Origin of the sequence: Bradyrhizobium sp. 132, from assembly GCF_023074185.1 — a bacterium.
In the GTDB taxonomy this organism is placed as follows: Bacteria; Pseudomonadota; Alphaproteobacteria; order Rhizobiales; family Xanthobacteraceae; genus Bradyrhizobium.
On the sequence record NZ_JADPKY010000077.1, the window covers coordinates 1 to 54,487 of the forward strand.

Genomic DNA, 54,487 nt, shown 5'->3' on the forward strand with positions numbered 1-54,487 from the left:
AAGGATGATCGAGCAACATCGTCGTCTCCAGGTTGGGTGGTATTGCAACCTCAGTCTGGCCTCAGACTTGGTCGCTATCCACTCCCCATGGAATCTTCGTCGCAAGGGCTCCTCGCAATGACGGCGGAGGGATCTTATAGTCGCTATTCGGCTGCATCGAGGATGGGCGTCACCGTGGCCTTGAATTCCTGCACCGACGCTATGCTTCGGGAGCGATAGATCAGGCAGGAGCAGCGCAGCAACGAGGCGAAATTATTGACCTCGCCGTGGTGGTCGAGCACCTCGGTGTAGAGCGTCGTCAGAAACTTGCCGACGCTCATGTTCTCCTTGGCCGCGATCTCGTCCAGCGTGTCCCAGAATGCCATTTCCAGACGGATCGAGGTGCAATGCCCACCGATCCGTAACGAACGGGTCTGGGATTCGTAGTCGCGTTGGGGCTGGTGCGCGAAGAGATGGCACATGGCGTCCTCCCGTCCTGTTGCCGTTTTTTCACGATGCTACACCGCAGCCCGGTACCCCACAATCGGGACCAGCACCCGGAGATCAATCCATCCGGGGTGCGCGATTTTCTCGAACGTCCAATCTCTTCAATGCGATAGACGGCCCTTTTCCCCAGCCCGCCACGTTCCTGTTGCCCAACACATGCTTTTGACGCAACACGGCCTATAGCGCTGTCAGCGAATCCAGATCGCAAGCCCAAGATCGAGTTCATGCCCGTCCGCCAATTGCCAGAACAGGTCGTCAACCGCATCGCCGCCGGCGAGGTGGTCGAACGTCCCGCGAGCGTGGTCAAGGAACTGGTCGAAAACGCCATCGATGCCGGCGCGAGCCGGATCGACGTCTTCACCGATGGCGGCGGGCGCCGGCGGATCGGCATCACCGACGACGGCGGCGGCATGACCGCCAAGGACCTGTCGCTGGCGGTCGAGCGTCACGCCACCTCCAAGCTCGACGACGAGGACCTGCTGCAGATCCGCACGCTTGGATTCCGCGGCGAGGCGCTGCCCTCGATCGGCTCGGTCGCGCGGCTCTCCATCACCACGCGGCATGCCGGCGAGCCGCACGCCTGGGCGCTCAATGTCGAGGGCGGCGAGAAATCCGGGATCATGCCGGCGGCGTTGGCGCATGGCACGCGGGTCGAGGTCAACGACCTCTTCTACGCGACGCCGGCGCGGCTGAAGTTTTTGAAGACCGACCGCACCGAGGCGGAAGCGATCCGCGAGGTGGTGCGGCGGTTGGCGATGGCGCGGCCCGAAATCGCCTTCACGCTGGCGGGCGAAGAGCGCGCGCCGGTGACCTGGGCTGCGGCGCTACCCGGCGTCGCCGGTCGCCTGACCCGTCTCGGCGACATCTTGGGGGCGGAGTTCCGCAGCCATGCCATCGAGGTCCATGCCGAGCGCGAGGGCGTCGTGGTCGCCGGCTATGCCGCGGCGCCCGCGCTAACCAAAGCCAACGCGCTCGGGCAATATCTCTTCGTCAACGGCCGCCCGGTGCGCGACAAGCTGATCCTCGGCGCGGTGCGGGGGGCCTATGCCGATTATCTGCCGCGCGACCGCCATCCGGTGCTGGCACTGTTCGTCACGCTCGATCCGCGCGAGGTCGACGCCAACGTCCATCCGGCCAAGACCGAGGTGCGGTTTCGCAACGCAGGCCTCGTGCGCGCGCTGATCGTGCACGGATTGAAGGAAGGGCTCGCGCGGGAGGGCCGGCGTACGGCCGCAAACGGCGGCGAGAGCGCACTATCTTCGTTCCGCCCCGCATTCACGCCGCGCCCGGCAAGCTGGGACTGGCGCCAGTCGCCATCCGCCCCGATGCCGTCTTTCGACGGTGCCGCCGCGCCCGCCTTCGCCGAGCGTGCGCAGGCCGCATTCGACGTCGGCGCGCCGAGCGCCGACGTGCGGATCGAGAGCCAGCCTGTCGGCGACTTTGTCGACCGTCCGCTCGGCGCGGCACGCACCCAGATCCACGAGACCTATATCGTCTCGCAGACCCGCGACGGGTTGATCATCGTCGACCAGCACGCCGCGCATGAACGCATCGTCTACGAGCGGCTGAAGGCTTCGCTCGCCGCCAATGGCGTGCAGCGGCAGATCCTGCTGATCCCCGAGATCGTCGAGATGGACGAGGCCACGGTAGAGCGCCTGCTCGAGCGCAGCGAAGAGCTGACGTCGTTTGGCCTTGCGATCGAATCCTTCGGCCCCGGCGCGGTCGCGGTGCGCGAGACGCCGTCACTGCTCGGCAAGACCAACGCGGGCGGGCTGTTGCGCGATCTTTCCGAGCACATGGCCGAGTGGGACGAGGCGCTGCCGCTCGAGCGCCGCCTGATGCACGTCGCCGCAACCATGGCCTGCCACGGCTCGGTGCGCGCCGGCCGCAGGCTGCGGCCGGAGGAGATGAACGCCCTGCTCCGCGAGATGGAGGACACCCCGAACTCCGGCCAGTGCAACCACGGCCGCCCGACCTATGTCGAGCTGAAGCTGTCGGATGTGGAGAAGCTGTTCGGGCGGCGGTGACTTCGTAGGCTACGGCGCCTTCAGAAACACGAACTCCGTGTCGTCATACGCCCGCCGCTCCAATTCCTCGTAACCCTCAGGCGTCGCGAACTGCGCAGCCTTCGCCTCTTCCACCACGAGCAGCGCGCCTGGCGTGAGCCAGCCGCCATCACGCAGGCTCTCGAGCGCCTTCTCCGCAAGACCGTTGCCGTAGGGCGGATCGAGGAACACCAGCGAGAACGGCTCGACCGGATGTGCAGGCCCGAGATCGGTCGCATCGCGGCGATAGACCTTGGTGACGCCGCCGAGGCCCAGCGACTCGACATTGTTGCGGAGCAGGGCGCGCGCTTCCGCGCCGTTGTCGACGAACAGCGTGAACTTCGCGCCGCGTGACGTCGCTTCGATGCCGAGCGCGCCGGTGCCGGCGAAGAGATCGAGCACGCGCGCGTCCGAGATCGGATCGCCATAGGCGTGCACGAGGATGTTGAACACGGACTCGCGCAAGCGGTCCGCCGTGGGGCGGATGTCGCGCGAGGACGGTGAGGCCAAATTGCGCCCCTTCAATCGACCGCCGACGACGCGCAACGCTAGTCCTCCTTCGGCGCCAGATCGCGCTTGCCGTGATAGCCGCGCTTGGGACGGCGCGGCGGGCCGTAGCCACTGACCTCGGACTCATTGCGCTCGCGCGCCTCCTCGCTGCCGGTGCGTTGCACCAGCACGCGGCGGCCCTTGCGGTCGTTGATCACGCCGCGCTTGGCGGCAGGCTTCTTCTCGCGCGGCGCGTCGTCTCCCTCAGGCGCGGCAGATTTCTGCGGCACGTCGAACTGGGCACCCGACTTGTCGATGATCTTGTCGCCGAGCTGGTCGCGCAGCACGCGCGACTTGATCTCCTCGACCTGGCCTTCGGGGACCTCGCCGAGCTGGAACGGTCCGTAGGACACCCGGATCAGCCGGTTCACCTCGAGCCCGAGATGGGCGCAGACATTGCGCACTTCGCGGTTCTTGCCCTCGCGGATCGCGAAAACCAGCCAGACATTGGCGCCCTGGTCACGCTCCAGCGTGGCGTCGATCGGACCGTATTTGACGCCCTCAACCTCAATGCCGTTCTTCAGCTCATCGAGCTGCGCCTGCGTGACGTCGCCATGGGCGCGGACGCGATAGCGGCGCAGCCAGCCGGTGTCCGGCAGCTCGAGCGTGCGCGCGAGCCCACCATCATTGGTGAGCAGCAGCAGGCCCTCGGTGTTGAAGTCGAGCCGGCCGATCGAAATCAGCCGCGGCAGGCCTTCGGGCAAATTGTCGAACACGGTCGGACGCCCCTCGGGGTCGTCATGCGTCGTCATCAGCCCGCGCGGCTTGTGATAGAGGAACAGCCGCGTGCGCTCGCGCTCCGGCATCGGCTTGCCGTCGATGGTGACGACATCGTTCGAGGTGATGTCGAGCGCCGGCGAATTGATGACACGGCCGTTGACGGCGACGCGGCCCTGCGTGACCATCTCCTCGGCATCGCGGCGCGAGGCGAGGCCCGCACGCGACAGCACCTTGGCGATACGCTCGCCGGCCTTCTTGGGCTTCGGTGCTTCGTCCCGGCGCGGGCGGCCTTCGAAGTCCCGATCACGGCCGCGATAGGCGCCGCGACCGCCGAAGGCCGGACGTTTCTCGAAGATCCTGCTGTCGTCCTCGTTTTCGCGGCGCGGACGATCACTGTCGCTGCGCGGATGCTCGTGCCAGTCGGAGCGCTCGCGCGGACGATCGAATTTCGGGCGATCGCCGCCGCGCCCCCCACGCTCGCCGTCGCTGTCACGGCGGGGCCGGTCGAATTTTGGACGGTCATCGCGCGGGCGATCGAATTTGGGCCGCTCACGGAACGGACGATCACCCGATGGACGATCGTCGCGCGAACGCGAGAAGCGCGGACGGTCGTCGCCGCCGCCTTGCCGATCGTCGCGCTTCTGCCAGGGCTTGTCCTGACCACGGTCGCTGCCGCCAAAATCCTTGCGCGGGCCCTTGCTAAAGTCCTTGCGCGGCGGCCGGTCCCCGCGGGGAGCCGCATCGCGCTTCTGCCAAGGCTTTGAATCGCTGCGCTCGCCACGGTCCGGTGCGCCGCGCGAAAACTTCCGCTCGCCGTCGAACTTGCGCTCCGGACGATCGCCGCGCGGCGCGTAAGGTCGCTTGTCGCCAAATTTCGTGTCACCGGTCCGGCCGGCCGGACGGGAATCGTCGCGATCCCTGCGCGGCGGACGGTCATCACGCCCATAGGACGGGCGATCACCGCGCGGCTTGAACGGCCGCTTCTCGCCATCGCGCGAGGGGCGATCAGAAAATGGGCGGTCGCCACGGGGCTTGAACGAGCGCTTCTCGCCGTCGCGCGACGGACGATCGGAAAACGGACGGTCTTCACGCGGCTTGAAGGGACGGTCGCCACGCGGCTTGAAGCTGCGCTCGCCCCGATCCTCGCCGCGCGGCCAGTCTTCGCGCTTGAACCTCGGGCGGTCGCTGAAATCGCGGCGCGGCGCGTCACCGTCTTCGCGGCGGCGGACCGGTCGGCTGTCACTGTCGCCGCGGGGCGGGCGGCTGTCGCCCTTGCCCTCAAATCCCCGCTTGGCGAACTTCTTCTCGGGGCCCCGAGCCTTGCCGGAACGGCCGCCCTTGGCCGGGCCACGGTCGCGCCGGCCGCGGGAATCATTGTCTTTGTCGCTGTCGCGAGGCATGAATAATCTCACTCAGGGGGTGGCCAGAAAGCATTGTGCGCGCTCGTTTCGAGCCGCATGCTCAGGCAAATTCGGTAAGCACTTCTGCTGAAGGCGCAGCTACTAGCAGGTTTCTCGGGATGATACGAGGCTTGAAAGCCCCCTCTTTCATGGATTTGGCGCTCAGAACGGCCGAAAACGCCGGAAAGTCGGGCGAAGTTCCGATCGGATGCGTCGTGGTCCGCAACTTCGAGGTCATCGCCACCGCGGCGAACCGGACCCTGACCGACTACGACCCTACGGCTCATGCCGAGATCATTGCGCTCCGCGAAGCCGCCAAAAAGATCGGCAGCGAGCGCCTGGTCGACTGCGACCTCTACGTGACGCTGGAGCCCTGCACCATGTGTGCGGGCGCGATCTCCTTTGCAAGGGTGAGGCGGCTCTATTACGGCGCCGCCGATCCCAAGGGCGGCGCGGTCGAGTCCGGCGTGAGGTTCTTCACCTCGCCGACCTGCCATCACGTCCCGGATGTCTATTCCGGGGTCGGCGAAAGCGAGTCGGCGCGGCTGCTCAAGGACTTCTTCCGGGAACGGCGCTAAGGCGCCGCAAAGAACTCGCGCAGCGCCTTGGCGGTGACGTCGGGGTTCTCCTCGGTGAGAAAGTGTCCCGAATCCACCGGCATGCCCACGACGTTCGTCGCCCATTGCTTCCAGATGTCGAGCGGGGTGGCCGCGGCCTGGGCGATGCCGGCGTTGCCCCACAGCGCCAGCATCGGAATGGTGATCTTGTTGCCGGCGTCGAAATCCGCCTTGTCGGGATCGTAATCGAAATAGGCGCCGGCGCGATAATCCTCGCACATCGCATGCACGCGGGCGGGATCGCGGAACGGGGCGATGTAGTGTTCGAGCGCGCGCTCGTCGATGGCGTCGAGCGTCTTCGACCTGGTCTGGCTCGCCATCTTGAAGCGCAGAAAGAACTCGCCATTGCTCGAAATCAGCGTTTCCGGCAACGGTGCGGGCTGCGCCAGAAAAGTCCAGTGGTAGATCTTCAGCGCATAGGCGCGGTTCATCCGCTCCCAGTAATTATAGGTCGGCAGGATATCGAGCACGGCGAGGCGCGACAGCCGGCCGGGATGATCGAGCGCAAGGCGATAGGAGACGCGGCCGCCGCGATCATGGCCGGCGAGCGCGAAGTGCACGTGGCCAAGGCTCTCCATCGCCTCGACCATGGCCTTGGCCATCGCGCGCTTGCTGTAGGGCATGTGCAGCGCATCGCTCTCGGGCATGTCGGACCAGCCATAGCCGGGCAGATCGGCGATGATCAGCGTGAACTGGTCGCTAAGCTGCGGCGCGACGCGGTGCCACATCACGTTGGTCTCGGAGAAGCCGTGCAGCAGCAACAGCGGCGGTCCCTTGCCGCCGATGCGGGCGAAGATGCGGCCGAAGGAGGTGTTGATCCATTCGGAGGCAAAGCCGGGGTAGAGGTCGGCGAGATCGGACATCTTGTGCATCCTTATCTGGTCAGCGCTGGATCTGCTCGGTCTTGAAGTGCCCAAGACTTGGGGGCCCCAAAACAAAAATCTCGAAAACAACCCCATGCACAGTAGCTAAGTTCAACACCTGCCTGCACAATTTTGGAGTGCCGACGGGCGCGGCCGGAAATTGCGCGCGCGTGCGAAAAACCGCTGTCAGCCCTTGGCCTTCTCTGCTTCCACCGCCTGCCAGCCGATGTCACGGCGGCAGAAGCCTTCCGGCCAGTTGATGCGGTCGACCGCCTGATAGGCGCGGGCTTGCGCTTCCGTCACGGTCTTGCCGCGCGCGCAGACATTGAGCACGCGGCCGCCATTGGCGAGGATGGCGCCGTCCTTCTCGACCGTCCCGGCGTGGAAGATCTCGGCGGTCTCGACCTTCGCGGCATCATCGAGCCCCTCGATGCGCGTGCCTTTCTGATAGTCGCCGGGATATCCCTTCGCCGCCATCACCACCGTGAGCGCGGAATCCGGATGCCAGCGCAGATCGAAATGCTTCAGCTGCCCGTCGCATGACGCCAGGAACGCCGGCACGATGTCCGACATCATCCGCAGCATCAGCACCTGGCACTCGGGATCGCCGAAGCGGACGTTGAACTCGAACAGCTTTGGGCCCTGCGTCGTCAGCATGATCCCGGCGTAGAGGATGCCGCGGAACGGCGTGCCGCGCTGCTTCATGCCGGCGACCGTCGGCAGGATGATCTTGGCCATGATCGCGTCATGGATCGCCGGCGTCACCAGCGGCGTCGGCGAATAGGCGCCCATGCCGCCGGTGTTCGGGCCGAGATCATGGTCGAACACGCGCTTGTGGTCCTGCGCGGACGCCAGCGGAATGGCGGTCTCGCCGTCGCACAGCGCGAAGAAGCTGATCTCGCGGCCCGGCAGAAATTCCTCGATCACGACCTCAGCGCCGGCATCGCCAAACGCGCCCTCGAACATCATGGCGATGGCGTCCTCGGCCTCGCGCACGGTCTTGGCGACGACGACGCCCTTGCCGGCGGCAAGGCCGTCGGCCTTGACCACGATCGGCGCGCCCTGGCTCTGGACGTAAGCACGCGCATCGGCCGCGTTGGTGAAGCGCTGGTAGGCGCCGGTCGGAATGCCGAATTCGGTACAGAGCGCCTTGGTAAAGCCCTTCGAGCTTTCGAGCTGGGCGGGGATCTTGCTCGGGCCGAATGCCTTGATGCCAGCGGCGGTGAGGTCATCGACGATCCCGGCCGCCAGCGGCGTCTCCGGGCCGACCACCACGAGCTCGACCGCATTCTTTTTGCAGAAGTCGATCACGGCGGCATGGTCGGCGACGTCGAGCGCCACGCATTCCGCCTCGCGCGCAATCCCGGCATTGCCCGGCGCGCACCAGAATTTGGTCACCAGGGGAGAGGCTGCGATCTTCCACGCCAGGGCATGTTCGCGGCCGCCGGAACCGAGCAAGAGAATGTGCATCGAGGGCTCGAAAAGGAGAGGTCTGCTGGACGCGAGGTCGCACGAATCACGGCGGGTCTCAAGGGGTGTTGCCCCGAACTCCCCGTCATTCCGGGGCGCGCGTGCTCCTGCTGTCCATCTCCCCTTGTGGGATAAGGCTGCTCATATACTTTCTGATACTTCAATGACTTACATCGTTGGGCGTCCCTATGGTGTCCCTAAGGGCTTTCCACGGCTCACCTATTTATAACAGCGCTCCACCGGGTCCACACGGATTGATCTAGCATTTCCGAGCACGCCATAGTTGCGCGCTATGGCGACTCAAATCCCAGAGCCTTACTACGTCGCTTACATTGACGAGGCGGGCGACGCCGGACTGAAGAAAGTACGCCCGATTGACGATGTGGGCGCGACGGAATGGCTTTGCCTTGGCGCGGTGCTAATCAAAGTTAAGTACGAGCCCGAAGTGAACAACTGGGTTCGAGCGATCTTGTCAAAGGCTGGGAGCAACCGCGCCGACCTTCACTACAGGCACTTGTCCGCCTCTCAGAAACGGATTGCTTTGGGCGAGATCGCTCAGCTCCCTTTGCGTGGCTTTGTTCTTGCGTCGAACAAGAAGAACATGCGGGGTCACCGAAATGAGCGAGCCGAGCGCGCTGGAGCCCAGCAATGGTTCTACAACTATTGTCTGCGCCTACTTTTGGAACGGGTAACTGACTTCTGCTACCACCATGCAGCCAAAGAGCAGGCAAAGGATCGTTTCGTGAAGATCCTGTACAGCGAACGCAGTATTCATTCTTATGCTCAAACAGCAGCCTATCATGAGCTTCTGAAGATGCAGGCAAGAGCCGGGGCTCTCGTCCTTACGAAGCGACGAATTATGTGGGAAGTTTTGGATTGGCGGCTTGCCCAACCAGTATCGCACTCAGCAAGTCCGGGCGCGCAGCTTGCGGATGTTGTAACGAGCGCTTTCTATCAAGCTGTGGATACGCTTCCGCCAACGAAGTGGAATAACGAATTTGCAAGACTGCTGGAGCCGATCATGGCAATGGAGAGCGGGTCATCCATGGGCTATGGCGTGGCTCTTCAGCCAACGCCCACGTGGAAAGCGAAGCTGGACACCAAGCAAAGGCAGATCTTCGAATTCTACGGCTATAGGTTCTGGCCATGACGCGTGAAGCACTTCCGTGAGCAGCGCGCCAGCCACGGCTTAGACCGATGCCGAAGCCGGTTGGCGGTGTTCTTTGCGCATCAGGCACGCCCCTAGTCATTTGAGGAGCAAGGACACACGCCCTCGAAGCTACCCTTCTAGCGACGGCCCCTTCTCAAACTTTGACCAATGCGCGCAAGCGTAATCCGCTGCGACACTGGAGCCTGATCCGGTCCGCCCACTATTGTCCCCGTTGGAACGCTGTCCCTGTTCTTTACCACATCAGGTACCCCGGCTTGCTTAGCCACCAATCTCCACTTTCTGCGGAATTCGGTCGTGGACCAAGGTAAGCCGGTAACATCGTTTATGATGATTGGGCCGGATGATGGAAGGGCCAAAATGTCCAGGCCAATTGCCTTGACCTCCGCTAGCACCATCGGGGCCTTCTTCAGATCGACTTGGATCGGGCGGCCGCTTGACCCTGTCGTGTGTCGCAAGATCAAATTTTTATCGATGTCGGACCAACGTAGGCCACGAAGCCACTTCCGACCATGGATTTCGAAATCGGAGCTTCCCGGCTCGTCAATAGGAACCCACTCACCGATTACATCCTTTTGGCCAAGCCTCAATTCGAATTGAAACGCTTGGACGAGAGCTATCGAATACCAACCAAAGTGTTCGCGAGCAGTGCGACGGATTGCTTGGACGTGCTCGGCAGTTAGTTGCACGAGACGTGGTCCCTGAGTGCCAAACCGGCTCTCGCGAAGGAGTTCCGCAAGACGCTTGCACTCTGGATCTTCGAGCAGCGTAAAGCCAAATTTAAATAGAGCCCGAAGCCGCGCGATCATTTCATTCGCAGCGGCAGTTCTACCGCCAGAACCCGAAACTTTGTACCAGTAAAGCAGCGTTGGCGCCTTGATGCCTCGGACCTGATGGTGGCCGTATTTTTCACTTATCCGATCGAACGTGCGGCCCTGCTTGATGCGCACCTGATAGCGAAGTTTTTGGAAAGGCGAGTCCAAATCACTTCGATAGGAATCTATTAGTTGCTTGAGCGTTAGCGCCATTGTCCGTCACAGCCCCTCGGCGTGCAAGTACATCAACAGAATGATGGTGATAATCACAACCGCCGCAGCTATGCCGACCACTCCGTCGGCACGGATAACTGCTCCGAAGAAGTGTATTTCGAGTCGTTGAAATTGGTCCACCACATTAGCTCCGTGCTACTTGGCTCAGACGATCCGAACCGATGTCGCCATTGGGTCAGCGTCGGCACGTTGTGCCAAGATTATTCGGCGCTCAAGAAAGATCCCGAGCGATTGTAAGACCTTAAGCAGGAGGCAATGTCATCAGCGCTCTTGCAAAAAAACCGCTGATGTAGGCGACCGAAAACTACTATGCCGATAAGTATCTGAGTGCGCTGTCAAAACCCCGCGCGATAGCGCGACAACATGACGGGAAGAGACTTTGGTAGACCATCGCTGCGGAAAGTGGATGATCGTTCAAGTGGTTGGTCTGATCAGCGGTTTTTTCTCTTCCGTCCGCGGCCGTCCAGACTAGTAGCGGGCTTGCGGCTTGCGCATTGGGAATGCGCTGGTCCGCAACCTAGACCCAATGCTTGGCGACTTCCCCCACTGGAGTAAAACGGCGTCATGGTGAGCGCTGGTATCGAGAGGGTTTTTCTCGCGCGAAGCGCCGGATGAGGGGTTTCCATCCCCACGCACAAATATTTGCGGAGACAGACCCCTCACCCGAGTGTGCCCGTGTCTACCAGCGGAGATGCCCTCTCCCACAAGGGGCGAGGGCACAGCAATCTGCACCGCGATCTGCAGCAAACGTCGCTCCACGCCGGAATGACGGGGCCTAAACCTGCTTCCCCGCAATGATCTCCTGCAGAGTCGCCACATGCCGCGCAAACGCGCCGCGTCCGGCCGCGGTCGCGGTCACCGTCGTCTGCGGCTTCTTGCCGACGAACGCCTTGTCCACCGAAACGTAGCCCGCCTTGGCCAGCGTCTCGATATGGGCACCGAGATTGCCGTCGGTCGCGCCGGTGAGCTTCTTCAGCCGGGAAAACTCCAATCCTGCGGCGGCTGGCAGCGCGTTCAGGGCCGCCATGATCTTCAGCCGCAGCGGCTGGTGAATGATTTCGTCGAGCTCGGCCATCAGATCCGCCGCATCCAGAGCCCGCCGAGGATCAGGCCACCGCCGTTGACGAACGCCATCCAGAGCGGGAACGCCTCGCCGATCCAGAAGAATCCGATCAGCGTCAGCGCGGCAATTCCAAGACCGATCGCAATGAAGGCATAGCCGAACCAGAGTCCCGCCATCATGTAGAACAGCATGAAGTAAAGCGGCCAGAACGTACCCAGCTGGCGCGGACCGAAATGACCGATCACGCTGGTGCAGAGATAACCGAAGGCAAAGAACAGCACGAACAGCAGAAGCAGTCTGATCTCGAAGCCGCGACCATGGGAGTGCCGCGGCGGATTGACTAGGCGGAGTGCAACCAGACCGACGACGCCGACAACATCCACGGCAACCCAGGCGTAGATCGCATAGATCGGCCAAAGCCAGGTCACGAGATTGCCCGCGAACACCAATATGCCCCACCAGACGACTGCGAGGCCCGCCAGCTCGTAGAGCTGCGATTGCTTCACGCGCTGGACGATGTCGTCGATATCGGCCAGCGCTGCGGACGCCTCCTTGCTGTCGATCATGTCGTCCCTTTCTGTCCCTGGGCTATCTCGTATGACGCTCGGTGACACCTGAGCGCGCGCCTCGTCCTTCGAGACGACCGCTACGCGGTCTCCTCAGGATGAGGCTTCGAGACGACCGCTTCCAGCGGTCTCCTCAGGATGAGGCTCAGCTGCACCAGGACCCGTTAAAGCGGCTGCCGCAAACTCCGCCCTCATCCTGAGGGCCCGACGCAGGCGGGCGTCTCGATGGATGGCCACGGGGAAACCGCTCCCATCTACGATTGCCTTGCCGTCAACGGGGCGCATCACGACTGCCCCGCCCCGCGCGTTGCCAAATCCTCGGCGATGACCGAAATCGCCTTCGGGTTGGTGACGATTCCCATGTGGTTGATGCCGTCGATGATCTTGACGTCGACCGACGGTTTGATGGCCTGCACGGTCTCCGCGTATTTGTCCGAGATCATCATCTCGTCCTCGGCGCCGCCAAAGACCGTGATCGGATGGGTCGTCGCCGGGAGATCGATGCGATAGCCGCGCGTCGCGAAATTGCGCGTCAGGCGGTCGGAATAGGTGAAGACGAGATACCTTGCCGAACTCGCCGGCACGGCGAGAGCGAGCACCGGAAGCTGCGAACAGCAGTCGATGCCGAGCTTGCGGAGCGCGGCGAGCCCCAAGAAACGCGGCAGGTCGAAATTGGCCCAGCCGCCGGAATGCGGCTTGTTGGTCGGTGCGTCGTAGCCGAGATAGGGTGCGAGCAGCACCGTGCGCACGAACATGTCCTGCATGATCGGCGTCGCGGCGACGCGCAGCGAGAAGCCGGCACCGGCGGAATGGCCGATCAGGGTGAGCGGGAGATCCGGCGCGGTCTTGCGGATTTGAGCGACGAAGTCGACGAGGTCGTCTTCGAGCTGGCCGACATAGCCGATGTCGCCGCGCGAGCCGGAGCCGCCATGGCCGCGAATGTCGAGCGCCCAGGTCTCCACCCCGCGCGAGGCGATCGCATGGGTCAGGGCATGATTGATGGTGCCGCTGGAGCCGGAGGAGCCGTGGATGAAGATCGCGCCACGGCCCGTCGCGGCGCCGCTGGCAACGTAGTGGCGGAAACCGATCCAGGTGCCGTCGCGGGCCTGAAAACGCTCCAGGGCCGGCAGCGTGGACCAATCGATGCCCTTGGCGGAGTCCGAGACCGATCGCATCTCCGGCGGCCGCTCCAGCGGCGTTGCGATCATCGCGGTCAGGATCAGCGCGACACCGCCGACCGCACAGACGGCCCATTTCAGTCCGTTCAAAACGCCGCGTAGCAGTCGGATTGCCATGATCTACTCCCTCAAACTGATTAAATATAGAGAACTCTATAATACAGAGTACTCTCTCAATCAATCCCCAGATTGGCGCGACGCGGCGAAAATCCTTAACGTCGGGTCCGATCCCAAAACGCCGAATCGTTTGCCGATGCCGCCTGCAGAGCCTCTGCTCAACACCCCCGAATTCACCGTTTCCGAGCTCTCGCAGTCCCTGAAACGGACGGTCGAGGACACCTATGGCCATGTCCGGGTCCGCGGCGAGATCTCCGGCTTCCGCGGAGCTCATTCCTCCGGCCATTGCTATTTCGCGCTCAAGGACGAGAGCGCCAAGATCGAGGCGGTGATCTGGAAGGGCGTGCACGGGCGGATGCGCTTCAAGCCCCAGGAGGGGCTCGAGGTCATCGCCACCGGCAAGCTGACCACCTATCCGGGCTCTTCGAAATACCAGATCGTGATCGAGGCGCTGGAGCCGGCCGGCATCGGCGCCCTGATGGCGCTGATGGAGGAGCGCAAGAGGAAGCTCGCCGCCGAAGGCCTGTTCGACGAAGCGCGAAAACAGCTGCTGCCCTGGCTGCCGGAGGTGATCGGAGTCGTGACCTCGCCGACCGGCGCCGTCATCCGCGACATCCTGCACCGGCTGGAGGACCGCTTTCCCCGCCACGTGCTGGTGTGGCCGGTCAAGGTGCAGGGCGAAGGCTCGGCCGAGCAGGTCGCGGCCGCGATCCGCGGCTTCAACGCGATTGCCCCGGGCGGCAAGATTCCGCGGCCCGACGTGCTGATCGTCGCGCGCGGCGGCGGCTCGCTGGAGGATTTGTGGTCGTTCAACGAGGAGATCGTGGTCCGCGCCGCGGCCGAGAGCATGATCCCGCTGATCTCGGCGGTGGGGCATGAGACCGACATCACGCTGATCGATTTCGTCGCCGACAAGCGCGCGCCGACGCCGACGGCGGCGGCCGAGATGGCCGTGCCGGTGCGCAGCGATCTCTTTGTCGAGGTCGCCGATCTCGGGCGACGCACCCGCGCCTATTGGCAGCGCGCCCATGAGAGCCGCCGCAGCGAACTGCGTGCCGCCGCGCGCGCCCTGCCGGCGGCCGGCGACCTGTTGGCGATCCCGCGGCAGCGGCTGGATTCGGCAGGTGCGTCCCTGCCCCGCTGCCTCAAGGCCAACACGCACGCGCATTTCCGCAGGTTCACCGCGGCCGGCGCCAAGCTGACATTGCGGGTGCTGCACGGCCAGATCGCGCAGGCCGATCATCGCCTCACGGTGTGCGGCGAGCGGCTTGGTCTCTCCACCCGCTCGCTGCTGCGGCGGCGGCGCGACCGCTTTGCCGGGCTGGAGGTGCGCTTGCGCGCCTCAAAGATCTCCAACGCGCAGGCGCAACGCAACGCGATTGCGCGTCAGCGCGAGCGCACGCATCGACTTGCCGAGCGCGCGGGCCGCGCGCTGGTCACGTTGTTGCAGCGGCTGGATGCCCGCGTCGAGAACAGCGGCAAGCTGCTCTCCGCTTTGTCCTATCGCGGCGTGCTCGCGCGCGGCTTTGCGCTGGTGCGCGATGAAGCCGGCCATCCCCTGCACTCGGCCGACAGCGTCGGGCCGAATGCGCGGATGGAGATCGAGTTTGCGGATGGCCGTGTGGCAGCGACGGCGGATGCGGATCGGCCTGCTCCCGCAGCGAAGCGTGCGCCAACGCAGTCGAAGCCCGCCGCGCAGGACACCAAACCCGCACCGAAGCGCATGGGCAAGCCGGTGGATCAGGGTAATTTGTTCTAGCAGCGCGGCGCTGCTCCGCCCTCAGTGTCATTCCCCGCGCAGGCGGGGAATCCAGTACGCCGCAGCCTCTCGATGAGCCACTGACGTCTCGGAGTACTGGATCGCCCGGTCAAGCCGGGCGATGACAGCGAGTGTGCGTGCAAATGCAGCCCCATCCCCGTCATTGCGAGCGGAGCGAAGCAATCCAGAATCCCTCACCGGAAAGACTCTGGATTGCTTCGCTCCGCTCGCAATGACGGAGTGCCTACCTACCGGCAGGACAATCCCGCGTCGATCGTGGTCCAGAAGCCGCAATGTTCCGGCGCGAGTTGCGGCGCGCCGGCATGGGCTTCGAACAGGAAGACCGCGACGGTGAAGACAATCAGTGCGGAGGAGAACAGGACGAAGTGGTTGCGCATGGAAGATGCGTTTAATCGACATCGTGGTCGAATGATGGCGTCGTCAAATGTTGAAACCGCATCCGTGCGCGATCCGTAGAGTTACAGTCGGCCATCAATTGCCGTGCAGGGCGGTGGTCGATGCGGGGCTGTCCGCTGTTGTTCCTTCGGGCGGCCCCGCTTCGCACTACCGCGCCAGCCACTCCGCGACCTCGTTTTGCGACTCCGCGCGCGCTACCGCATCGGTGCCGAGATGACCGTGCTCGGGTGCGGCGGCGTCGGTGCTGCCGGCAGCTGCGTGCAGCGGCGTGTTGGCGCGGTCGAAATCGTGATAGGCGCCGGGATAGACCACGATGCGTGCGAGCGCGCTGCGCCCATGCGCGCCCTCGACCATCTGGCGGCAGGCCGGCGGCGACGACACGTCGTCATTGGCGCCGATCAGCACCAAAGTCGGCACCCGCGTGCTCCACCCCAAACCTGCGGAAATCCTGCAGTCCGGATAGAACGCGATCGCGGCGCGGAAATCGGGACCAGCGTCGCGCGCAGCACCCTGCGGACGCACGGCCCAGAGCAGCGCGCTGGCGCCATTCGCCCAACCCATCAGGCTGACGCGGTCGCGCACCACCCAGCTTTGCTTCATCAGCCAGGCGCGCGAAGCCGCGATGTCGGCAACGCGCTCACGCCGCGCCTTGACGTGCATCTCCTTGACGCGACATTGCGGCCCGAGCTCGCGCGAGCCGTAGCTGTCAGGGAGCAGCACGGCGTTGCCGGACTTGAGCAGACGCTCGGCCCAGTCGCGATAGCGCGACAGCACGGAATCGGAATGGCCGCCGAGCCCGCCGCAGCCGTGGAGCGCGATCACGGCCGGAAACGGCCCCGTGCCCTCAGGCTTGTAGAGCTGCGCATGCAGCACGCCCGACGCCAGCGGAATCTCGACCTGCTGCGGGGCCGGCGACGCTTGCGCGGCCGATATCAGGAACGTCAGGAACAGGGCGGTTAACGGAAGGCGCATCGGACTCTGCCGTTGGATCCTTCGCTCAAGCACTATCACGCGGAAACGGCGCCAAAACATCACAAACCGGTGGGTTTACCGGGGCGGACAAGCCACCCTATTTATGCTACATCCCGTCCGACACATCGTGCCCTCCAGGGTCTTCCACGGAGCGGCCTTCCACGGAGACTTTCGACCGTGCTGAACAAGTTCGGCCCCTCGGGCCATGGCGAAGCGCAGGTGCAGTATCTCGACGGCGACTTCCGTGTGATCTCGCCGGGGACCTTCGTGCGCTGCGCCATCACCGACACGCGCATTCCGCTCGACGAGTTGAAGTACTGGAGCGTGGACCTGCAGGAAGCCTACGCCACGCCCGCCGCCGTGCTCGAGCGACATTACCCCGGCGCGCCGAAGCCGCAATCGTAAGGCCGCGGGCGCGCTTCTAGTGCTGCTCCGTGCCATCCGCGCCCACGCAAGTCTTGATGAAGCTCTTCCTGATCTCGCCGACGACCTTCTGATCGATCGCCTGCTTCAGGCAATCGACCCGCGCCTGCGCCATGCAGAGCTGCATCTGGTCGCGCTTGTCCTGCCCGTTCATATTTTGCGTCGAGCTGAGGCACGTCACGCGCTTGGTCGCGGGAACCGGAACAGTGGTGGTTTGAGCGGCCGGCGGCGCGGTTTGTGCAAAGACGGGCACAATGATCAGACACACAAGGCCGGCGGCGACGGCGGCGGACGACAACTTCATCGAATTCTCCTGAACGTCTGAAAACGATAGGAGCTTGCGATGAATGGCGCCTGAATGGCAGGCTGCTGTCGGATGGGCAAAGCGCAGCTGCCCTGCCGGCGTACCACGACAGGTGCAGCTTATCGCGAGGTATGAGAATGGTCCGCATCGGCGTCGCGACGGTGTTCGCGCGCGCCTGAAGTGCGCGTCTCACAGCAAATGATCTCCGTCGTGCCAATCCGCGTTGCATCGAATAGTGCTTGCACTCCGTGGTTAGTTATTTCGCGTTGTGGTTGGATTCTTTGTTGCGGTCGGCATTCTCAGGTTGTTTGACGAAGTCTTGGTGAAACAGAGCGCTGCTATAGTGAGACCTTAGGTAACTAGCCCTGCTCTTTTATCGCACAGACAATCAAGTCAACCAAACGGCCATTGAGCTTTGGAATTGGCGCAGTCTGTGAACGGGCTCATAACGAAGAGCCATCTGACGGGCTACGATCACCTCGAAAATCGCGCTGGAATATCTGTAAATCGAAAGTCAAACGACGGGGGCTGATCATGCCCACCATACTAGACCTGCTCTATCGTGAATATTGCCGCGCCCGCCTCGCTGAAATGCGGAAACAGCTTCTGATCGCAGCTGAACGCTCTGAAGCTCTCGAAGCGCATCATCATCCGGATCAGGGTGACGATGAGAGGACGGACGCACAACGCAAGACCGGTCGCGGCGCGCCGAATTGAAGCGGCCCCGAGACCGGCGATCTCTCCCGCATAGCAGTGACCAAGCAATTGGCAACAGTTTGGGAGGCAGCAATGAATACAGCCGAGTACTATACCGTCATGGTGGCCTGCGTCTCGTGCCTGACCATTATCGGATTGATGGCCGTTGGGGCGTGGTGAGCATGATTGACAGCTGAACCGCGATCGCAGGCCGTACCGAGGCGCTGGCAAGCACGTTCGGTCGGACCTATGGCGCCGGACGCAGCACGCGCCGTACAGCATGGTCCGCCAATGGACGCTGCAAGACCTTCGCCTCGCATCGGTTTGCAGACATGATTCTTGCTGTGAGGTGAGCGTTGCCGCCGCTTCGTTCGACTGCGGCGGCTTCGCTTTAGATCCGGATGTCAGCTTCCGGGCGGGGTATACGAAGAACGCAGCTTCGCCGCGTTCTGGCGGACCTGCTTGATCTCGTCCTGCGTGAACAGCCGCGTCAGCTTCACGTTCTGCAGGGTACCCGCCGTGACAGTCAGGCCGGAAATGGCCGGAGCCGCACTCGGATCAGGCACATCGAAAATTACCAAAACGCCTGGGCCGTCGGCCGCAACGCTGAACATCGAAATCAGCTTTCCGCCGGCCGCTTCGACGAGTTTTCTTGCCGCCTCCTGGCGATCGGTCGTGGGATTCTCCAAAATGGCATTGAGAGCGCGTGGTGTGTATTGTCCGGTGAGGCAAAAATGCATGGCATGTCCTCCTCTGGGTTTTTGGCAATGACTTTCCCTGCCGTTCCGAACCGGTCGTTACGGCCGCTGCATCTGAAAAGATGAAGGTACTGCCCGCCGTGGGCATAAACGCCGTCGATAATTTCCGGGAGTTCGGCACGTCCCGGTGACGGCTCTCATGCGAGGCTACATCAACTCCCGAACGTGCGGAAGAGAATTCATCAGCCGCGACATGTCGCCCCTGTCAGTTGTCGCATCACGCCGAGTGATCTGTTTTTCCATCACACCGTGGCGTCCACAATCCACCAAGGCGAGAGCGACGTGCAATCTGATCTTTCTCCGAGTTACTTTGCTTCCGCTCGTTCGGGGCGGCATGGATACGGGGCGCGTCTTCGCCTTCGCTCTTTGGGCTGTGGCGGAGTCGCTTTGCCCACCCTACAAAATCATCGTCTGCCGAACCGCCGCTCGCGCGCCTTGTAGAGATGATTGCTGATCAGCTGCCGGAGCGCGGCCGGATCATCGAACTCGAGCTGGACGGCGAAAGGCACGATGCCGTCGGGCACGCTTTCGCGGCCGTGCAGGCGTGCGAGATCCTTTTCCGTCGTCACCAGGATTTGCTGCTCGCGCTGTGCCTCCGCGGCGAGGGCTGCGATCTCATCGTTTGAAAACATGTGATGATCGGCGAAGGCGCGCGTGCGCGCGACCTCGATACCGCCAGCGCGTAACGTGCGGAAGAATCGTTCGGGATCGCCGATGCCGGCGAACGCAAACACCGGCTTGCCCAACAGTCTTGCGACCGACCCGGCATCCGGCTTCAGCCGCGCGCGCAGCTCCGGCTTGTTGCGCTTGGCCAGCTCGGCCGCGACATCGTTGGCGGCGCGGCCACCGCCGATCAGCACCAGCGCATCGGTGCGCGCGAGCTGCGCCTTCAGCGGTGCGCGCAGGGGCCCGGCCGGAAATACCTTGCCGTTGCCGAGGCCGCGTTCGCTGTCGATCACGATCAGCGAGGTGTCCTTCAAAACACGCGGGTTCTGGAAACCGTCGTCCATCAGGATCACGGTGGCGCCTTGCGACTTCGCCAGCACGACGCCGTCAAGGCGATCGCGCGCGACTGCAACAGGGACGTCGCGCGCCATCATCAGCGGCTCGTCGCCGATGTCGGAAGCGGTGTGACGCATCCGGTCGACCATCACCGGGCCCGTCAGGCGTCCGCCATAGCCGCGGCTGAGCACTACCGGCGTCTCGCCGAGCTCGCGCAAGAGCTTCGTCAGCGCCAGCACGGTCGGCGTCTTGCCGGCGCCGCCGACATGGTAGTTGCCGACGCAGATTACGGGGATGCCGGCGTCCACGCCCTCGCGCAGCATCCGCCGTTCGGTGATCGCGCCGTAGAGCACGCCCAGCGGCGATAATACGCGCGACTCGAGGGAACGTGGCCGGTACCAGAAGGCCGGCTCACGCATTGGCGGCTCCCATCTCGATCCGCAACTGCAACAGATAGGGCTCGAGCGCGGTCATGGTGCGGTTGAGCGCGCCGCCGAGATCCTCGACTACGCCGGCGCCCGACCGATGCATCTTGTCGCGCACGGTGGGATCGGCGAGCAACTGCCCGAGTTGCTTGATCAGCAATTCCTGCGTCTCGGCCTGGCGCGCGCCGCCGCTGCGGTCGAGCGCCTCGTAGACATCGGCGAAATTGAAGACGTGCGGACCGTGGACGATGGCCGCGCCGAGCTTGATCGCCTCGATCGGATTCTGGCCGCCATGACGGATCAGCGATCCGCCCATGAACACGATCGGCGAGAGGCGGTAGAACAGACCGAGTTCGCCCATGGTGTCGGCGACATAAACGTCGGTAGTCGCAGTCGGCAGCTCGTCGCGCGAGCGCAGGGCCGGCTTCAGGCCAGACGCCGTGATCAGGCCCGCGATCGAGGAGCCGCGATCCGGATGGCGCGGCACGATCACGGTCAAAAGCTGCGGGAAGAAACCGGCGAGGCTGCGATGGGCCGCCACCAGCATCTCCTCCTCGCCCGGATGGGTCGAGGCGGCGACGATGATCGGACGCCCGCGCGTCATCGCCATCAGCCGTTCGAGCTTGGCGAGATCGGCCGGCGGCGCGGGAACGTCGAGCTTGAGATTGCCCGTGGTGAGCACGTCGCGGCCGCCGAGCGTCGAAAAGCGCTCGGCATCGGTCTTGGACTGCGCCAGACAAATGTCGAACCGCGACAGCAGCGCCGAGATGGTGCCGTGCATGCGGCGCCAGCGCGGGAAGGAACGCGGCGACATCCGCCCGTTGATCAGCACCATCGGCACGCGTCGCGCAGCGCCCGCCAGGATCAGGTTCGGCCACAAATCGGATTCGATGAACAGCGCCAGCGACGGCTTCCAATGGTCGAGGAAGCGCGCGACATAACGCGGGGAATCATACGGCACGTATTGATGGATGACGTCCGGCGGAAAGCGTTTTGCCACCACCGCGGCCGAGGTGACGGTGCCGGAGGTGAGCAGAATGCGCAAATTGAGATCGCGCAAGCGCTCGATCAGCGCGGCAGCGGCCAGGACCTCGCCGACGCTGGCGCCGTGAATCCAGACCAGCGGGCCGTGCGGCCGCACGTCCCGGGACAGGCCCCGCCGCTCGCCGACGCGCGCGGGATCTTCCTTGCCCTGTTTCAGGCGCCGCTTGATCAGCGCAGGCGCGAGCGGCACCAGGCCGCGAGCCAGCCGCCGATACATCCGCAGCGTCATCGGCAGCGAGCCGGGCAGCGATTTAGGCATCTGCAGGTCCCGGGCGGCCGAGTTGCGCATAGGCGCGCCGGGTCGCCTCGTTCAAGGTCTCTTCCAGCTCGAGCCGCAGCGCTTCCATGGTGGCGGCGTCCGCATCCGGCGGAACGTGGATTTCCTTGATGCCGACCAATGCGCCCCGCCCGAACGGCAGGTTGATGGTGGTGCGGTCCCAGTTCTCGAGCCGGACGAAGCGGCTGGTCGCCATCGCAAAAGGCATGATCGGCCGCCCCGATTCCCGTGCGAGCATGATGATGCCGAGCCCGGCCACGCGCGAGCGTTTGGGGACATCGGCGGTCAGCGCGACATTACAACCGTCCTGGAGCGTCCGCACCATTTCCTTGAAGGCGCCGACCCCACCCTTGCGGTGAAACGCGCCGCCATGATCGCCGGACCCGCGGATGGTGCCGATGCCGAGCCGCTCGGCGGCGATCGCGTTGAACTCGCCGTCGCGGTGACGGGAGATCAGGACCCTGGCCTTGTACCAGTCCTTGTTCTTGATGAAGGGGGTGAGGAAATGCTGGCCGTGCCAGAACGCGAAGATCGCCGGGATCTGCGGCTCGACGCGGTCATAGACGTCAGGCGGATCGAACGTGAATGTGTTGGTCCGCCAGACCAGACGCAGATATTCGGCCGCCAGGATTCCCACGGCACGCTGAACGAAGCTGCTCCGTAGCGCATTGCGAAGCAGCTTTTTCAACGCGCCGGTTCTTGATTCGGGTCGAGCAGCCGATGGAGATGGACGATGAAATAGCGCATCTGCGCGTTGTCGACCGTGCTCTGCGCCTTGGCCCGCCAGGCGGCGTGGGCCGTCGCATAGTTCGGATAGAGGCCGACGACCTCGACCTCGTCGAGGTTCTTGAAGGTGTTGTGCTCGAGATCGACGAGCTCGCCGCCGACGACGAGGTGGAGCAGTTGTTGCGGGGCACTATCTGGCATCGGTTCTGTTCCTAACGGGCTGCCCGGCAAAGCAGTGTTCGACAAGCACGAGAAAGCGCTTCACGGCAAGGGGCGGTTTCGAAAATGCGCGACAATGTTCGCATGACGATCGCGACCCGCTGCCACCAGCACCCCGTGCGTGACTTCCCGGCGGTTATAGAGGATGGGATCTCCGAAGAGGTCGCTCATCCTACCATCCGCTTCCTGCACGATCAAATCGGCCGCCGCAAGGTCCCAATCATGACTGTTGCCGCCCGCAAAAGCCGCATCCAGCGCGCCATGGGCGACCCGGCAGAGCCGCAGCGCGAGCGAACCGATTCGCGGATGCAGCTTGATCTCGCCCAGTGACGGCTTCAGGCGCTCGACCAAGGGCTTCGGGCCCGCGACACGCGAGAAGTCGAGATCGGATCCGGACGTCGCCCGCACGGCCTTGCCGTTGAGCGTCGTGCCCTGCCCGCGCGCCGCGAAGAAGAACTCGTCGCTGGTCGGCGCGAACACCGCACCCAGCACCGGCAAGGCATCCTCGACCAGCGCGACGCTGACGCACCATTCGTCATGGCCGTTGAGGTAGTTGCGGGTGCCGTCGATGGGATCGACGATCCAGGTCAGCCGCCGCGACAGCCGCACCTCGTCGTCGGCGCTCTCCTCCGACAGCCAGCCATAGTCGGGCGTCGCTGCGCGCAGGCGCGCTTCCAGGAGATCGTTGACGGCAATGTCGGCCTCCGAGACCGGCGAGGACGCGCCCTTGGTCCACTTCTTCAGCTCGGTGCGGAACATCGACCGCGCGAGTGCGCCCGCCTCTCGCACCGTGTCTCTCAGCAGCGCGGCGTCGCGCGTCAGGACGGTTTCGCTTGTTGAGTTCGCGTCAGCGTCCGCCAAGCGTCAAACTTTCGATGCGCACCGTCGGCGCATTGACGCCGTAGCGGAACTCGAGATTGTTCGCCGGCTGCATCGACTTGAAGATCTCGAACAGATGGCCGGCGATCGTCACCTCGCTAACGGCATAGGTGAGCTCGCCGTTCTCGATCCAGAAGCCGGAGGCGCCGCGGCTGTAATCGCCGGTGACGCCGTTGACGCCCGAGCCGATCAAATCGGTGACGTAGAAGCCCTGCTTGATATCGGCGATCAGCTCGGCCGGCGTCGGCGTGCCGGGTTCGAGATGCAGATTGTACGGCCCGGGTGACGGCGAGGAGGACACGCCGCGATGGGCGTGGCCGGTGGTGGTGAGGCCGAGCTCGCGCGCGGTGGCGCAGTCGAGCAGCCAAGTCGTCAGCACGCCTTCGTCGATCAGCGCGATCTTCTTCACCGCAACGCCTTCGGCGTCAAACGTCTGCGAGCGCAGGCCGCGTTTGCGCAGGGGGTCGTCGATGATGCGGATGTTCCTGGCGAACAGCTGCTGGCCGAGCTTGTCCTTCAGAAAGCTGGTCTTGCGCGCGATCGAAGCGCCATTGATGGCACCGACGACGTGACCGACCAGCGAGCCCGAGACGCGCAGATCGAACACCACAGGCACCTTGCAGGTCTCGACCTTGCGCGGATTGGCGCGGGCCACGGTGCGCTCGCCCGCGGAACGGCCGATGATCTCCGGTGACAAGAGGTCCGCACCATGCGGCGCCGAGGTGAAATCGTAGTCGCGCTCCATGCCGGTGCCTTCGCCGACGATGGCGGTGGCGGAGATGCCCTGGCTGGAACGCAGATAAGAGCCGTGGAAGCCGGTGCTGGTGACGAGCACCATGCCGCCCATGCCGGCGGAGGCCGAGGCGCCGCCGGATTTGGCCACGCCCTTCACGCTGAGCGCCGCGGCTTCGGCTTCGAGCGCGCGGCGCTCCAGCTCCGAGGTTGCGGGTACGTCGGGGTCGAGCAGATCGAGATCGGGGAAGTCGCGCGCGAGCAGCGCGGGATCGGCAAGACCGACATATTTATCGTCTGGCGCAACGCGCGCCATCGCAACGGCGCGTTCGGCAAGCGTGGTCACGGCATCGCCGCTGGCGTCGTTGGTCGAGACCACCGCCTGGCGCCGGCCGACCAGCACGCGCAGGCCGACATCGTCGCCCTCGGACCGCTCGGATTCCTCGACGCGGCCGTCGCGCACCTCGACGCCTTGCGAGACGCCACGTACCGCGACCGCATCGGCCGCATCTGCGCCGGCGCGTTTGGCAGCCTCCACCAGCCGCTGCGCGAGATCGGAGAGCGCAGACTGGTCAAACAGGTCGCGGCCGGATGTGGACGAATCCTTGGGCGAAAGCGTCGAGCTTGGTGAAGGGTTCACAAACGAAATCCTGTTGGGGTGGGGTTCGGGACCGGAACCCACAGATGTGCCCTGATAGCGCGGACTTCAAGCATTTTCAGCCCGCCGAAAGTTCAGATTCGCACAGTTGGCGCAACGTCTCGTCAATCATGCGCGCCAAGGTCTTGTCAATCATGCTCGGCGGTGAGGTTGGATTAACCAGCCTTTTTAAGCGGTTTCGGAAACGCCCGCGCTAAGGTCCTCACATCGACCGGGAACATAATCCTGGCGGGGAGAACTAAAGCCGTGAGGCGTCAAACAGCAACAAGCGGGACCGCTCCCGCCGGGTCGAGCCGCTCCCTGCGGCTCGACCCCCTTTCCCTTCCGGTCCGCTTCGATGCGCATGATCCGCGCGCCGACGGATATGTCCGGCAGATCGAGCTTCATCGCGAACGCGTCGTGCTGCGCCGTGCCGTCCGCGGCATGCGGATGGCAATCAACGTCCGCGTCAGCGACTTCACCGGCGTCGCGCTACGCGGCAATGACGAGGCGCAGTCCCTCGTCCTCGTGCACCGCGATCCCTCGCTCTCCGTTCCGCTGCTGGTCAGCGCCGATGGCGACGAGCTCAGCGAAGCATGGGCGATCTGGAGCGAGCTGTTCGCGCTTCCGCAGCTCGACGAAGGCGCACGCAAGCCGTCACCGCGCCGTCGCCGCGCCAACGCGATCCGCGACCGCCGTCCGAAATTCTTGATGCGCCGGCGCACCGGTGTCGCACGGGAGTTGTCGGTGCATCGCGATGAGCGCGAGATTATCGCGCGGACTTAAGCCGCCCGCATCACCGCGTCGGCCAGCAAACCCGCAAACAGCAGAAGTCCCGCGTCGCGGTTCGAATAGAACAGGCGCTTGCAGAGTTCGCCGTCGCTGATATCCAGCCGCGCGATCTGCCACGACAGATGCATGGCGAAGGCCATCAGTCCGAGCCACGCCGGCCAGCGCGCATCGCCTGACGCCAGTGCCACGCCGATCAGCATCACCGCAAGGCCGTAGAACAAGATCAGCGCCTGGTGCGTATGGGCGCCGAACAGACGCGCGGTGGACTTGATGCCGATCAGCGCATCGTCCTCGGCGTCCTGGTGCGCGTAGATCGTGTCGTAGCCGATCACCCAGGAAATCGCGCCGGCATAGAGCACGAGCGCGGTGACGTCGATGCGTCCGAAGGTGACGGCAAATCCCATCAGGGCGCCCCAGGAGAAGGCGAGCCCGAGCACGGTCTGCGGCCACCAGGTGATGCGCTTCATGAACGGGTAGATCGCGACGATCAGCAGCGAGGCAACGCCGGTCAGGATCGCGAAGCGGTTGAACTGCAGCAACACCACGAGCCCGATCAGCGCCTGCGCGACCATGAAGGCCAGCGCCTGTTTCGCGCTCACCTGGCCCGACGGCAGCGGCCGCGAGCGGGTGCGCTCGACCTTGTCGTCGAGATCGCGGTCGGTAATGTCGTTCCAGGTACAGCCGGCGCCCCGCATCACGAAGGCGCCGACGAAGAACAGGACGATGGTGAGCGGCAGGCGGCCGACGTCATGCGCCATGCCGGCGGCGAGCGCCGCCGACCACCAGCACGGCATCAACAGAAGCCAGGAGCCGATCGGACGATCGAAGCGGGACAAGCGCAGATAAGGCCGCGCCCATTGCGGCGCGCGCGTATCGACCCAGTTGCCGGTGGAATCGGCAACGCGGGCGGATGTATCGTTCATCGGGTGAGGACGTTGCCGTTGAGTGTGTCGAAGGTGCTGCCGCCCTTCTTGCCGGAATTGGCCTCGGGCGCCGAGGCCGACGAGCCCAGCACTTCGCTCAATGACGGGCCGGCCGGACCGCGCGGCTGGTTCTGCATCTGCTGCGCGACGTTGCAGACCTTCGCCTGCATGGCCTCAGTGTTCTTGTGGCCATCCTTCATCTGCCCGCCGACCTGCGGCGGGATCCCGCATTTGGCGGCGTTGGCCTCGATGTATTTGACCATCTTGGATTCGGCCTGGCTGAAGTTGCGGATCAGCTTGCAGGCCTCGTCCGGCGGCGCGTGACGGTCGCTTGCGACCTTGATCAGCTTGCCGCGCTTTTCGGCTTCCTCACGCAGAGGCATGAACGCCTTCATGCAATCCTCGGCGGGACCACCTTGTGTCGGCGGAGCCGCGCTGAAAGCGCCGGTGCCGCCACCGACGGGCGCAGCGCCGTTCACGGGGAAGGACGATTGCGGCGCGCCGCCGACGGAGGCGACGGGCGCGGAGCCATTCACGGGCGGGAACGCGGAACTGGTTGGGGCCTGACCGGGCAACGGCGCCGGGAAACCCTGCGCATAGGCACAAGCGGCACCCATCGTGACCATGGCGGCAGTGATTGGAACCATCAAATGACGGATCATCAAGGCAGTCTCTCCGGCAGGAGCTTGCGGGATTCGGCGTCTTCCCAATTGAAGCGCAACCAGCGCGCTCGCGATTTTACGATTCCCGCCGGCCCTTAACAACCCGCCGAATAGGGCAAGAGCGCGGCGCGCCGACGCACCAATTTGGCAATATTTACCCCGAAAGTACTGCTTTCGGTTAAGAACCGCCACAAATTGGACCTTTGAACGATGCCCTCCCACGATTTCCGCGGCCCCCGCCTATTCGTCGACGCCCCCCTTGCCCAGGACGGCAGGGTCGAGCTCGACCGAGATCAGGCCAATTATCTCGGCAATGTGCTGCGGCTTGCCGCCGGGGCCGAGGTCTTGGCGTTCAACGGCCGCGACGGCGAGTGGCAGGCCGCCATTGAAGGCCGCAAGCGACCGGACGGCCTCGTCATCCTCCAGCAGACCCGGCCCCAGGACCGGCTGCCCGACCTCACTTACGTCTTCGCCCCGCTCAAGCATGCCCGGCTCGACTACATGGTGCAGAAGGCCATCGAGATGGGCGCCGCCACGCTTCAGCCGGTCCTGACCCGGTTCACCCAGGCCTCCCGGGTCAATACCGAACGGATGCGCGCCAATGTCGTCGAGGCAGCCGAGCAATGCGGCATCCTCAGCATCGCCACTGTCGCCGAGCCGGCGCCGCTGGAGCGCTTCCTCAGCCAGCGCGCCGCCGGCAGGCTGCTGATCTTCTGCGACGAGGCGGCGGAGCTCGAAAACCCCATTCAGAGCCTGCAAGGCGCACGCGAGGCGGGACACGACCAAGGAAGAGTTGGCATCGACGTGCTGATCGGCCCCGAGGGCGGCTTTGCCGAAGAAGAGCGGGCGCTGCTGCTGCGGCAGCCGAAAATCCTGCGGCTGGCGCTGGGACCCCGGATCATGCGGGCCGACACGGCCGCGGTGGCGGCGCTGGCGCTGGTGCAGGCGGTGCTGGGCGATTGGGGCGGTGGGACTGCCTGATCCCGGCATTGGCCGACCGTTAAGCGATTGATCCTTTGGAGGTCGAAACCGCTTTCGGGCCATGCTAAGGCCTGCCGCAATTCGCTTCCCTTGCTTGCCCTGCCCGGTTCCACCGGAACGATGGACCCCGAGATGACCGCGACTGCCACCTCAAATGTTGCCGGCTCCGCCGCCTGGGCGGACACGCTGCTGTTGTCATTCGCACAGGCCGGCTATGTCAGGGCCGAGCCCGCGATCCTGCAGCCGGCCGAACCGTTCCTGGACCTCTCCGGCGAAGACATCCGCAAAAGCCTGTACCTGACCACGGACCTGTCCGGTGAGGAGCTCTGCCTGCGCCCGGACCTGACCATTCCGGTGGCGCGCGATTACCTCGCCTCCAGCCGCGCCGGCCAGCCGGCCGGGTTCAGCTATCTCGGTCCGGTGTTCCGCTACCGCAGCGGCCAGGCCAGTGAATTCCTGCAGGCGGGCATCGAATCGTTCGGCCGCCAGGACCGTGCCGCCGCCGATGCCGAGATGCTGGCGTTGGCGCTGGAGGCAACCGCGGCCTTCGGCGTCCGCGACGTCGAGATCCGCACCGGCGACGTGGCGCTGTTCAACGCGCTGCTCGACGCGCTCGATCTCTATCCGGTCTGGCGCCGCCGCCTGGTCAAGGATTTCAACCGCAAGATCAGCCTGGAGCAGGATCTGGAGCGGCTGGCGGCCGCAACCCCTGCGACCCGCAGCGAATATGAGGGCGTGCTGGCAGCCCTGGCCGGCTCCGACCGCAAGGCCGCGCTGGCCTTCGTCACCGATCTGATGTCGATCGCCGGCACCACCAATGTCGGCGGCCGCACCACGGCCGAGATCGCCGACCGCTTCCTGGAGCAGTCGACGCTGAAGGGCGGCGCGCTGCCGCGCGAGGCCATCGCCGTGCTCAAGCGCTTCCTCGGAATCACCGGTAATCCCGACGACGCTGTCGCCGAACTGCGCGCGCTCACCACTGACGCGAAGCTGGACCTCGCTGCCGCTATCGACCAGTTCGAAAGCCGGGTCGGCTTCATGGCGGCGCGCGGTATCGACGTGAAGCAGACCCGCTTCTCGACTGCGTTCGGACGCGGTCTCGACTATTACACCGGCTTCGAATTCGAGCTGCATCACCGCGGCAACGGCGCCGAGCCGCTGGTTGCCGGCGGCCGCTACGACGGGCTCATGACCCAACTCGGTTCAATCGAGCCGATCCCTGCGGTCGGCTTCTCGGTCTGGGTGGACGCGCTGACCAGGATCGGCCGCAAGGTGGGAGCTTAAGTCATGAGCGCGCCATTCGTTCTGGCCGTTCCCTCCAAGGGCCGCCTTCAGGAAAACACCGAAGCCTTCTTCGCCCGTGCAGGGCTCAAGCTGTCGAAGGCCGGCGGCGCACGCGATTATCGCGGCACGATTGCGGGCCTCGACCATGTCGAGGTCGCCTACCTCTCGGCGAGTGAGATCGCCTCACAATTGTCCCGCGGCGTGGCGCATCTCGGCGTTACCGGGGAAGATCTGGTGCGCGAGAACATTGCGGACGCCGACGAGCGCGTCGCACTGATCGAGGGGCTCGGCTTCGGTTATGCCGACGTCGTCGTGGCGGTGCCGCAGGCGTGGATCGATGTCCGCACCATGGCCGACCTCGACGACGTCACCACCGGCTTTCGTGAGCAGCATCACATGCGGATGCGGGTCGCGACCAAGTTCATCAATCTCACCCGCACCTACTTCCAGAGCCAGGGCATCACGGATTACCGCATCGTCGAAAGCACCGGCGCGACCGAGGGCGCGCCCGCGGCCGGCAGCGCCGAGCTGATCGTCGACATCACCACGACCGGCGCGACACTGGCCGCGAACGGGCTCAGGGTGCTCGACGACGGCATCATCCTGCGCAGCCAGGCCAATCTGGTGGCGTCGAAAGATGCCGACTGGTCACCGCAGGCGCGGGAGACCGCGCGCGTCATCCTGGATCACATCGCGGCGCGGGCGCGGGCCAACAAATACCGCGAGGTCCGCACCCGCTTCCGGCAGTGCGACGCCGCCATGCTCACCGAGGCCCACGAGCGCTTCGGCGTCGAAGCCCCTTTCGGCGGGCCGACCTCGTCAGGCATGCTCACGCTGCACTGCCCGCCGGGCCAACTCTATGCACTCGCGAGCTTCCTGCGCGCGCATGGCGCCGAGACCGTCTCGGTGGTTTCGCTGGATTACGTGTTCGACCGGGAGAACCCGCTGTTCGCCAAGCTCGAGGCATTCCTGCGGCAGTGAGCCTCAGGTCCGTTCAGCGTAGCGACAGCAAACGGCAGCTACCATATGCTGTTGAGATGACCTTGAACGCCTCTGGAACCTTGATCGATGACGCTGGGCTCTGACGTTTCCGGCATGACGACCACCGCGGCGAGCGCCGCCGCGAAGGGACTGTCGATTGTCGTCCCCCTCTACAACGAGGCGGCCGGCCTCGCCGCCTTGCACCAGCGCATCTGCGAACTCGCCAAGACCCTGCGGCAACGCTATCGGCTCGGCTGCGAAATCGTCTATGTCGACGACGGCAGCGCGGATGCGACGCTGGCGATCGCCCACTCGCTGCCTGCCGACGCGGTCGACGTCCAGGTGGTCTCGCTGTCGCGCAATTTCGGCAAGGAGGCGGCGCTGATGGCCGGCCTCGACCATGCCCGCCTCGGCGCGGTGCTGTTCATGGATGGCGACGGCCAGCATCCGCCGGCGCTGGTCGAGCAGCTGGTGCGGCACTGGATCGAGGACGGCTATGACGTTGTCTATACCGCCAAGGCGCATCGCGACAACGAGCCCTTCCTGCGGCGGCTCGCCGGGCGCGGCTTCTACGCGCTGATCAATTGGGGTGCCCGCCAAAAGATCCCGGAGGACGCCGGGGACTTCCGCTTGCTGTCGCCGCGGGCGGTCGCGGCTCTCAGGCAGCTGCCGGAACGCAACCGCTTCTTCAAGGGTCTCGCGAGCTGGATCGGCTTCCGCCAGATCCGCGTCGATTACGAGCCCGCGCCGCGCACCCATGGCGTGACGACCTTCAGCGCCGCGCACCTGCTGGGTCTTTCGATCGAAGGGGTGACCTCGTTCTCGGTGGCGCCGCTGCGCTTTGCCAGCCTGCTCGGCGTGATCCTCGCCGGCGGCGCCTTCCTGTTCGGCATCTCGATCCTTTGGGAGGTCTTGACCACCGGCAAGCAGGTGCCCGGCTATCCCTCGCTCGTGATCGGCCTGATGACAATCGGCGGCGTGCAGCTCATCATGATCGGCATCGTCGGCGAATATATCGGCAAGATCCTGTCCGAGCTGAAGGCGCGCCCGATCTACTTCGTTGCCGAGCACAGCGAAAAGCATTTCGAGACCGACAAGGCCGACGACGCCTCGAAGAGGACGGCGGCCGAATGAGCGCGGCCGCGAGTCCGCGGCGGATCTGGCTCTGCGCCGACGATTACGGCATCAGCCCGGGCGTCAATCGCGCCATCCGCGACCTGATCGAGCGCGGCCGTCTCAACGCCACGTCGGTGATGATGGTGGGACCTGCGATCGAACGCAGCGAGATCGAGGCGCTCCAGGCCGCGGCGAAGGCGAGCCCACGCTGCGCGATCGGATTGCACGTGACATTGTCCGCGCCGTTCCGGCCGCTCACCATGCATTTCCGCCCGCTCGACGGCGACATGTTTCTGCCGTTTCCAAAGCTGCTGCGCGCGGGCCTTGCGCGAAGGCTCGACCGTGAATTCTTTCGCAACGAGGTCAAGGCGCAGCTGGCAGCCTTCGCGAAAGCGTTCGGGCGCGCGCCTGACTTCGTCGACGGCCATCAGCATGTGCAGCTCTATCCGCAGGTGCGCGACGGCTTTGTCGACGCGGTCGCCGAAGCCGCGCCAAAAGCCTGGGTGCGCCAGGGCGGCCGGGACCTGCCGCTTATGCAGCGGCTGGCTTCACCAAAAGCCATGGTGCTCGATATCCTCAGCGCGCAATTCCGCCGCCGCGCCGGCAGTGCGGGCCTCAGCTTCAATCCCGGCTTCGCCGGCGCCTATGATTTCACGCAGGCGGCCGATTTCGGTGCATTGATGCGGCAATTTCTCGAAGGCCTGCCCGATGGCGGCCTCATCATGTGTCATCCCGGCTTCGTCGACGAAGTCCTTACCGGCCTCGACCCGATGACGGATGTCCGCGAGCGCGAACACGGTTATCTCGCCAGTGAAGCCTTTGCGCGCCTGCTAACGGACAGCGGCGTCACGCTGGGATGAAATCGGCGAAAAGGCCGACCCCGCGAGGCAGCTTGTCGCATACCGAAATTTAATCCGGCCGGCACTGTTGGGGCCACAATGGAACCCTACATCTGCCTCGTGCTTGTTTTGCGCGAGGGAGACTGACCATGACGCCGCAGGAACGCCAGCTCGTCGACGAGCTTTTTGACCGGCTTTCGAAACTGGAAAACGCACCGCGCGACCCCGACGCGATCGCCGCAATCTCCGACGGCCTGCGCAAGGCCCCCGGCGCCATCTATGCGCTGGTGCAGACCGTGCTGTTGCAGGACGAAGCCCTGAAGCGGGCCCATGCCCGCATCCAGGAACTGGAGGCGGGGCAGGCGCCCGAGCAGGCGCAGTCCGGCGGCTTCCTGGATACCATGCGCGACACGCTGTTCGGCGGGGGCCCGTCGCGCGGCTCGGTTCCGAACGTGCCGCAGCGCGACTCGCGCCCTGTCTGGAACAGCGGCCAGGCGACGCAGCCGGGTCAACCGGGATATGGCCAGCCGCCTTATGGGCAGGCTTCTGGCCAAGGTCCAGGTCAACAAGGTCCGGGTCAAGGTCAGGGCTATGGTGCCCCACCAGTCGGCGGTGGCGGCGGCTCGTTTCTCGGCACGGCGGCGGCAGCCGCAGCCGGCGTCGTCGGCGGCTCGCTGCTGCTCTCCAGCATTCGCGGCATGATGGGCGGATCGCACCAGCAGGCCTTCGGCGACACCAATGTCACGGGCGACCGCAGCCCCTGGAGCGGTAGCGACCAGTCCGGCGGCTCGCTCGCGCGCGACGCCGGTCTCAACGACATCGGCTCGGGCAATCGCGAGGATTCGCGTCAAAACTTCGCAGATCAGGCGTCGAATAACGATCACAACGACAACGATCAGAATAACGATCAGAATTACGACGACGACAATGTGGACGTTGCCGACGACAGCGACTTTGGCGACGGAGACGACGGCGGCAGCGATTACGCCTGACACTGTTCTGCCCGGCCTCAATCGGGATAGGGGGACGCCTCGCGGCGTCGCCCCTCCCACACCACCGTACGTACGGGTCCGTATACGGCGGTTCGGTGGATTATGCGGGTCTCGGAGCCGCGATGGAAGCCAGGCCGAGTGACCTGAAGAAGACAGTTTGCAAGGCAATGTTAAGCGCAGGGCTCGCCGCCAACCGCCAAGGGCCATGTGGGCTGCCGGCAGTTTGAGCCGCCAGATCCCGGCCGACACCACGGCGTCGCAGTTCGGCAAAGCGAGTGCGACCACGCTTCCACTGCTTCCAGGCGATGGCGCGCAACCGCCGCCTGATCCACTGATCGAGTGCGCTCAACACCGACGGGGTTTGGCAGAAGCCGAAGTATCCGCGCCAGCCGACAAGGTAAGTGGACAGCTCCTTGGCGATCTGTTCGAGGCTTCGTCCGCACGTGCGTCGCGTCAGCTCCCGGACTCTCGCTTTGAAGCGGGGTAATCGCCTGCGGTGCGATACGCCGCCGCGGCTCCTTCCCGCCTGTGAAGCTGAAGCCCAGGAACTTGCGGACGCTCGGCTTGGCAACCGCGCTCTTGGCCTTGTTGACCTTCAGCTTGAGGCGCTTTTCGAGGAACTTCTCGATGCCGGCCATCACCCGCTCGCCGGCCTTTCGACTGCGCACATAGATGTTGCAGTCATCGGCGTAGCGCACGAAGCGGTGGCCGCGCTTCTCCAGCTCCTTGTCCAGCACATCCAGCATCAGGTTCGACAACAGCGGCGAGAGCGGGCCGCCTTGCGGCGTACCTTCCTCCGTCGCGCTGACCAGTCCCCCTTCCAGCACGCCCGCGGTCAGAAAGCCGCGGATCAGCTTCAGGAGGCGCTTGTCAGCAACCCGCTTGGCAACCAGCCCCATCAGGATGTCGTGGTTGACCCGGTCGAAGAACTTCTCCAGGTCGATGTCCACGACAAAGCCGTGCCCGGACGCGATGTACGCCTGCGCCTGTTCCACAGCCTGATGCGCCGAGTGCTTCGGCCGGAAGCCGAAGCTCGTTCCGGAGAACGTTCCGTCCCAATCCGCCTGCAGCACCTGCAGTACCGCCTGTTGGATGAAGCGATCGAGCACCGTGGGGATGCCGAGCGGCCGAGTGCCGCCCGATGCCTTCGGTATCTCGACGCGTCGTACCGGTTGCGGCTTGTAGGTGCCCTCCAGCAACTGGGCTCGGATCGTGGGCCAGTGCTCCTTCAGGTAGGTCGGCAGCTCATCAACGGACATGCCGTCGATGCCTGCCGCACCTTTATTGCGCTTCACTCGCGCCAACGCTTCCTTCAGATTCTCACGCTCGACCACTGCTTCCATCAACGGCCCTGCGACCGCCGGGCGTTCGAGACTGGCTTTCGCCGCACGTGCTTCGGCCTCTTGGGCGGCGGCCTTCGGGGCTTCACCCCTCGCTCCGGTGCCCAAGTTCAGTTCGATCTGTTTCTTCTGCCGCATGGCTCGCACGAGATTACCGCTCTACTGGCCTCTTCCACCGTTCAGGCCTTCGGCAGCGCGCCGCCGCCTACTATGCCCTCGGCTGACTTCTGCACTGCGGTCAGGCCGCCTTGCGACGGCCTCAGTCCCGTTGCCGGGACACAGCACAGACCTCCCGAGGTAAGACCGACCGCCTTCACCGCACCCCCGCCGGATTTACCACCCCGGTCCTTGATGACTGCGGACTTCGCGATCAGTTGCTCGCTCGTCCGGCCGGGTAGGCCTCGTTATCCGGTGCTTGTCCATCGGGCCGCGGCTTTGCTCCACGCTGTCTTCAGACCCCACCTCACGATGACGCCCTTGCGCTTCGCTAATCCTTCGCCGCCATCAGGCTGGATAGAGGACTTCCACCTCCAAGCTGTCGTTCATACTCGGCACACAACAGAAACGGCCGCCCACGAGGCGGCCGTTTTAGTTTCGAGCGCGATGCGCCTACATCACCACGACCCGGGTGCCGACATTGACGCGGCCGTAGAGGTCGATGACGTCCTCGTTGCGCATGCGGATGCAGCCGGAAGAGACGTTGGTGCCGATGGTCCAGGGCTCGTTGGAGCCGTGGATACGGTAGAGCGTGGAGCCGAGATACATCGCGCGGGCGCCGAGTGGATTTTCCGGGCCGCCTTCCATGTGCCTGGGCAGGTCGGGGCGACGAGCGATCATTTCCGCCGGCGGCGTCCAGGCCGGCCATTCGCGCTTGGCCGTGATCGACTTCACACCGGACCAGGTGAAGCCGGGACGTCCGACGCCAATGCCGTAGCGCATGGCCTTGCCGTTGCCCTCGACGAGATAGAGGAACTTGTTCGGCGTATCGACCACCAGGGTGCCGACACTTTCGTTGCCGCTATAGTCAACAAGTTGCTTCTCGAATCTCGGATCGAACTGACGCTGCCGCGGGTCGACTGCCTCCGGCTGCACGCCTGCGCCTTGCATCTGCGGCTCGCCCATCGGCGGCAGGCGGCGCTGGTCGTAATAGCCCGGCTGCTGCTGATACATCGGCTGCTGCGGAGCATAGGCCGGACCGCGGCCGGGCCCGTCACCGAACATGAACTCGATGAAGCCGCCGCCCATGTTCGCGTTGGAGGCGACGCGCACCGGCGCCGGCGGCACCTGCGGCTGGTAAAATACCGCCGGCGGATCGTTCGGCACGCTATTATCGAAGGCGCTGGCGCTGTTGGCGCCGGCCATGAAGGTGCAAGCGCTGCCGAGCAGCGCGACAGACATTTTTTTGAACATCGACGTACTCTGTACTGTTTCGTCTAGTTACATTCGCCGTCGAACGCATCTGGCTGATCCGCGCCCTCGACGTGGTCAATAAAGAGCAAAAGCCGTTTCGTTTGGTAAACGGAGCCGGCGTTTCGATTCACCACGTCGCGAGCGGCGGGGCAATTTGGCGATCAGCGTTTATTTTCGGTGAACGGCGCGCACGGATGGTTAATTGCAGGTTTTCACGCCGTCGCACGCGACCGCACGACAGTTCCGGCTGTGAACTTCGTGTTAAATCGCTTCTGCCTAAAACGACGCGTGAGTGAGGTGGGGGGAGTTCTTGATGGCTATTCACCGCAAACGTTTTCGTGTCGAAGAGGCTGTTGTCGGCGAGATGCCAAGCCCCGAAATGATTGAGGAGGCTCCGCCGATGCATAGCGAGATCATGTCCGAGTTGCGTGCGATCCGTGCACAGATGGCGAAGGGCACTCCGCCCTTGTCCGGCAGCGCGGCCATGGCGGCGATCGACGCCTCCACCGCTCACGAGCTCTCCGAAGCTCGTACCATGCTCGATACTTACCGGGCGCAGATCGAGCAGTGCGAGAAGCTGAAGGTCGAGCTCGACCTCATCCACGACGCCATCGACCGTACCAAACGCGAGATCGCGACGCTGCACGGCAAGAGCTTCGACGGCGGCGAAATGGCCAAGGTCAATGGCGAGCTCGGCGCGGTCGTCGGCGGCACCGAACAGGCGACCCAGCAGATCCTCGAAGCCGCCGAGTCGATCGACCAAGCGGCCAGCGCGATGTCCAAGGTGCAATCGGCCGATCAGCAGAAGCGGCTCGCCGACGATATCCAGGAACGCGTCATCTCGATCTTCGAAGCCTGTAACTTCCAGGACCTGACCGGCCAGCGCATCAGCAAGGTCATGAGCACGATGAAGTTCATCGAGCAGCACATCAACTCCATGATGGAGATCTGGGGCGGCGTCGACGCGATCAAGTCCCACGTGCCCGCGCCGGCCGCCGACACCCGCAGCGAGGACGAAAAACTCCTCAACGGCCCGAAGCTCGCCGGCGATGTCGGCCACGCCTCGCAGGACGACATCGACGCGCTGTTCGACTGAGCAGACGCGACACTCTGAAAAACAAAACGCCGGCGCAAGCCGGCGTTTTTTTCGTCATTGCGAGCGAAGCGAAGCAATCCAGACTGTGTCCGCGGAAGGAGCCTGGATTGCTTCGTCGCTTCGCTCCTCGCAATGACGAGTGGCTAGGCCGGCGCCCCGATCACGCCCTTGGCGCGCAGCGGACGTAGACCATGTTGCCGTAGCGGGTGGCGGCATCCTTGTCGATGAAGCGGGTGATGAGGACGCGGCCGTCGAAGGAGACGATCTCGCGGTCCTGCTCGCCCGGTGTCGGACCCGCCGGCCCGATATAGTTCTTGCCGCTGGGCGAGCCCTTCAGCCGCAGCTCCTGCGGCGTCGCCTGGTCGGCGAGATGCATGATGACGCCGCCGGAGGAGCCGGCGGTGATCACGTAAGGATTTTTGCACTGGGCCCGGGCGGCAGCCTCGGTGCGGGCGCGGTCGGCCGGGTTCTGGAACGAGGCGAGACCCCAGCGGCCGACGATCTCGTCGGCGCGGATCGACGCCGACATTTCCGGGCCGGCCCCGGGCTCGGCCTCAGGCGGCGGTGAGGACGACGAGAACGACGGCAGGCTCATGCCGCCGCCGCAGGCGCCAAGCAGCAGCGCCAGGCAAGAGGCGGCCGCCAGATTGGCAACCGTGCGTGCGTGAGCTGAACTGATCATGACATTCCCCCGAGCAAACTGCCCCCCAAACAAGACGTCGACCGCATCCCGCCTGCAGCCAAGCGCAAAACCGCTGTCGGAGCAATGACGTCCTTTATACGCCAGCGCGACCAATAGGTTTCTGTAGACACAATCCTATATCCGCCTCACCAATCGCTTAACCACCTTTGCTTGACAGGATCGCGGCCAAGCCATATTTCCGGGCGCACTATTAGCACTCGGAAAGCCCGATTGCTAAGCGCACCGTCCGATCCTCGGCAAGAGGGTGGACGGGAAGCGCCGCCCCATCCACTTCCGCTACATCCGAAGCGAGCCTCCAAAGGGAAACGTCATGGCTAAATCCAAATTTCGTCCACTGCATGACCGTGTCGTGGTCAAACGTATCGACGCCGAGGAAAAGACCAAGGGCGGCATCATCATTCCGGACAGCGCCAAGGAAAAGCCGTCCCAGGGCGAAATCGTCGCCGTCGGCCCCGGCGGCCGCGACGAGGCCGGCAAGCTGACCCCGATCGACCTCAAGGTCGGCGACCTCGTGCTGTTCGGCAAGTGGTCGGGCACCGAGGTCAAGATCGACAACGAAGATCTCCTGATCATGAAGGAATCGGACATCATGGGCGTCATGGCCTAAGGCCATCAGCCTGAACAGCCGCTGAATGTCATGCCCGGGTCCCTGAGATCCGGGCATCCATCATTCCGCCGGGTTCGATTCCGGACTCCGGACTCCGGACTTGCGACGCCGAGCGGCAGACACATCACGAAACAAGAGGGATTACAGACCATGGCTGCCAAAGACGTCAAGTTTTCCGGAGACGCGCGCGATCGCATGCTGCGCGGCGTCGACATTCTCGCCAACGCCGTCAAGGTGACGCTCGGCCCGAAGGGCCGCAACGTCCTCATCGAGAAGTCGTTCGGCGCGCCCCGCATCACCAAGGACGGCGTCACCGTCGCCAAGGAGATCGAGCTCGAGGACAAGTTCGAGAACATGGGCGCCCAGATGGTCCGTGAGGTTGCCTCCAAGACCAACGATCTCGCCGGTGACGGCACCACCACCGCGACCGTGCTGGCCCAGGCCATCGTGCGCGAAGGCGCCAAGTCGGTTGCTGCCGGCATGAACCCGATGGATCTCAAGCGCGGCATCGACATCGCGGTTGCCGCTGTCGTCAAGGACATCCAGAAGCGCGCCAAGCCGGTCGCAGCCTCCTCCGAGGTCGCCCAGGTCGGCACCATCTCGTCCAATGGCGACACCGCCATCGGCAAGATGATCGCCCAGGCGATGCAGAAGGTCGGCAACGAGGGTGTCATCACCGTCGAGGAAAACAAGTCGATCGAGACCGAAGTCGAGATCGTCGAGGGCATGAAGTTCGACCGCGGCTATCTGTCGCCCTACTTCGTCACCAACCCCGAGAAAATGACCGCCGAGCTCGAGGACGCCTACATCCTCCTGCACGAGAAGAAGCTGTCCGGCCTGCAGGCCATGCTGCCGGTGCTGGAAGCTGTGATGCAGTCGGGCAAGCCGCTCGTCATCATCGCCGAGGACGTCGAGGGCGAGGCGCTGGCCACCCTGGTCGTCAACCGCCTCCGTGGCGGCCTGAAGGTCGCCGCCGTCAAGGCGCCGGGCTTCGGTGATCGCCGCAAGGCCATGCTGGAGGACCTCGCGATCCTCACCGGCGGTCAGCTCATCTCCGAAGACCTCGGCATCAAGCTCGAGAACGTCACGGTGAAGATGCTGGGTCGGGCAGGCAAGGTGGTGATCGACAAGGAGAACACCACCATCGTCAAGGGCGGCGGCAAGAAGCCCGAGATCGAGGCCCGCGTCGGCCAGATCAAGGCCCAGATCGAGGAGACCACCTCGGACTACGACCGTGAGAAGCTCCAGGAGCGCCTCGCCAAGCTCGCCGGCGGCGTCGCGGTGATCCGCGTCGGCGGCGCCACCGAGATCGAGGTCAAGGAGAAGAAGGACCGCGTCGAGGACGCGCTCAACGCCACCCGCGCCGCGGTGCAGGAAGGCATCGTCCCCGGCGGCGGCGTCGCGCTGCTCCGTGCCAAGAAAGCCGTCGGCCGTCTCACCAACGCCAATGCGGACGTGCAGGCCGGCATCAACATCGTGTTGAAGGCGCTGGAAGCTCCGCTTCGCCAGATCGCCGAGAACGCGGGCGTGGAAGGCTCGATCGTCGTCGGCAAGATCCTGGAGAACAAGTCCGAGACCTTCGGCTTCGACGCCCAGAACGAGGACTATGTCGACATGGTCGACAAGGGCATCATCGATCCCGCCAAGGTGGTCCGCACCGCGCTCCAGGACGCCGCCTCGATCGCCGGCCTGCTGGTGACCACCGAGGCCATGGTCGCCGAGTCACCGAAGAAGGAAGCGCCCGCCATGCCGGGCGGCGGCATGGGCGGCTTCTAAGGCCGATCCTCGCCTGACAGTGTTGCGAAGGCCGCCTCCGGGCGGCCTTCTTTTTTGCCGATCATGGCCTGTGCTTTCCAATTCAACCGGCGCCCAAAACCCACTACGGTAACGCCCGATTCGAATTGTTTGGGCATGATCTGATCGGAAAAACCGCTTCACACTTTTCCGGATCATGCCCCATTGCCCGGGGATTTCGTCGATGCGCGCGCTTCTGGTTTGCCCGACAGTTTTATTGGCGGCTCTGCTTGCAGTTTCGCCTGAGGTCGCATCCGCCCAGATGAAGCTGTCGCCGAAGGCCACGGCGCCCGGCGGCGCGGAGACGCGCTATTTCACCTCGATCGACGGGCTGATGGACGGCAATGCCGACGTGATCCTGAAGGAGACACGCCAGGGCAAGACCGTCACCGCAGCCGTGCTCGACGTCTGTTATCCGGTCGCGAAGAATTCCGACCGCAAGGACCGCTTCGTCGTCAATCTCCAGGTCGCCGGCCAGAACCTGACGGGTACGACGCAGAGCCTCGGCGCGAAAGCGCCCGTCACCGTCAAACTGCTGCGCAAACAGGCTGGAGACACGTTCGAATTCCGCGGCCAGATCAGCATTGGCCAGGCCGTGACCGAGGTCACCTCTCCCGACAATTCCGATCTCAGCGAGAAGGAATTCCTGGACAACCAGACCTCCGACGACGGCATCACGCCGCAGCCGAAGGATTTCACCGACGTCTCGCCGGAAGCGATTGCGGTCAAGGTCAAGCTGGATGCCGCGACGGAGTTCCTGAAGAGCCTGAAGGGCCAGGACGTCGAGGTGACGCTGGCGAGTCTCACCGTCGGCTGCGACGCGCTGCGCGCAGGTGAGCAGACCATCAACATGTCGGTCGATCCGGAGCGCGCAGGCGCCCTGTTGGAGAAATTCAAGGCGATGCCCGGCGTCATCACCGCGGGCTGGACCGCGGGCATGACCGAAATGGACCGCACCATCCGCATCCCCGCCGCCGACTGGCGCGACGGCGACAAGCTCAACCGCGACAAGCTCGCGGCCGCGGTGGCTGGCGTGCTGAGCAGGACGCTCGCGGCAAAGCCGGTCTCGCAAAGCTTCAACCCGGCCACCGGCAAGCTCAAGCTGGTGTTCAAGCGGCCGAACCAGGATTTTCCCGCGCTCGAGCTCACCGACACCATCGAGGTCGCGGGTCTCGTCTCGCCCGACAAGCCCGGCACGACCGACAAGCTCATGCTCTGGATCGGGAGTCCCGCGACCACGACCACCGATGAGAGCAGCGGCGCCAAGCTCAATCTCTCGGACGAAGCGACGGCCGACGAGGAAGGCGATCAGCCCGACGACAACGGTTCGGTCGAGGCGCTCACCAAGGAGCTGAAAGGCCAGCGCTGGGACGCCGACAAGTCGGTGTGGAAGTAGTGCGAGGCAGGGTGCCCCGGACGCAGCGCGAAAGCGCTGCAGGGCCGGGACACGAAAGCTAGTTCCCGTTGACGCGGAAACGCAGCGGCTTGGGGCCGACGAGCGTCAGCACGTCGCCCTGGCGCTTCCAGGTCTCGGCGCTGCCGAGCGCCGCGACGAGATCGTCATCGGCCTGGGCCCTGGCCGGCGGACAGGAGCGGTCCTGGATCTGGCCGGGGACGAAGATCACGGTGTTGCCGGCGACCGAGAACTGGCCCTTGCCGCCCTTGCACCAGAGCTCCAGCAAGACTTCGCCATTGTCGCCGATTTCAATGTTCGGAATCCGCTTCGAGCCCGGCTGCGGCAACGCCTCCAGCGTCATCTCGGTGCCGAACGGGAAACCGTCATCGGCACGCGCGACAGTGGCCATCGCGAGCGTTGCAACCGCCGCACACACAATCTGCTTGAGCGAAACCATGACACCTCTCGACCGACCTGATTTGCCGATCTTCTATAAGACGGCAGCTGCAATGAGAAGCTTCGCCCGCATGCAAAAATCCCCGCGGAGAGATCTCCGCGGGGATTTGCATCGACGCCGGGCGTGACCTGCTACTTCAGCACCATCGCCGTGAACGGCCAGACATAGGCCTGCAACGTCACGAACACGCCGACCAACGAGGCCAGCACGATCGAGTGCCAGAACACGAAGCGCAGGATCGTGCCTTCGTGGCCGTACCAATTCGTCGCAGTGGACGCGACCACGATCGACTGGGCGTCGATCATCTTGCCCATCACGCCGCCGGACGAGTTCGCCGCGGCCATCAGGATCGGCGACAGGCCAAGCTGCTCGGAGGTGATCTTCTGAAGATTTCCGAACAGAACGTTGGAAGCGGTATCCGATCCCGTCAGCGCCACGCCCAACCAGCCGAGCAGCGTGCCGAAGAAGGGATAGAGCACGCCGGTTGCAGCAAAGGCGAGGCCGAGCGTCGCATCCACGCCGGAGAGCCGCGTCAGCGTGCCGATCGCGAGCATCGCCGAGATCGTGATCAGCGAGATCGCGCACAGCCGGATGGTGCGGCCGTATTCCGTCAAGAGCCGGCCAGGACCGACGCCCATCAGGAAGCCTGAGATGATCGCCGCGATCAGCATGCCCGTGCCGGTGAAGGACAGGTAGGTGAAGCCGAACACCGCACTCTCTTTCGTCGGCCCCGGTGCGACCGGCGGCATCTTGTTGATCATCTGATGCAGCTCGGGAACGGGGTAGTTCCAGGTGAAGATCGAGTTCGCCCAGGTCTTGAAGGCACCGTTGCCCCAGATCAGCATCACGATACAGACGATGATCCAAGGCAGCAGCGCGCTGAACATCTCGCTCTGGGTGAGCGGCGTCTTGTCGAGGGGTTTTGCGGCCGCCATGGTGGAGGTCGATTCATCACGGCTGCGCAGCGCCGGCGACAGCCAGAGCTGCCTGGGCTGCCACACCTTCAGGAACAGGATCAGCGCGCCCATCGAGATCAGCGACGCGCCGATGTCGACGATCCAGGGGTTGACGAAGTTCGAGATCACGAATTGCGGGACTGCGAACGACACGCCGGTGACGAGAACCGCCGGCCACACGTCCTTCATGCCCCTCCAGCCCGCGAACGCCCACACCACCCAGAACGGCACGATCAGTGAGAAGATCGGCAACTGCCGTCCGACCATCGCGCCGAGGATGTAGGGATCGAGCCCGGTGACCGAAGCGAGGCCCTGGATCGGCGTGCCCAGCGCGCCAAAGGCGACCGGTGCTGTGTTGGCGATCAGCGACAGGCCGGAGGCCGCGAGCGGCGAGAAGCCGAGGCCGATCAGCACGGCACCGGTGATCGCGACCGGGGTACCGAAGCCCGAAGCACCCTCGAAGAAGGCGCCGAACGAGAACGCGATCAGCAGCAATTGCAGCCGCCGATCCTCGGTGACCCCGCCGACCGCGCGCTTGAGCAATTCGAAGCGTCCGGTGGTCACCGTCACCCGGTAAAGGAAGATGACGTTGAGAACGATCCAGCCGATCGGAAAGAAACCGGTGACGATGCCCAGCACCGAAGCGCGGATCGACATGTTGGCCGGCATGGTGAAGACGAAGATCGCGATCAGATTGGCCACGATCACGGCGATGATCGCCGCAATATGAGCCTGGACGCGCCCGCTCGCGATCAGGACCAATAGTGTGACGACAGGGACTGCCGCCGCGATCGTCGACAGCACAGGGCTGTGCAACGGGTCATAGACTTGATTCCACATGGTCTTCCTCCCCCACGCATGTGTGCGGCAGGCGGCCCGCGTGGACAGCCGATCCTGCTCGACGCTGAAGCGATAACCCCCGAGTTGGACGCGAATTCCTCACGAATGCAGCGGTTCCCCTCCCGCTCACAAGCCCGCGAAATCCCGAAGCACCCCACCCCGCGCCGTTGAGGCCCATGCTAGGGTTGCAAGCTGCGACAAGCCAACGCAAATTGCAGAACCTGCGACTTTAGTCTAAGCGCGCCCATTTCCGCCGTCGCGCCCCAAATCTTTGGCCCCGGGCAGTTGTGCACATCCCCTCAGGAGACCCAGCTCTGTGAAGAACATCCGCGCCACGCTCGCGATCGTCTGGCGAATCGCCGCCCCTTATTTCCGATCGGAGGACAAATGGGCCGGCCGCGGCCTGCTCGCCGCTGTCATCGCGATGGAGCTGGCGCTGGTCGCGATCGACGTCCTGGTAAACCAATGGCAGAACCGGTTCTACAGTGCGCTCCAGAATAGCGACTGGGATGCCTTCGTCACGCAGATCTGGATCTTCGTCGGCCTCGCCTCCGCCTTCATCGCGCTGGCGGTCTACAAGCTGTACCTGAACCAGTGGCTCCAGATCCGCTGGCGGCAATGGCTGACCCGGCACTATCTGGGCGAATGGCTGCAAGGCGCCACCCATTACCGCATGCAGCTCAAGGGCGATGCAGCCGACAACCCGGACCAGCGCATCACCGAGGACGTCAAGAACTTCGTCGAGCAGACCCTGACCATCGGGCTCGGCCTACTCTCGTCGATCGTGACGCTGTTCTCCTTCGTGATCATCCTCTGGGGCCTGTCCAACGCTGCGCCGCTGCACCTGTTCGGCGCCGACCTCGTGATCCCCGGCTATCTGTGCTGGGGCGCGCTGGTTTACGCGATCTTCGGCACCGCGCTGACGCACTGGATCGGGGCGCCGCTGGTCAATCTCAATTTCGAACAGCAGCGCTATGAGGCCGACTTCCGCTTCAACCTCGTCCGCGTCCGCGAGAACTCCGAGCAGATCGCGCTGCTCAAGGGTGAAGGCGCCGAGCGCGGCCGCCTGCTGGAGCGCTTCGGCTTCGTGATCGGCAATTGGTACGCCATCATGAGCCGGACCAAGCGCCTCACCGCGTTCACCGCGAGCTATCAGCAGGCCGCCGTGATCTTTCCCTACGTGCTGGTGGCGCCGGCCTTTTTCGCCAAGAAGATTCAGCTTGGCGACATGATGCAGACCGCCTCCGCCTTCTCAAGCGTGCAGGGCGCACTGTCGTTCTTCGTCACGGCGTACCGGTCGCTGGCGGAATGGCGCTCGATCGTCGCGCGCCTCGACGGCTTCGAGATGTCGGTCGATGCGGCCGCGAACCTGCCGCCGCACGAGCCGGCGATTGCCATCGAGCCCGCCGGCGTCAATCGCACTATCGCACTCGAACAGCTCTGCGTGAACCTGCCGAGCGGCACGCCGCTGGTCGCCGCCGACGCCTTCTCCATCCAGACGCCGGAGCGCGTGCTGGTGACCGGACCGTCAGGCTCCGGCAAGTCGACGCTGTTCCGGGCCATCGCCGGCATCTGGCCGTTCGGCACAGGCACCATCTTCGTCCCGGAAAAGGCGAAGCTGATGATGCTCCCCCAGCGCCCGTATTTCCCGGTCGGCGTGCTGCGCGACGCCGTGGTCTATCCGGCCGCGCCGGGCGCATTCGAAACCGCACGCGTCAGGGACACGCTGATCGCGGTCGGGCTGCCCGACCTCGCCGAGCGACTCGAGGAGGAAGGCCACTGGAATCGGATGCTGTCGCTGGGCGAGCAGCAGCGCCTCGGGCTCGCCCGCGCGCTGCTGCACGCGCCGGACTACCTGTTCCTGGACGAGGCCACGGCCTCGCTGGACGAACCGTCCGAGGCCCGGCTGTACCGGCTGCTGACGGAGAAGCTGCCACAGGCTACCCTCGTCTCCATCGGCCACCGCTCGACGCTCGACGCCTTCCATACCCGCAAGGTGACGATGGTGAAGCACGGCGCGATCCACGTTCTCGGTGACAGTGGCGTGCCGGTCGAGAAGGAGCCGAGCGCGGCGCGCTGAGGCGCAACGGCGATGGCCCGCGGGCTATCGCTTTCAAAGGACCGATGGGCGGCTTCCGTGCGGCCCATCCTTCGAGACGCCCGCCTCTGGCGGGCCCTCAGGATGAGGTCCTGCCCCGCGGCGAAATCCCAACCCTCATGGTGAGGAGCGCCGCCTTACGGCGCGTCTCGAACCATGAAGGCCACGCCCTTTCGCAGACCCCAACCCAAAGCAAAGGGCGGCAGGTTGCCCTGCCGCCCTTATCTAGTCGCTTCGGGAAGAAGCTTACTTCAGGTTGCTCATCGCCGTCAGGTCGAACGACAGCTTGGCAATGCCGGCCGCGCCGCACCAGTTGGAGCCGGCGCCGCCCGGATTGATCGCGGTGACGTTGGTGGTGCCGGTGGCGTTGAAGGCGCTGGTGAAGGCGTTGCAGTCACCCTTGTTCAGGTCGGTGTCGGAGTAACGCAAGTCCAGCGTGAACACCTTGTAGGTGAAGCCGATGCCGATATTCCAGGTGTTGTAGTCCTTGTAGGGGATACCGTTGGCGAAAACGGTGCCGACACCGGTGCCGTAGAAGGCGTCCGAGGTACCGAACCACTGCCGGCCGAATTCACCCGACACGTACATGCCCATACCGGAGGCGCCGAAGGCTGTGCTGGGCGCCGTGTACTTGGCGGTCAACGAAGCGTAGTTGCCCCAGGCACCCGAGTTCAGGAAGTTCGGCGAGTAATACTCGGTCGCGCCGACCGTGAAGCTGTCGTTGATGGTGTAGTTCACCTTGCCGTAGACTTCGAGGAAGCTGACGTCCTTCTTCATGACGTTGCCGTCGGCGAGGAAGATCGTGGTCGTGCTGACAGCGCAGACGTTGCCGCCGGGAATGCCGCCAGTGAGGAAGTTGTCGGCGCAGCTGCCGCCCGGATACAGGTAGCCCCAGATACCGATGTCGAAGGCGAAGGCGCCGAAGGTCGGGCGGATACCGCCGTAGATGTCGACTTCAGCAGCAGCGCGATTGGCGAAGGAGATGCTCTCGGCGGACACGCCGACGTAGAGCTGGAGGTCCTTGTTGACGTTGTAGCGCGGCTCGAAATAGGCCGCGACTGACGGCTTGTGGTTCGACTGCGTGACGCCGCGGAAGATGTAGTCGCTCATGATGGCGCCGCCGAAGGCGATATCCCAGGGGTCAAACGCAACCACCGGCGGGGCCTTCTTGGCCTTCACCGCCATGTCTGCCGCGAAAGCCGAACCCGTCACCATTGCCAGCGCCGTTGCCAACAAAGCCACTTTTTTCATTTCGATCCCCATCACCAGTTCTAAGACCCTAGTCGGATCCCGGAAGCCCCCCGGAACGCACGACCTGATTGCAAATTTCGTAACCGCGGCAATTTGGATGGGGTGACGTGAACCGTGAAGCAAATATCGCAGGCATCTGCTGACTTTTTGGGCGTTCTGACGATTCCACGAAAGGTTGTCAGCCTGTGTGTCTTCCCGATCACATCATTTGCATTGCAAAGCGCACAGACATGCCCGGGTTAGTACGGGACCCGCGGTACCGTGCTGTCCGCGCGACGAATCAGGCTGCTCCCGGACAAGACAATCTCCGCGCGCCGTCGCGCCGATGCAAAAAGGCCGCAGCATCACCGCTGCGGCCTTCCTGTTGTCGATCATGGTCGTCGGATTGGATCCAGCCTTTGGCCTAACCTTGTCCCTCGGCCGGCGTCGCTTCCGCAGAAGACGAAGGCATCGCCCAGCTTGTCTCGGCGGCAGGCTCGGGAGCCGGAGTTGCTGGCGCTGACGGCTTCGGCGCGGGAGCTGCCTTCGCCTTCTTCGGTGCCGCTTTCTTGGCAGCCTTCTTGGCGGCCTTCTTAGGTGCAGCCGGCTGAGCTGCCTTCTTGGCCGACTTCTTTGCGGCCTTCTTCGACGCGGCCTTCTTCGCTGATTTCTTGGTGGCTTTCTTGGCAGACTTCTTCGCGGACTTCTTGGCTGCCTTCTTTGCGGTCTTCTTCGCCGCTACAGCCTTCCTGGCCTTTTTGGCCTTCTTGCTTTTCTTCTTCTTCGCTTTCGCCATCGTGGTCCTCCTGTTGCCGCCGAACAATGGTCGATCGGGCGTCTTCAGCCGTCACCTCCGGACGAAAGCTCAGGCCTTTGAAAGCTCAAACTTGCGCGTTCAATGCCGGCCGCGATCCGCCCGTAGCCCAATCGAGAAGCTCAATCGTGTGTACGACCGGAACTGACGTGCCACTGGCAATCTGCACCATGCAGCCGATATTGCCTGTGGCAATCATGTCCGGCTTGACGCTCGCGATGTTGGCGACCTTGCGATCGCGCAACCGGCCCGCAAGCTCGGGCTGGAGAATGTTGTAGGTCCCCGCCGAACCGCAACACAAATGGCTCTCCGGCACATCTTTCACCACGAATCCATTCTTGGAAAGCAATTCTTTCGGAAGGCCCGTGATTTTCTGCCCGTGCTGCAACGAACACGCTGAGTGATAGGCGACGACGATGTTGTCTTGTCGCGCGGTGGCCGCGAGTCCGAGGCCGGCGACGTATTCGGTGATGTCCTTGGCGAGTGCGGAGACCTTCGCCGCGTCGGCGGCAAACGCAGCGTCCTCTCGCAGAAGATAGCCGTAATCCTTGATCACGGTGCCGCAGCCGGACGCCGTCACCAGGATGGCGTCGAGCCCCTCGCCGGCCGCTTCCGTAAGCCACGCCGCGATATTGGCGCGAGCCCGGGCCAGTGCGTCCTGGTCGTTACCAAGGTGATGGGTCAGCGCGCCGCAGCACTGCTCGTCCCTGACAAGGACGACCTCGATGCCGTGGCGCGTGAGGAGATTGATGGCGGCCTGGTTGATGCGCGGCGCCAGCACTTGCTGGGCGCAGCCCTGGAGCAGCGCGACCCGGCCACGCTTCTTGCCGAGCGCTGCGAACACACTGCCGGCGGCGGGTCCCGGCGGCGGCAGCCGGTTCGGCGCCAGTGCCAGCATCGCCTTGAGGCGTTGGATCAGGCCGGGCGTGGCCGATGGCCGGGGCGTCGGCAGGAGCACGGCCAGCGGGCGGGCCAGCCGCGCCAGCACCATGCTCACGCGGAAACGCCGCGGGTCGGGCAGGACGAAGGCCAGCAACCGGCGCAGCAGCCGCTCCGTCAGCGGCCGCTCATAACGCTGCTCGATCCTGACCCGGGCCTGGTCGACAAGGTGCATGTAATTGACCCCCGAGGGGCAGGTCGTCATGCAGGACAGGCACGACAGGCAGCGATCGACATGCTTGACCACTTCAGCCGTCGGCGTCAGGTCCTTCTCCAGCATCTCCTTGATCAGATAGATGCGGCCGCGCGGGCTATCGAGCTCGTCGCCAAGCAGCACATAGGTCGGACAGGTCGCGGTGCAGAAGCCGCAATGGACGCAGGCGCGCAGGATCTTGTCGGCTTCCGCGATGTCGGGGTCGGCGAGCTGCGCGAGTGAGAATTCGGTCTTCATGCCGTAGCGCCCCGCGTCAGCCGGCCCCGGTTGAGGATGGTCTTCGGATCGAAACTCGCGCGGACTCGTTCGCTCAACGCGACGATGCCAACGGCTTGCGGATGGAACACGTCGACACCGCGCCTGATGTCCTCAGCCGCCCGGATCAGCGTGGCGTGCCCGCCGACCGCATTCGTACGTTCGCGCACGGCCGGGGCGTGGGCGTCCGACTTCGGTGGCAACGCCGCCCAGATCAGTCCGCCGCCCCAATCGTAGATCACGTCGCCGCCGGTCTCGCGCGCCAGCAGCGTCCCCAGAGCTGCGCCCGACGCCGGCGGACAGACGATCCGCCAGACCGGCCAGGCCCCCAGCGCGCCACTGGCAGCGAACGGCAGGACGTCGCGGATCGCGGCCCATAGCGCCGCGGACGCGACGTCCTCGACCAGCGTCGCGGTTCCGAACGGGGCCAGCAATTCGCGCAGCGAGCCAGCTCGGTGGGCGGCGGAGGCAGTAATGCCTTCGAGCCGCAGCACGGTCAGCGCCTCGCCCTGGCCCGCGATATCGCCGAGACCTTCGGTCCTGGTCCGGAACGCCGATTTTGGCAGGTGCGCGGCACCGGAAACGTCAAAGGGCGAGCCGAGCGCCGCGGTCATCGCCTTGTTGGCGGCGGCATCGTCGAGCCCGCGCTGCAGCAGCGTCCGCTCGGCCTCCGGCTTCGGCATCACCTTCAGCGTGACCTCGGTCATGACCGACAGCGTGCCCCAGGAACCGGCGAGAAGCTTGCAGAGGTCGTAGCCGGTGACGTTCTTCACCACCTTGCCGCCGGTCTTGAAGCTGTCGCCGAAACCGGAGACGGCATGCGCCCCGAGCAGATGGTCGCGCGCCCCGCCCGCCCTGATCCGGCGCGGACCGGCCAGGCCAGCCGCGATCATGCCACCAATGGTGCCGAGCGCGGGCGTGCCGAGCAGCGGCGCCGTGTTCATCGGCTCGAAGGCGAATTGCTGGTTCTTGGCATCGATCAGCGACAGCACGTCGGCCAGCGGCGCCCCGGCCTGGAGCGTGACAATGAGTTCGTTGGGTTCGTAGGCGGTGATGGCATTCAGCGCGGAGACGTCGAGCACGGCGTTGGTCGCCATCGCATGACCGATGCTGCGCTTGCTGCCATGACCGATGATCTCGAGCGGCTGCTCATTGGCAATCGCCGCGCGCACCACCTCTTCGACGTCTTTGGCGTCTCTAACCCTGAGCGTATCCACGAGTGAGCCGGTATCCAAGTTTGCAGCGGAAATCAAATTTGGCGCGTTGCTGCGGGGCGACGCTAGAACCGCGGGATGTCCGGAAACGCCAGCTTGCCGGCGTGGACATGCATGCGGCCGAGCTCGGCGCAGCGGTGCAGGGTCGGAAACACCTTTCCGGGATTGAGCAGGCCCTGCGCGTCGAAGGCGCATTTCAGGCGCTGCTGCTGGTTGAGGTCGATCTCGCTGAACATCTCCGGCATCAGATCGCGCTTCTCGATGCCGACGCCGTGCTCGCCGGTGAGCACGCCGCCGAACTCGACGCAGGCGCGCAGGATGTCGGCGCCGAAGGCTTCGGCGCGCTCGATCTCGCCGGGCTTGTTGGCGTCATAGAGGATCAGCGGATGCAGATTGCCGTCGCCGGCATGGAACACATTGGCGCAACCGAGCTGATATTTTTCCGATAGCTCGCGGATGCGCGCCAGCGCCTTCGGCAGCGCACCGCGCGGGATGGTGCCGTCCATGCAGAGATAGTCGGGGGAGATGCGGCCGACGGCGGGGAACGCAGCTTTCCGGCCGGCCCAGAACAGATTGCGCTCGGCCTCCGAGGTCGAGATCTGGCAGGTGGTCGAGCCGCAAGCATTCGCAATCGTCTCGACGCGCGTGATCAGCTCGTCGACCTCGATCCTGGGACCGTCGAGCTCGATGATGAGGAGCGCCTCGACATCGAGCGGATAGCCGGCATGGACGAAGGCCTCCGCGGCGTGGATCGCAGGCTTGTCCATCATCTCCATGCCGCCGGGAATGATGCCCGCGCCGATGATGCGCGCCACGCATTCGCCGGCCGCCTCGACTTGCGCGAAGCCGACCATCAGCGCGCGCGCCGTCTCCGGCTTTTGCAGGATGCGCACCGTGATCTCGGTGATGACCCCGAGCAGCCCTTCCGAGCCGGTGATGACGCCCATCAGGTCATAGCCGGTGTTCTCCGCCGACTTGCCGCCGATGCGCAGGATCTCGCCGCTCATCAGCACGATCTCGCAGCCGAGCACGTTGTTGGTGGTCATGCCGTATTTCAGGCAGTGCACGCCGCCGGAATTCTCCGCGACATTGCCGCCGATCGAGCAGGCGATCTGCGAGGACGGATCCGGCGCGTAGTAGAACCCGGCATGGGCGACGGCCTGGCTGATCGCGAGGTTGGTGACGCCGGGTTCGGTGACGACGGCGCGGTTGTCGAAATCGATCTCGCGGATGCGCTTGAACTTGCCGAGACCCAGGAGCACGCCGTCTTCCAGCGGCAGCGCGCCGCCGGACAGTGAGGTGCCGGAACCGCGCGGCACCACCTTGATGCCCCGCCCTGCACAATATTTCAGGACGAGCGAAACCTGCTCGGTCGTGTCGGGCAGCACCACGACCATCGGCGGCTGCCGATAAGCCGTCAGCCCGTCGGATTCATAGGCCCGCATCTCGGCGGCGCTGTCGATCACGCCTTCGCCTGGGACGATTGCGCGCAATGCAGCCACGATCTCAGCGCGGCGCGCGAGCACGGCCTGGTCGCTCGCAGGCATCATGATGGCCATATCACATCCTTCATGGCGTATCCTTCCGGCTGACGCCGCATGATCGATTTGTCGCGACAAATCAACCACGTCCGCGGTGGTTTGGGTAGGCCATCCGAAAGTCGGATCGACGATCTTGCGCGAGTTCGCTCTGGGACAAGTAGGAAATCGTGAAACCTGTCATGGTTTAGCGGCTTGTCCAAGCCGGGCAGGCCTGCCAAAACCGGCAGGTCCGACGATTGCCGATCAGGCAAGTAACTAACCAGACCCCAGGGAAGAGACGAAGAGCACCCGATGACAAAACTGATTTTTGGCGCACTGACCATCCTCACCGCGATTGCCACCGCACCTGCCGCGATGGCGCAGGATGCCGCGGCCGGCAAGTCGTCGTTCAACAAATGCCTGGCCTGCCACGCGATCGGCGAAGGCGCCAAGAACAAGGTCGGCCCCGAACTCAACGGCCTCGACGGCCGCAAGTCCGGTACCGCGCCGGACTACAATTACTCCGACGCGAACAAGAATTCGGGCATTACCTGGAACGAGGCCCAGTTCAAGGAATACATCAAGGACCCCAAGGCCAAGATCCCAGGTACCAAGATGGCGTTCGCCGGCATCAAGAACCAGACCGAGATCAACAATCTCTGGACCTATGTGTCGCAGTTCGACAAGGACGGGAAGATCAAGCAGTAAGCGCGCGAACGACGGTCGCTGGAGCTTCGGTTCTGATTGAATCAGAACCGAAGCTCCACCGTCTTGTTTTGACGCGTTTTCTTCACGCGAACCGGTATCCACTTCGCTCGAAAACGCTCTAATCGGCGACCGCCGGCGCCGGGACGATTTTTCCGATCATCGTCTCAATCTCGGTCTTCACGAGATCCGGCACCGCGTTCTGCACCATGTGGCCAAGATCAGGCAGCACGATCAGCTTTGCATTCTGGACAGTCGCGGCGAACGGGCGCGCGTGGATGTTGGTCTTCACCGTCTTGTCAGGTTCGCCGGCGATGATCGTGACCGGCGCCGATATCTCGCCGTAGCGGGCGACTTGCGCGGCGACCGCTTCCTTCAGCGTCACCAGATCATAGGCATTGGCGATGAACTCGCGCGGGCGCAGCAGCAGTGGCGTCGCGGAGTCATGCACGAAACCATCCGGCATCGTCTGTGGCAGGAAGACGCCGCGCGCGCCGGCCTCGGCAACGAAATAGCCCAGCGGCAGCGTGACGGTGTAGGCCAGCAGCGGGCCGATCACCGGCGTTGCGATGATCTCGTTGTAGCGGCCGACGCCGCCGCGCCAGGGATGTGTGACGGGCGCGAGCATCACGAGGCCCGCAACGCGGACGGCATGATCGAGGGCCAACCGCGCGCCGAGCGCGCCGCTCCAGGAATGCACCACGAAGACCGCGCGAGCGATCCCGAGCTTGCCGAGCGCCTCATCGATCATCCGCGCCTGGACCTCCGGCGTCGAATCCTGCCGCCGCGCGCGGGTGCTCCAGCCATGGCCGGGACGGTCGATCAGGATGACGCGATGGTTCTTGGCGAGGAGATCGCCGAGCGGCCGCCGCATCGCTTCCAGGTTGGAGCTCGCGCCGTGCAGCATCACGATCGGCATGTTGAAATCGCGCGGGCCGATATCGACGGCGTGAAGCACAGCGCCATCGACCTCGATCATCCGGCCTTGCGGTGGAAAGGCGCGTTGCACGGCGAGGACGCCGGCCTGCGTAACCAGCGCCAGCAGGACCAGCGCGGTCACGACTGACATCACGATCATGGAGAGAATCCGGGCGATCCAGGACACAGGGCAGTTACGGGGCTTGGCGGCGGCAGTTTCGCGCAGGGAGACCCGGCGCTCCACTTGAAATGCCGGGGCTGTGGATATGTGCATAATTCCAGCGGGAAAAACGCAACGAAATCAATGCTACTCCCCGCAGCGCGCAAGCTTCGAAACAGCTTCATGCACTCATCATCGCGGCTTCCATATAATCGCCACGGTCGGTTCCGCCATCTAGACGCGGGTGGGCGCCGATCCTGCTCGCAACCCCAAGGGGGTGCGGGAAAGACCGGCTGGATTTGTCCTGATTTGAACCGGAGAATTTCGATGAGCTTGAGATCCAAAGACACTCCGATCGACGAGATCGTGGCAAGCTGCAACGGCGACCTGCGCGGTGCCGTGCGCGCGCTGCTGCTGATCAACGAGCACCTCGAGACGGAGCTTGCAAAGGCCTACGCCGCAGCGGTCGATCACGGCCTTGCCGAGCGCGAAGGCAGCGTTTTGCACTAGGTCGCTGTCGACCTAGGGTCTGTTGGGATTCAGGATTCTCATCGGGGCTTGGTTGTGATTCAAGCTTGGGATGGACCGATACGTTTTGACTGACGCCCAATGGGCGAAGATGGAGCCGCATTGTCTTGGCAAGCCGGGAGATCCGGGCCGCAGCGGCAAGGACAACCGACTGTTTGTCGA

At 64.4% G+C, this 54,487-nt stretch carries 51 protein-coding genes and 1 pseudogene; 19 read left to right on the forward strand and 33 right to left on the reverse strand.

The window, feature by feature from the left end:
* Nucleotides 1–143 precede the first annotated feature (143 nt).
* A complete protein-coding gene (locus IVA74_RS12340; RefSeq protein WP_247343537.1) occupies nucleotides 144–461 on the reverse strand; it encodes a ribbon-helix-helix domain-containing protein in 318 nt (105 codons plus the stop codon).
* A gap of 249 nt (nucleotides 462–710) precedes the next feature.
* On the opposite strand from IVA74_RS12340, the gene mutL reads away from it, so the two are divergent.
* A complete protein-coding gene (mutL, locus tag IVA74_RS12345) occupies nucleotides 711–2,513 on the forward strand; it encodes a DNA mismatch repair endonuclease MutL (protein ID WP_247343538.1) in 1,803 nt (600 codons plus the stop codon).
* A gap of 9 nt (nucleotides 2,514–2,522) precedes the next feature.
* Here mutL and rsmD read toward each other — a convergent pair whose 3' ends face one another.
* Together rsmD and IVA74_RS12355 are read right to left on the reverse strand one after the other, a co-directional pair.
* The gene (gene rsmD, locus IVA74_RS12350; protein WP_247343540.1) at nucleotides 2,523–3,077 is read right to left on the reverse strand and encodes a 16S rRNA (guanine(966)-N(2))-methyltransferase RsmD; all 555 of its coding nucleotides are present in this window, start codon (nucleotides 3,075–3,077) and stop codon (nucleotides 2,523–2,525) included.
* Nucleotides 3,078–3,079: 2 nt separating this feature from the next.
* The gene (locus IVA74_RS12355) at nucleotides 3,080–5,200 is read right to left on the reverse strand and encodes a pseudouridine synthase (protein ID WP_247343543.1); all 2,121 of its coding nucleotides are present in this window, start codon (nucleotides 5,198–5,200) and stop codon (nucleotides 3,080–3,082) included.
* Between the two features lie 119 nt (nucleotides 5,201–5,319).
* Here IVA74_RS12355 and IVA74_RS12360 point away from each other — a divergent pair, with 119 nt between their 5' ends.
* Complete coding sequence (locus IVA74_RS12360; protein ID WP_247343546.1) at nucleotides 5,320–5,778, forward strand: nucleoside deaminase; 459 nt, start codon at nucleotides 5,320–5,322, stop codon at nucleotides 5,776–5,778.
* Here the strand turns inward: IVA74_RS12360 and IVA74_RS12365 are convergent.
* A complete protein-coding gene (locus IVA74_RS12365) occupies nucleotides 5,775–6,680 on the reverse strand; it encodes an alpha/beta hydrolase (protein WP_247343549.1) in 906 nt (301 codons plus the stop codon). The genes IVA74_RS12360 and IVA74_RS12365 overlap by 4 nt on opposite strands.
* A 186-nt stretch (nucleotides 6,681–6,866) precedes the next feature.
* A complete protein-coding gene (gene purD / locus IVA74_RS12370; RefSeq protein ID WP_247343551.1) occupies nucleotides 6,867–8,150 on the reverse strand; it encodes a phosphoribosylamine--glycine ligase in 1,284 nt (427 codons plus the stop codon).
* A gap of 292 nt (nucleotides 8,151–8,442) precedes the next feature.
* Between purD and IVA74_RS12375 the strand changes: the two genes are divergently transcribed.
* Nucleotides 8,443–9,300, forward strand: a complete 858-nt coding sequence (locus IVA74_RS12375; protein WP_247343554.1) for a DUF3800 domain-containing protein — start codon at nucleotides 8,443–8,445, stop codon at nucleotides 9,298–9,300.
* 137 nt (nucleotides 9,301–9,437) lie between these two features.
* Here IVA74_RS12375 and IVA74_RS12380 read toward each other — a convergent pair whose 3' ends face one another.
* From IVA74_RS12380 to IVA74_RS12395, 4 genes are all read right to left on the reverse strand, one after another.
* The gene (locus IVA74_RS12380) at nucleotides 9,438–10,346 is read right to left on the reverse strand and encodes a hypothetical protein (RefSeq protein WP_247343557.1); all 909 of its coding nucleotides are present in this window, start codon (nucleotides 10,344–10,346) and stop codon (nucleotides 9,438–9,440) included.
* 796 nt (nucleotides 10,347–11,142) lie between these two features.
* Nucleotides 11,143–11,442 carry a transcriptional regulator gene (locus IVA74_RS12385; protein ID WP_247343560.1) on the reverse strand — a complete coding sequence of 100 codons (300 nt, stop codon included), beginning with the start codon at nucleotides 11,440–11,442 and terminating at the stop codon, nucleotides 11,143–11,145.
* Nucleotides 11,442–11,996 carry a hypothetical protein gene (locus tag IVA74_RS12390; RefSeq protein WP_247343563.1) on the reverse strand — a complete coding sequence of 185 codons (555 nt, stop codon included), beginning with the start codon at nucleotides 11,994–11,996 and terminating at the stop codon, nucleotides 11,442–11,444. Before IVA74_RS12390 ends, IVA74_RS12385 begins: the two co-directional genes overlap by 1 nt.
* Nucleotides 11,997–12,280: 284 nt before the next feature.
* Nucleotides 12,281–13,291, reverse strand: a complete 1,011-nt coding sequence (locus IVA74_RS12395) for an alpha/beta fold hydrolase (RefSeq protein ID WP_247343566.1) — start codon at nucleotides 13,289–13,291, stop codon at nucleotides 12,281–12,283.
* Between the two features lie 136 nt (nucleotides 13,292–13,427).
* Between IVA74_RS12395 and xseA the strand changes: the two genes are divergently transcribed.
* Nucleotides 13,428–15,050, forward strand: coding sequence for an exodeoxyribonuclease VII large subunit (gene xseA / locus IVA74_RS12400; RefSeq protein ID WP_247343569.1), 1,623 nt, complete (start codon nucleotides 13,428–13,430; stop codon nucleotides 15,048–15,050).
* A gap of 248 nt (nucleotides 15,051–15,298) precedes the next feature.
* Here xseA and IVA74_RS12405 read toward each other — a convergent pair whose 3' ends face one another.
* Both IVA74_RS12405 and IVA74_RS12410 read right to left on the reverse strand, forming a co-directional pair.
* A complete protein-coding gene (locus tag IVA74_RS12405; protein ID WP_247343573.1) occupies nucleotides 15,299–15,448 on the reverse strand; it encodes a hypothetical protein in 150 nt (49 codons plus the stop codon).
* A 166-nt stretch (nucleotides 15,449–15,614) separates the two neighbouring features.
* On the reverse strand, nucleotides 15,615–16,439 hold the full coding sequence (locus IVA74_RS12410; RefSeq protein ID WP_247343576.1) for a dienelactone hydrolase family protein: 825 nt from the start codon (nucleotides 16,437–16,439) through the stop codon (nucleotides 15,615–15,617).
* A gap of 177 nt (nucleotides 16,440–16,616) precedes the next feature.
* On the opposite strand from IVA74_RS12410, the gene IVA74_RS12415 reads away from it, so the two are divergent.
* Nucleotides 16,617–16,844, forward strand: a complete 228-nt coding sequence (locus tag IVA74_RS12415) for a DUF2093 domain-containing protein (protein ID WP_247343579.1) — start codon at nucleotides 16,617–16,619, stop codon at nucleotides 16,842–16,844.
* A 16-nt stretch (nucleotides 16,845–16,860) separates the two neighbouring features.
* Here the strand turns inward: IVA74_RS12415 and IVA74_RS12420 are convergent, their stop codons facing one another.
* From IVA74_RS12420 to IVA74_RS12455, 8 genes are all read right to left on the reverse strand, one after another.
* Entirely contained in the window at nucleotides 16,861–17,166 is a 306-nt protein-coding gene (locus tag IVA74_RS12420) for a hypothetical protein (RefSeq protein ID WP_247343581.1), read from the reverse strand.
* A gap of 1,100 nt (nucleotides 17,167–18,266) precedes the next feature.
* Nucleotides 18,267–18,602 carry a GYD domain-containing protein gene (locus IVA74_RS12425; protein WP_247343583.1) on the reverse strand — a complete coding sequence of 112 codons (336 nt, stop codon included), beginning with the start codon at nucleotides 18,600–18,602 and terminating at the stop codon, nucleotides 18,267–18,269.
* A 422-nt stretch (nucleotides 18,603–19,024) separates the two neighbouring features.
* Complete coding sequence (lpxK, locus tag IVA74_RS12430) at nucleotides 19,025–20,041, reverse strand: tetraacyldisaccharide 4'-kinase (protein WP_247343585.1); 1,017 nt, start codon at nucleotides 20,039–20,041, stop codon at nucleotides 19,025–19,027.
* Nucleotides 20,034–21,380 carry a 3-deoxy-D-manno-octulosonic acid transferase gene (locus IVA74_RS12435; protein WP_247343587.1) on the reverse strand — a complete coding sequence of 449 codons (1,347 nt, stop codon included), beginning with the start codon at nucleotides 21,378–21,380 and terminating at the stop codon, nucleotides 20,034–20,036. The genes lpxK and IVA74_RS12435 overlap by 8 nt, the downstream gene beginning before the upstream one ends.
* The gene (locus tag IVA74_RS12440; protein WP_247343590.1) at nucleotides 21,343–22,056 is read right to left on the reverse strand and encodes a lysophospholipid acyltransferase family protein; all 714 of its coding nucleotides are present in this window, start codon (nucleotides 22,054–22,056) and stop codon (nucleotides 21,343–21,345) included. Before IVA74_RS12440 ends, IVA74_RS12435 begins: the two co-directional genes overlap by 38 nt.
* The gene (locus tag IVA74_RS12445) at nucleotides 22,053–22,295 is read right to left on the reverse strand and encodes a DUF4170 domain-containing protein (RefSeq protein WP_247343592.1); all 243 of its coding nucleotides are present in this window, start codon (nucleotides 22,293–22,295) and stop codon (nucleotides 22,053–22,055) included. Before IVA74_RS12445 ends, IVA74_RS12440 begins: the two co-directional genes overlap by 4 nt.
* 60 nt (nucleotides 22,296–22,355) lie before the next feature.
* Nucleotides 22,356–23,174, reverse strand: a complete 819-nt coding sequence (locus IVA74_RS12450) for a 3'(2'),5'-bisphosphate nucleotidase CysQ (protein ID WP_247343595.1) — start codon at nucleotides 23,172–23,174, stop codon at nucleotides 22,356–22,358.
* Entirely contained in the window at nucleotides 23,161–24,564 is a 1,404-nt protein-coding gene (locus IVA74_RS12455; protein ID WP_247343598.1) for a TldD/PmbA family protein, read from the reverse strand. Before IVA74_RS12455 ends, IVA74_RS12450 begins: the two co-directional genes overlap by 14 nt.
* A gap of 264 nt (nucleotides 24,565–24,828) precedes the next feature.
* Here IVA74_RS12455 and IVA74_RS12460 point away from each other — a divergent pair, with 264 nt between their 5' ends.
* The gene (locus tag IVA74_RS12460; RefSeq protein WP_247343600.1) at nucleotides 24,829–25,347 is read left to right on the forward strand and encodes a DUF6101 family protein; all 519 of its coding nucleotides are present in this window, start codon (nucleotides 24,829–24,831) and stop codon (nucleotides 25,345–25,347) included.
* Here IVA74_RS12460 and ubiA read toward each other — a convergent pair.
* Complete coding sequence (ubiA, locus tag IVA74_RS12465) at nucleotides 25,344–26,276, reverse strand: 4-hydroxybenzoate octaprenyltransferase (protein ID WP_247343603.1); 933 nt, start codon at nucleotides 26,274–26,276, stop codon at nucleotides 25,344–25,346. The two genes, IVA74_RS12460 and ubiA, sit on opposite strands and share 4 nt — an antisense overlap.
* Nucleotides 26,273–26,938 carry a hypothetical protein gene (locus IVA74_RS12470; protein ID WP_247343606.1) on the reverse strand — a complete coding sequence of 222 codons (666 nt, stop codon included), beginning with the start codon at nucleotides 26,936–26,938 and terminating at the stop codon, nucleotides 26,273–26,275. The genes ubiA and IVA74_RS12470 overlap by 4 nt, the downstream gene beginning before the upstream one ends.
* Nucleotides 26,939–27,148: 210 nt before the next feature.
* Here IVA74_RS12470 and IVA74_RS12475 point away from each other — a divergent pair, with 210 nt between their 5' ends.
* The 6 genes from IVA74_RS12475 to IVA74_RS12500 all read left to right on the forward strand — a co-directional run bounded on the left by IVA74_RS12475 (nucleotide 27,149) and on the right by IVA74_RS12500 (nucleotide 33,131).
* The gene (locus IVA74_RS12475; protein WP_247343610.1) at nucleotides 27,149–27,919 is read left to right on the forward strand and encodes a 16S rRNA (uracil(1498)-N(3))-methyltransferase; all 771 of its coding nucleotides are present in this window, start codon (nucleotides 27,149–27,151) and stop codon (nucleotides 27,917–27,919) included.
* 132 nt (nucleotides 27,920–28,051) lie between these two features.
* Nucleotides 28,052–29,203 (forward strand): ATP phosphoribosyltransferase regulatory subunit, encoded by a 1,152-nt coding sequence (locus tag IVA74_RS12480; RefSeq protein ID WP_247343613.1) that lies wholly within the window; start codon nucleotides 28,052–28,054, stop codon nucleotides 29,201–29,203.
* A 3-nt stretch (nucleotides 29,204–29,206) separates the two neighbouring features.
* Complete coding sequence (gene hisG / locus IVA74_RS12485) at nucleotides 29,207–30,184, forward strand: ATP phosphoribosyltransferase (RefSeq protein WP_247343616.1); 978 nt, start codon at nucleotides 29,207–29,209, stop codon at nucleotides 30,182–30,184.
* Between the two features lie 87 nt (nucleotides 30,185–30,271).
* Nucleotides 30,272–31,318, forward strand: coding sequence for a glycosyltransferase family 2 protein (locus IVA74_RS12490; protein WP_247343619.1), 1,047 nt, complete (start codon nucleotides 30,272–30,274; stop codon nucleotides 31,316–31,318).
* Nucleotides 31,315–32,160 carry a ChbG/HpnK family deacetylase gene (locus IVA74_RS12495; RefSeq protein WP_247343621.1) on the forward strand — a complete coding sequence of 282 codons (846 nt, stop codon included), beginning with the start codon at nucleotides 31,315–31,317 and terminating at the stop codon, nucleotides 32,158–32,160. Before IVA74_RS12490 ends, IVA74_RS12495 begins: the two co-directional genes overlap by 4 nt.
* A 128-nt stretch (nucleotides 32,161–32,288) precedes the next feature.
* Complete coding sequence (locus tag IVA74_RS12500) at nucleotides 32,289–33,131, forward strand: DUF2076 domain-containing protein (protein WP_247343624.1); 843 nt, start codon at nucleotides 32,289–32,291, stop codon at nucleotides 33,129–33,131.
* Nucleotides 33,132–33,231: 100 nt separating this feature from the next.
* Here the strand turns inward: IVA74_RS12500 and IVA74_RS12505 are convergent, their stop codons facing one another.
* The 3 genes and pseudogenes from IVA74_RS12505 to IVA74_RS12515 form a co-directional block, all read right to left on the reverse strand.
* The gene (locus IVA74_RS12505; RefSeq protein ID WP_247343680.1) at nucleotides 33,232–33,702 is read right to left on the reverse strand and encodes a group II intron maturase-specific domain-containing protein; all 471 of its coding nucleotides are present in this window, start codon (nucleotides 33,700–33,702) and stop codon (nucleotides 33,232–33,234) included.
* A gap of 4 nt (nucleotides 33,703–33,706) precedes the next feature.
* Nucleotides 33,707–34,609, reverse strand: a pseudogene (gene ltrA, locus IVA74_RS12510) (group II intron reverse transcriptase/maturase); the annotation flags it as partial.
* Between the two features lie 471 nt (nucleotides 34,610–35,080).
* Complete coding sequence (locus tag IVA74_RS12515) at nucleotides 35,081–35,881, reverse strand: L,D-transpeptidase (RefSeq protein WP_247343628.1); 801 nt, start codon at nucleotides 35,879–35,881, stop codon at nucleotides 35,081–35,083.
* Between the two features lie 313 nt (nucleotides 35,882–36,194).
* Here IVA74_RS12515 and IVA74_RS12520 point away from each other — a divergent pair, with 313 nt between their 5' ends.
* Nucleotides 36,195–36,977: a protein phosphatase CheZ gene (locus IVA74_RS12520; RefSeq protein WP_247343631.1), complete on the forward strand. Its 783-nt coding sequence runs from the start codon at nucleotides 36,195–36,197 to the stop codon at nucleotides 36,975–36,977.
* A gap of 160 nt (nucleotides 36,978–37,137) precedes the next feature.
* Here the strand turns inward: IVA74_RS12520 and IVA74_RS12525 are convergent, their stop codons facing one another.
* Nucleotides 37,138–37,659: a hypothetical protein gene (locus tag IVA74_RS12525; protein WP_247343634.1), complete on the reverse strand. Its 522-nt coding sequence runs from the start codon at nucleotides 37,657–37,659 to the stop codon at nucleotides 37,138–37,140.
* 331 nt (nucleotides 37,660–37,990) lie between these two features.
* Between IVA74_RS12525 and IVA74_RS12530 the strand changes: the two genes are divergently transcribed.
* The 3 genes from IVA74_RS12530 to IVA74_RS12540 all read left to right on the forward strand — a co-directional run bounded on the left by IVA74_RS12530 (nucleotide 37,991) and on the right by IVA74_RS12540 (nucleotide 41,477).
* Complete coding sequence (locus IVA74_RS12530; protein WP_247343636.1) at nucleotides 37,991–38,287, forward strand: co-chaperone GroES; 297 nt, start codon at nucleotides 37,991–37,993, stop codon at nucleotides 38,285–38,287.
* A 150-nt stretch (nucleotides 38,288–38,437) separates the two neighbouring features.
* Nucleotides 38,438–40,063, forward strand: coding sequence for a chaperonin GroEL (gene groL / locus IVA74_RS12535; protein WP_247343639.1), 1,626 nt, complete (start codon nucleotides 38,438–38,440; stop codon nucleotides 40,061–40,063).
* 202 nt (nucleotides 40,064–40,265) lie between these two features.
* Nucleotides 40,266–41,477, forward strand: coding sequence for a hypothetical protein (locus IVA74_RS12540; protein WP_247343642.1), 1,212 nt, complete (start codon nucleotides 40,266–40,268; stop codon nucleotides 41,475–41,477).
* Between the two features lie 58 nt (nucleotides 41,478–41,535).
* On the opposite strand, the gene IVA74_RS12545 is transcribed toward IVA74_RS12540, so the two are convergent.
* Both IVA74_RS12545 and IVA74_RS12550 read right to left on the reverse strand, forming a co-directional pair.
* Nucleotides 41,536–41,934 (reverse strand): META domain-containing protein, encoded by a 399-nt coding sequence (locus IVA74_RS12545; RefSeq protein ID WP_247343647.1) that lies wholly within the window; start codon nucleotides 41,932–41,934, stop codon nucleotides 41,536–41,538.
* Between the two features lie 131 nt (nucleotides 41,935–42,065).
* Nucleotides 42,066–43,730 (reverse strand): L-lactate permease, encoded by a 1,665-nt coding sequence (locus IVA74_RS12550; protein ID WP_247343650.1) that lies wholly within the window; start codon nucleotides 43,728–43,730, stop codon nucleotides 42,066–42,068.
* Between the two features lie 316 nt (nucleotides 43,731–44,046).
* Here IVA74_RS12550 and IVA74_RS12555 point away from each other — a divergent pair, with 316 nt between their 5' ends.
* Nucleotides 44,047–45,810, forward strand: a complete 1,764-nt coding sequence (locus tag IVA74_RS12555; RefSeq protein ID WP_247343652.1) for an ABC transporter ATP-binding protein/permease — start codon at nucleotides 44,047–44,049, stop codon at nucleotides 45,808–45,810.
* Between the two features lie 264 nt (nucleotides 45,811–46,074).
* Here IVA74_RS12555 and IVA74_RS12560 read toward each other — a convergent pair whose 3' ends face one another.
* From IVA74_RS12560 to IVA74_RS12580, 5 genes are all read right to left on the reverse strand, one after another.
* Nucleotides 46,075–47,079, reverse strand: a complete 1,005-nt coding sequence (locus IVA74_RS12560) for a TorF family putative porin (RefSeq protein ID WP_247343657.1) — start codon at nucleotides 47,077–47,079, stop codon at nucleotides 46,075–46,077.
* A gap of 403 nt (nucleotides 47,080–47,482) precedes the next feature.
* Complete coding sequence (locus IVA74_RS12565; protein WP_247343660.1) at nucleotides 47,483–47,854, reverse strand: histone; 372 nt, start codon at nucleotides 47,852–47,854, stop codon at nucleotides 47,483–47,485.
* Nucleotides 47,855–47,939: 85 nt separating this feature from the next.
* The gene (gene glcF, locus IVA74_RS12570) at nucleotides 47,940–49,262 is read right to left on the reverse strand and encodes a glycolate oxidase subunit GlcF (RefSeq protein WP_247343663.1); all 1,323 of its coding nucleotides are present in this window, start codon (nucleotides 49,260–49,262) and stop codon (nucleotides 47,940–47,942) included.
* Entirely contained in the window at nucleotides 49,259–50,497 is a 1,239-nt protein-coding gene (locus tag IVA74_RS12575; RefSeq protein ID WP_247343666.1) for an FAD-binding protein, read from the reverse strand. The genes glcF and IVA74_RS12575 overlap by 4 nt, the downstream gene beginning before the upstream one ends.
* A gap of 62 nt (nucleotides 50,498–50,559) precedes the next feature.
* Complete coding sequence (locus tag IVA74_RS12580; protein WP_247343668.1) at nucleotides 50,560–52,053, reverse strand: FAD-linked oxidase C-terminal domain-containing protein; 1,494 nt, start codon at nucleotides 52,051–52,053, stop codon at nucleotides 50,560–50,562.
* Nucleotides 52,054–52,326: 273 nt separating this feature from the next.
* Here IVA74_RS12580 and cycA point away from each other — a divergent pair, with 273 nt between their 5' ends.
* Complete coding sequence (cycA, locus tag IVA74_RS12585) at nucleotides 52,327–52,722, forward strand: cytochrome c-550 CycA (RefSeq protein ID WP_247343671.1); 396 nt, start codon at nucleotides 52,327–52,329, stop codon at nucleotides 52,720–52,722.
* 118 nt (nucleotides 52,723–52,840) lie between these two features.
* Here the strand turns inward: cycA and IVA74_RS12590 are convergent, their stop codons facing one another.
* On the reverse strand, nucleotides 52,841–53,797 hold the full coding sequence (locus tag IVA74_RS12590) for an alpha/beta hydrolase (RefSeq protein WP_247343674.1): 957 nt from the start codon (nucleotides 53,795–53,797) through the stop codon (nucleotides 52,841–52,843).
* Nucleotides 53,798–54,124: 327 nt separating this feature from the next.
* Here IVA74_RS12590 and IVA74_RS12595 point away from each other — a divergent pair, with 327 nt between their 5' ends.
* Nucleotides 54,125–54,307, forward strand: a complete 183-nt coding sequence (locus IVA74_RS12595; RefSeq protein ID WP_247343677.1) for a hypothetical protein — start codon at nucleotides 54,125–54,127, stop codon at nucleotides 54,305–54,307.
* The last annotated feature ends 180 nt before the right edge of the window (nucleotides 54,308–54,487 follow it).

Bases quoted from the DNA above. Each gene is read 5' to 3' on its own strand.
- IVA74_RS12340 (WP_247343537.1), bottom strand. From the start codon at position 461: ATGTGCCATCTCTTCGCGCACCAGCCCCAACGCGACTACGAATCCCAG.
- mutL (WP_247343538.1), top strand. From the start codon at position 711: ATGCCCGTCCGCCAATTGCCAGAACAGGTCGTCAACCGCATCGCCGCC.
- IVA74_RS12355 (WP_247343543.1), bottom strand. From the start codon at position 5,200: ATGCCTCGCGACAGCGACAAAGACAATGATTCCCGCGGCCGGCGCGAC.
- IVA74_RS12360 (WP_247343546.1), top strand. From the start codon at position 5,320: ATGATACGAGGCTTGAAAGCCCCCTCTTTCATGGATTTGGCGCTCAGA.
- IVA74_RS12365 (WP_247343549.1), bottom strand. From the start codon at position 6,680: ATGTCCGATCTCGCCGACCTCTACCCCGGCTTTGCCTCCGAATGGATC.
- purD (WP_247343551.1), bottom strand. From the start codon at position 8,150: ATGCACATTCTCTTGCTCGGTTCCGGCGGCCGCGAACATGCCCTGGCG.
- IVA74_RS12375 (WP_247343554.1), top strand. From the start codon at position 8,443: ATGGCGACTCAAATCCCAGAGCCTTACTACGTCGCTTACATTGACGAG.
- IVA74_RS12380 (WP_247343557.1), bottom strand. From the start codon at position 10,346: ATGGCGCTAACGCTCAAGCAACTAATAGATTCCTATCGAAGTGATTTG.
- IVA74_RS12385 (WP_247343560.1), bottom strand. From the start codon at position 11,442: ATGGCCGAGCTCGACGAAATCATTCACCAGCCGCTGCGGCTGAAGATC.
- IVA74_RS12390 (WP_247343563.1), bottom strand. From the start codon at position 11,996: ATGATCGACAGCAAGGAGGCGTCCGCAGCGCTGGCCGATATCGACGAC.
- IVA74_RS12395 (WP_247343566.1), bottom strand. From the start codon at position 13,291: ATGGCAATCCGACTGCTACGCGGCGTTTTGAACGGACTGAAATGGGCC.
- xseA (WP_247343569.1), top strand. From the start codon at position 13,428: ATGCCGCCTGCAGAGCCTCTGCTCAACACCCCCGAATTCACCGTTTCC.
- IVA74_RS12405 (WP_247343573.1), bottom strand. From the start codon at position 15,448: ATGCGCAACCACTTCGTCCTGTTCTCCTCCGCACTGATTGTCTTCACC.
- IVA74_RS12410 (WP_247343576.1), bottom strand. From the start codon at position 16,439: ATGCGCCTTCCGTTAACCGCCCTGTTCCTGACGTTCCTGATATCGGCC.
- IVA74_RS12420 (WP_247343581.1), bottom strand. From the start codon at position 17,166: ATGAAGTTGTCGTCCGCCGCCGTCGCCGCCGGCCTTGTGTGTCTGATC.
- IVA74_RS12425 (WP_247343583.1), bottom strand. From the start codon at position 18,602: ATGCATTTTTGCCTCACCGGACAATACACACCACGCGCTCTCAATGCC.
- lpxK (WP_247343585.1), bottom strand. From the start codon at position 20,041: ATGCGTGAGCCGGCCTTCTGGTACCGGCCACGTTCCCTCGAGTCGCGC.
- IVA74_RS12435 (WP_247343587.1), bottom strand. From the start codon at position 21,380: ATGCGCAACTCGGCCGCCCGGGACCTGCAGATGCCTAAATCGCTGCCC.
- IVA74_RS12445 (WP_247343592.1), bottom strand. From the start codon at position 22,295: ATGCCAGATAGTGCCCCGCAACAACTGCTCCACCTCGTCGTCGGCGGC.
- ubiA (WP_247343603.1), bottom strand. From the start codon at position 26,276: ATGAACGATACATCCGCCCGCGTTGCCGATTCCACCGGCAACTGGGTC.
- IVA74_RS12470 (WP_247343606.1), bottom strand. From the start codon at position 26,938: ATGATCCGTCATTTGATGGTTCCAATCACTGCCGCCATGGTCACGATG.
- IVA74_RS12475 (WP_247343610.1), top strand. From the start codon at position 27,149: ATGCCCTCCCACGATTTCCGCGGCCCCCGCCTATTCGTCGACGCCCCC.
- IVA74_RS12480 (WP_247343613.1), top strand. From the start codon at position 28,052: ATGACCGCGACTGCCACCTCAAATGTTGCCGGCTCCGCCGCCTGGGCG.
- hisG (WP_247343616.1), top strand. From the start codon at position 29,207: ATGAGCGCGCCATTCGTTCTGGCCGTTCCCTCCAAGGGCCGCCTTCAG.
- IVA74_RS12490 (WP_247343619.1), top strand. From the start codon at position 30,272: ATGACGCTGGGCTCTGACGTTTCCGGCATGACGACCACCGCGGCGAGC.
- IVA74_RS12495 (WP_247343621.1), top strand. From the start codon at position 31,315: ATGAGCGCGGCCGCGAGTCCGCGGCGGATCTGGCTCTGCGCCGACGAT.
- IVA74_RS12500 (WP_247343624.1), top strand. From the start codon at position 32,289: ATGACGCCGCAGGAACGCCAGCTCGTCGACGAGCTTTTTGACCGGCTT.
- IVA74_RS12515 (WP_247343628.1), bottom strand. From the start codon at position 35,881: ATGTTCAAAAAAATGTCTGTCGCGCTGCTCGGCAGCGCTTGCACCTTC.
- IVA74_RS12520 (WP_247343631.1), top strand. From the start codon at position 36,195: ATGGCTATTCACCGCAAACGTTTTCGTGTCGAAGAGGCTGTTGTCGGC.
- IVA74_RS12525 (WP_247343634.1), bottom strand. From the start codon at position 37,659: ATGATCAGTTCAGCTCACGCACGCACGGTTGCCAATCTGGCGGCCGCC.
- IVA74_RS12530 (WP_247343636.1), top strand. From the start codon at position 37,991: ATGGCTAAATCCAAATTTCGTCCACTGCATGACCGTGTCGTGGTCAAA.
- groL (WP_247343639.1), top strand. From the start codon at position 38,438: ATGGCTGCCAAAGACGTCAAGTTTTCCGGAGACGCGCGCGATCGCATG.
- IVA74_RS12540 (WP_247343642.1), top strand. From the start codon at position 40,266: ATGCGCGCGCTTCTGGTTTGCCCGACAGTTTTATTGGCGGCTCTGCTT.
- IVA74_RS12545 (WP_247343647.1), bottom strand. From the start codon at position 41,934: ATGGTTTCGCTCAAGCAGATTGTGTGTGCGGCGGTTGCAACGCTCGCG.
- IVA74_RS12550 (WP_247343650.1), bottom strand. From the start codon at position 43,730: ATGTGGAATCAAGTCTATGACCCGTTGCACAGCCCTGTGCTGTCGACG.
- IVA74_RS12560 (WP_247343657.1), bottom strand. From the start codon at position 47,079: ATGAAAAAAGTGGCTTTGTTGGCAACGGCGCTGGCAATGGTGACGGGT.
- IVA74_RS12565 (WP_247343660.1), bottom strand. From the start codon at position 47,854: ATGGCGAAAGCGAAGAAGAAGAAAAGCAAGAAGGCCAAAAAGGCCAGG.
- glcF (WP_247343663.1), bottom strand. From the start codon at position 49,262: ATGAAGACCGAATTCTCACTCGCGCAGCTCGCCGACCCCGACATCGCG.
- IVA74_RS12580 (WP_247343668.1), bottom strand. From the start codon at position 52,053: ATGGCCATCATGATGCCTGCGAGCGACCAGGCCGTGCTCGCGCGCCGC.
- cycA (WP_247343671.1), top strand. From the start codon at position 52,327: ATGACAAAACTGATTTTTGGCGCACTGACCATCCTCACCGCGATTGCC.
- IVA74_RS12590 (WP_247343674.1), bottom strand. From the start codon at position 53,797: ATGATCGTGATGTCAGTCGTGACCGCGCTGGTCCTGCTGGCGCTGGTT.
- IVA74_RS12595 (WP_247343677.1), top strand. From the start codon at position 54,125: ATGAGCTTGAGATCCAAAGACACTCCGATCGACGAGATCGTGGCAAGC.